The following is a 57382-nucleotide window of genomic DNA, read 5'->3' as shown; positions in this document are numbered from 1 at the left end:
AGCTTGCTCGCGATCTTTTTTAAGATCAAAAGATCGCGAGCAAGCTCGCTCCTACAGTTGGTTTTACGTATCGCAGAATGCACAAAGGCCACCCGAAGGTGGCCTTTGCCTGGTGTAGCAGTCAGTTAAGCGCGTAGCTTACTTGACAGCCCAACCGGTCAGCTCGGCCAAGGCCTTGCCGATGTCTGCCAGCGAACGCACGGTTTTTACGCCTGCGTCTTGCAGAGCAGCAAACTTCTCGTCTGCAGTGCCCTTGCCGCCAGAGATGATTGCGCCAGCATGGCCCATGCGCTTGCCTGGAGGGGCAGTCACACCAGCGATGTAGGAAACAACTGGCTTGGTTACGTGTGCCTTGATGTAGGCAGCCGCTTCTTCTTCAGCCGAACCGCCGATCTCACCGATCATGACGATCGCTTCGGTCTTCGGGTCTTCCTGGAACAGTTTCAGGATGTCGATGAAGTTCGAGCCAGGGATCGGGTCACCACCGATACCTACACACGTCGACTGACCGAAACCGGCGTCAGTGGTTTGCTTCACAGCTTCGTAAGTCAGGGTGCCGGAACGCGACACGATGCCTACTTTGCCTGGCAAGTGAATGTGACCTGGCATGATGCCGATCTTGCACTCACCCGGAGTGATCACGCCTGGGCAGTTAGGGCCGATCAGGGTAACACCCAGCTCGTCGCACTTAACTTTAGCGTCCAGCATGTCCAGGGTAGGAATGCCTTCGGTGATGCACACGATCAGCTTGATGCCGCCGAACGCTGCTTCAAGGATGGAGTCCTTGCAGAAAGGAGCCGGAACGTAGATCACGCTGGCGGTGGCGCCAGTGGCAGCTACAGCGTCTTTCACGGTGTTGAACACTGGCAGACCCAGGTGCTCGGTGCCGCCTTTGCCCGGAGTTACGCCGCCAACCATCTTGGTGCCGTACTCGATGGCTTGCTGGGTGTGGAAGCTACCTTGCGAACCAGTGATGCCCTGGCAGATAACTTTGGTGTCTTTATTGATCAGGACGCTCATTACTTGCCCTCCGCAGCTTTAACAACTTGTTGAGCAGCGTCGGTCAAGCTGGTAGCAGCGATGATGTTCAGGCCGCTGTCTGCCAGTACTTTAGCGCCCAGTTCAGCGTTGTTGCCTTCAAGGCGCACAACCACCGGGATTTTCACGCCGACTTCTTTCACGGCGCCGATGATGCCTTCAGCAATCATGTCGCAACGAACGATGCCGCCGAAAATGTTAACCAGTACTGCCGCGACATTGCTGTCGGACAGAATGATTTTGAACGCTTCAGTTACGCGTTCTTTGGTGGCGCCGCCACCTACGTCGAGGAAGTTGGCTGGCTTGCCGCCGTGCAGGTTAACGATGTCCATGGTACCCATGGCCAGACCGGCACCGTTTACCATGCACCCGATGTTGCCTTCCAGCGCTACGTAGTTCAGTTCGAACTGGGCAGCGTGCGCTTCGCGCGGATCGTCTTGCGACGGATCGTGGAAAGTTTTCAGCTTAGGCTGACGATACATGGCGTTTGCGTCGATGTTGATTTTTGCATCGAGGCAGTGCAGGTCGCCGTCAGTCTTGATAACCAGCGGGTTCACTTCCAGCAGGGCCAGATCGTGATCCTTGAACAGTTTGGCCAGACCTACGAAGATCTTGGCGAACTGAGCAACTTGCTTGCCTTCCAGACCTAGCTGGAATGCCAACTCGCGACCCTGGAATGGCTGAGCGCCAACCAGTGGATCGATGGTTGCTTTGAGAATTTTTTCTGGCGTGTCGTGTGCGATCTTCTCGATGTCCACGCCACCTTCGGTGGAAGCCATGAACACGATACGACGGCTGGAACGGTCAACGACAGCGCCCAGGTACAGCTCTTTAGCGATATCAGTGCACGATTCAACCAGGATTTTGGTGACCGGCTGACCATTGGCGTCAGTTTGGTAAGTCACCAGACGCTTGCCCAGCCACTGCTGTGCAAATGCTTTAGCGTCTTCTTTGTTGCGAACCAGCTTAACGCCGCCCGCTTTGCCGCGACCGCCTGCGTGAACCTGGGCTTTTACAACCCATTCGGTCCCGCCAATTTTGTCGCAAGCTTCAGCCGCTGCTTCCGGGGTGTCTACTGCATAACCCTTGGATACTGGCAGGCCGTACTCAGCGAACAGCTGCTTACCCTGATACTCGTGAAGATTCATGCTTTTTACCGTCTTCGTTAGGTACTGCGCATTCGGCGCTGCACTTTTATTAGTGCCGCACCACCTGTGACTGCTGCTTGTGCTGCTTTAGCAAACCCGGCCATTGCGTGAGCAAAGGCCGGGCCTGGATAAAACAAGACAAGACTGCGTCCGGCGGAAGTTCCGCGGTGAGGCTTGCTAGCAAGGCTCACGACGGGCAAACCGCCGTGGTTTCTTATTGTCTGGTCTTAACGTTTCTTACGGTTGGCAATGTGGATGGCGCCGCCATTCACTGCCAGCGCTGCTTCATGCAACGCTTCGGACAGGGTTGGATGGGAGAAAACCATCATGCCCAGATCCTCGGCACTGGTGCCGAATTCCATACCGATTGCGCCCTGCTGTACCAGCTCTGCTGCGCTCGGGCCAATCACGTGGACGCCCAGTACGCGGTCAGTTTTGGCATCAGCAATGACTTTAACAAAGCCACCGGTGTCGTTTGCTGCCATGGCACGGCCACTGGCTGCGAACGGGAAGGTGCCGACGTTAACTTCAACGCCTTCAGCTTTCAAGGCCTGTTCGGTTTTACCTACCCATGCGATCTCCGGGTGAGTGTAAATAACCGATGGAATCAGGTCGTAGTTCATCTCGGTCTTGTGACCTTTGATGCGCTCAACCACCATGATGCCTTCTTCAGACGCCTTGTGTGCCAGCATCATGCCGCGAACCACGTCACCGATGGCGTAAACACCCGGTACGCTGGTCGCGCAATGATCGTCAACAAACACGAAACCGCGCTCGTCGATGGTCACACCGCTGTCAGCTGCCAGCAGCTCGGTGGTCACAGGGCGACGACCTACCGCTACGATCAGCTTGTCGAAGGTGATGGTCTGTTCGCCGTTGGCGTCGGTGTAGGTCACAACGACTTCGTCGCCATTTACCTTGGAACCGGTCACGCGAGCGCCCAGCTTGATGTCCAGACCTTGTTTGGTCAGGGTTTTGTAGGCTTCTTTGGACACAGCAGCGTCAGCAGCCATCAGGAACGTGTCCAGTGCTTCCAGAACGGTTACCTGAGCGCCCAGACGGGACCATACCGAACCCAGTTCCAGACCGATAACGCCAGCGCCGATAACGCCCAGACGCTTAGGTACGGCCTGGAATTCCAGAGCGCCGGTCGAATCAACGATCACGTTGTTATCAACTGGAGCTGGCGGAATGTCGATAGGACGCGAACCGGAAGCCAGAATCACGTTCTCGGCTTCGATGATTTCAACGCTGCCGTCTGGCTTGGTCAGCTCAACGCGCTTGCCGGCCAGCAGTTTGCCGTGGCCTTGCAGGGAGGTCACACCGTTGGCTTTGAACAGGGTCGCAACGCCGGAGGTCAGGCCTTTGACGATGTTGGCTTTACGGCCAACCATCGCTGGCACGTCCATGTTCACTTCACCGGTGGTGATGCCGTGGATAGCAAATGCATCCTTGGCTTCGTGATACTTCCAGGAGCTGTCCAGCAGCGCCTTGGATGGAATGCAACCAACGTTCAGGCAAGTACCGCCCAATGCCAGCTTGCCTTCTTTGTCGGTGTATTTTTCGATGCATGCAGTCGAAAGGCCCAGTTGCGCGGCCTTGATCGCGGCAACGTAGCCGCCAGGGCCCGCACCAATCACTACAACGTCAAATTTCTGAGACATGGGAATAGATCCTCTATTAGCTACAAGCTTCAAGCTCGGAGCTTCAAGCTGCAAGCCAAGCTGCGTTACAGGCAGCTTGAAGCTTGCAACTTGAAGCTGCTCCTATTAAATATCCAGCAGCAGACGAGCTGGGTCTTCCAGCAGGTTTTTGATGGCTACCAGGAAACTTACAGCTTCTTTGCCGTCGATCAAGCGGTGATCGTAAGACAGAGCCAGGTACATCATCGGACGGATTACAACCTGACCGTTGACTGCCATTGGACGCTGAAGGATGTTGTGCATGCCCAGGATCGCGGCTTGCGGCGGGTTAACGATCGGGGTCGACATCATCGAACCGAAAGTACCACCGTTGGTGATGGTGAACGTACCGCCGGTCATTTCGTCGATCGACAGTTTGCCATCACGGGCTTTTTTGCCGTAAGCAGCGATGCCGCCTTCGATTTCAGCCAAGCTCATCAGTTCAGCGTTACGCAGTACTGGAACTACCAGGCCACGGTCGCTGGACACTGCAACACCGATGTCGGCGTAGCCGTGGTAAACGATGTCCGAACCGTCGATCGACGCGTTGACAGCCGGGAAGCGCTTCAGCGCTTCGGTAGCGGCTTTAACGAAGAACGACATGAAGCCCAGGCGTACGCCGTTGTGGGACTTCTCGAACAGGTCCTTGTACTTCGAACGCAGTGCCATGATTTCGGTCATGTCAACTTCGTTGAACGTGGTCAGCATCGCCATGTTCGACTGAGCTTCTACCAGACGCTTGGCCACAGTAGCGCGAACGCGGGTCATCGGAACGCGTTTTTCTACGCGATCGCCAGCAGCGAATACCGGAGCAGCGGCAGCAGGCGCAGCAGCTTTGGCAGGTGCGGCAGCCGGAGCGGCCTTCTTGGCAGCAACAGCGGCAACAACGTCTTCTTTGGTCACACGACCGCCTTTGCCAGTACCGGCAACGGAAGCGATGTTGATGCCGTTTTCTTCAGCGATCTTGCGTGCAGCCGGAGCAGCCACTGGATCGTCTTCGCCGTCAGCAGCGGCTGGAGCAGCAGCTTGGGCAGCCGGCGCAGCAGCAGCGGCTGGCGCTGCGGCAGCAGCGCCGCCTTCAACGATGGAGCCCAGCACTTCGTCGGACAGAACGGTATCGCCTTCGTTTTTCACGATTGCGCCCAGAACGCCGTCAGCAGTCGCCAATACTTCCAGTACGACTTTGTCGGTTTCGATGTCAACGATCAGGTCGTCACGCTTTACAGCGTCGCCTGGTTGCTTGTGCCAGGTGGCAACGGTGCCATCGGCAACCGATTCCGGAAATGTTGGGGCTTTGATCTCGATAGCCATGTTCTTTGGTTCCTTTAATTCGGTTTCAGTGCGCGAAGGCGTTAAACAGTGAACGCGTCTTGCAACAGTTTGGCCTGTTGCTCAGCGTGCATCGATGCGTAACCACAAGCAGGTGCAGCAGAAGCGTCACGGCCCGCGTACTCAAGCACGAGAGATTTATCGTGACCGCCAATGATGCGACGCATGTGGTGCTGGCTGCAGTACCAGGCGCCCTGGTTCATTGGCTCTTCCTGACACCAAACAATGTGCTTGGCGTTTTTGTACGGAGCCAGGACTTCAATCAAGTCGTCCTCAGGGAACGGATACAGCTGCTCAAGACGCACGATAGCGATGTCATCACGACCTTCGGCACGGCGTTTTTCCAACAGGTCGTAGTAGACCTTGCCGCTACACAGCACGATACGACCGACGTTCGCCGGATCTTGTGCATCGATTTCTGGAATAACGGTCTGGAACGAACCTTCGGCCAGATCTTCCAGTGTCGAGATTGCCAATTTGTGACGCAGCAACGACTTCGGTGTCAGTACCACCAGCGGCTTGCGCAGCGGACGGATAACCTGACGGCGCAGCAGGTGGTAGATCTGCGCTGGAGTGGTTGGTACGCACACCTGAATGTTGTGCTCAGCGCACAATTGCAGGTAACGCTCAAGACGTGCCGAGGAGTGCTCTGGGCCCTGACCTTCGTAGCCGTGTGGCAACAGCATGGTCAGACCGCACAGGCGACCCCACTTGTGCTCGCCGCTGGTGATGAACTGGTCGATAACAACCTGTGCACCGTTGGCGAAGTCACCGAACTGGGCTTCCCAGATCACCAGGCCGTTTGGCGTGGTGGTCGAGTAACCGTATTCGAATGCCAATACCGCTTCTTCCGACAGCAGCGAGTCGTACAGGTCAAAGCGAGGCTGACCTTCGTACAGGTGCTGCAGAGGAATGTAGGTGCTGGCATCTTTTTGGTTGTGCAACACAGCGTGACGGTGCGAGAACGTACCGCGGCCGATGTCCTGACCGGTCATGCGGATCGGGTGACCTTCGAACGCCAGGGTCGCGTATGCCATGGTTTCGGCATAACCCCAGTTAATCGGCAGGCCGCCGGCTTGCATTTTTTGACGGTCTTCGTAGATCTTCGACACCTGACGCTGCATGACGAAGCCTTCTGGAATTTCCAGCAGCTTGGCCGACAGTTCTTGCAGGGTTTTGAGATCAAAGCGTGTGTCGTGACGCGCAGTCCAGGCGTGGCCCAGGTACGGACGCCAGTCAACGAACAGCTCTTTGTTCGGCTCTTTGACCAGACTTTTCACAACATGCAGACCGTTGTCCAGCGCGTTGCGGTATTCGTCGATCTTGGCCTGAACGCGCTCTTCGTCTACCACTTTTTCTTGAGTCAGACGCTCGGCATACAGTTCACGCGTGGTGCGCTGCTTGGCGATTTGCTGATACATCAACGGCTGAGTACCGTTTGGCTCGTCGGCCTCGTTGTGGCCGCGGCGGCGGTAGCAGAACAGGTCGATCACGACGTCACGCTTGAACTGCATGCGGTAGTCGATTGCAAGCTGGGTCACGAACAGAACGGCTTCCGGATCATCACCATTGACATGGAGGATCGGCGCCTGAATCATTTTCGCGACGTCAGTGCAGTACTCGGTCGAACGCGAGTCTTCAGGGTTGCTGATGGTGAAGCCAACCTGGTTGTTAATCACCAGGTGAACCGTACCGCCAGTCTTGAAGCCGCGAGTCTGCGACATCTGGAAAGTTTCCATGACCACGCCCTGACCTGCGAATGCAGCGTCACCGTGGATGGAAATAGGCAGTACTTTTTCGCCCGTTGCGTCGTTACGACGGTCTTGACGTGCACGTACCGAACCTTCAACCACTGGAGAAACGATTTCCAGGTGGGAAGGGTTAAACGCCATGGCCAGGTGAACTTCGCCACCGGAGGTCATCACGTTGGAGGAGAAGCCCTGGTGGTATTTAACGTCACCGGAACCCAGCTCGATTTGCTTCTTGCCTTCGAACTCGTCGAACAGATCGCGCGGGTTTTTACCGAAGGTGTTGACCAGCACGTTCAGACGGCCACGGTGGGCCATGCCGATAACGATTTCTTTGGTGCCGTAGTTGCCCGAACGCTGAATCAGCTCGTCCAGCAACGGAATCAGACTCTCGCCGCCTTCCAGACCGAAACGCTTGGTGCCCGGGTACTTGGTGCCCAGGTACTTCTCCAGGCCTTCAGCTGCGGTCACGCGCTCAAGCAGGTGGCTTTTGATGTCTGCCGAATAGGTCGGACGGCCACGTACGCTTTCGAGACGCTGTTCAAACCAGTGGCGTTGCTCGGAATCGACGATGTGCGTGAACTCGGCGCCAATGGTGCGGCAATATGTCTGCTGCAACGCTTCGAGAATTTCGCGTAGGCTCGCTTCCTCTTTGCCGATATACAGGTCGCCGGCACGGAAGGTCGTATCAAGATCGGCATTGGTCAAGCCGTAATGATTGATCGACAGGTCTGCAGGTGCAGGACGCTGCCACAGCCCCAGCGGATCAAGCTGGGCTGCCTGGTGGCCGCGCATCCGATAGGCCTGGATCAATCGCAGCACTTCAACCTGCTTCTTCTCGTGTTCGCTGCTCACGCTACCGGCAGATACCGGTTGGGCGCGGCGCTGGTTCTTCGCCAGCAACACGAAATGATCGCGGATTGTGGAGTGCGAAACATCGTTGGCAGAGTTGCCCTCAGTAGGCAACGTCTGAAATTTGGTGCGCCATTCTTCTGGCACAGCGTTAGGGTCGTGCAGGTAGAGCTCATAGAGCTCTTCCACATAGGCAGCGTTACCACCTGAAAGATAGCCGCTGTTCCACATGCGCTGCATCACGCTTTCTTGCATGCTTGGTCACCCTCGGTTAGGGGACACCATCGGCGAAAACACCACAGCACTTGAGAAAGTCCGAATACAGCGACTAAAACAAGCCACTAGAGTCACGCTGATAGTCCGGGTACCAGCCCGGATGCCCCTGCTGGTCTCATTTCTTCAAAATAAGAGCCGCAACTTTGTGAGCTGCTGCTCAGGTTATAACTACGGCGCCGGTTGAAGCCTGCGCCGTAGCATCTACGGTTACAACGGTGTTGCAGTGCAGCTTTGAATCACACGCCGCTTTGCAGCAGCATGCTACGCACGTGACCGATGGCCTTAGTCGGGTTCAGGCCCTTCGGACACACGTTTACGCAGTTCATGATCCCGCGGCAGCGGAATACGCTGAACGGGTCATCCAGCGAAGCCAGACGCTCGTTGGTCTTGGTGTCACGGCTGTCAGCCAGGAAGCGGTAGGCTTGCAGCAGTGCAGCAGGGCCCAGGAACTTGTCCGGGTTCCACCAGAAGGATGGGCACGAAGTCGAGCAGCAAGCGCACAGGATGCACTCGTACAGACCGTCGAGCTTTTCACGCTCTTCTGGCGATTGCAGACGCTCGATGGCCGGAGCCGGAGTATCGTTCTGCAGGAACGGCTTCACCTTCTCGTATTGCTTATAGAAGATGCTCATGTCGACAACCAGGTCACGGATAACCGGCAAACCTGGCAGCGGACGAATCACCAACTTGTTACCTTTTACAACGGAAGACAGCGGCGTTACGCACGCCAGGCCGTTTTTACCGTTGATGTTCATGCCGTCGGAGCCGCAAACGCCCTCACGGCAAGAGCGACGATAGGAGAAACCTTCGTCCTGCTCTTTGATCAGGGCCAGTACGTCCAGCACCATCAGGTCTTTACCGTTGGTATTGACCTGGAATTCTTGCATGAACGGCGCCGCGTCCTGATCCGGGTTGTAGCGATAAACACTGACTTTCAACATATCGGCCACCCTTAGTAAGTACGAACCATTGGCTGGAAGGTCGGAACGGTTTTCGGCGAGAAGTTCACCGCACGCTTGGCTACGCGTTTCTCACCCGGGAAGTACAGGGTGTGGCACAGCCAGTTAACGTCGTCACGATCTTCGAAGTCTTCACGGGCGTGAGCACCGCGCGATTCCTTACGGGTTTCAGCAGCGATAGCAGTGGCTTCAGCCACTTCGAGCAGGTTTTGCAGCTCAAGGGCTTCGATACGAGCAGTGTTGAACGCCTGGCTCTTATCGTTGATCTTCACGTTGGCAATACGCTTGCGCAGGTCTTGCAATTGGGTAATACCCTTCTGCATGTATTCGCCGGTACGGAATACGCCGAAGTAGTTCTGCATGCAGCTCTGCAGTTCTTTGCGCAGGGTCGCAACGTCTTCGCCATCAGTGCGCGAGTTCAGACCGTCCAGACGTGCCAGGGCAGCGTCGATGTCGGACTGACGTGGACGAGCGTAATCAACGCCTTCTTTCAGGGTCTGCTCAAGGAACAGGCCGGCAGCACGACCGAATACCACCAGGTCGAGCAGCGAGTTGCCGCCCAGACGGTTGGCACCGTGAACCGATACGCACGCCACTTCACCTACTGCGAACAGGCCAGGGATGATCTGGTCGTTGCCGTCGGCGTCCTGGGTGATCGCCTGGCCATGAATGTTGGTGGCAACGCCGCCCATCATATAGTGGCAAGTTGGAACCACTGGAACGGGAGCCAGTACCGGGTCAACGTGTGCGAAAGTCTTGGACAGTTCGCAGATACCTGGCAGACGGCTGTGCAGAACTTCTTCACCAAGGTGGTCAAGTTTCAGCATTACGTGGTCGCCATCTGGACCGCAACCGTTGCCCGCGATGATTTCTTTAACCATCGAGCGTGCTACTACGTCACGACCAGCAAGGTCTTTGGCGTTCGGAGCGTAACGCTCCATGAAACGCTCGCCATGCTTGTTGATCAGGTATCCACCTTCACCACGGCAACCTTCGGTAACCAGTACACCGGCGCCGGCAATACCGGTTGGGTGGAACTGCCACATTTCGATGTCCTGTACCGGTACGCCTGCACGCAGGGCCATGCCGATACCGTCGCCAGTGTTGATCAGGGCGTTGGTCGTCGAAGAGTAGATACGGCCTGCACCGCCAGTCGCCAGTACGGTGGCGTTGGCGCGAACATAGGAAGTTTCGCCAGTTTCGATGCAGATAACGATCATGCCAACGAAATCGCCGGCTTCGTTTTTAACCAGGTCGACACCGTAGTATTCGTTCAGGAATACAGTGCCGGCTTTCAGGTTGGCCTGGTACAGGGTGTGCAGCAGCGCGTGACCGGTACGGTCAGCAGCAGCGCAGGTACGGGCAGCCTGGCCACCTTTACCAAAGTCCTTGGACTGACCGCCGAAAGGACGCTGGTAAATACGGCCTTGCTCGGTACGGGAGAACGGCAGACCCATGTGCTCGAGTTCGAATACGGCCTCTGGGCCTACGGAACACATGTATTCGATAGCGTCCTGGTCACCGATGTAGTCGGAACCCTTGACGGTATCGTACATGTGCCAGCGCCAGTCATCGTTTGGATCCGCAGACGCGATCGCGCAGGTGATGCCACCCTGAGCCGATACGGTGTGGGAACGAGTCGGGAAAACCTTGGTGATTACAGCAGTCTTGTGACCGCCTTGAGCCAGCTGCAACGCAGCGCGCATACCGGCACCGCCGCCGCCAATGATGATGGCGTCGAAGGAAAGTGTATTAACTGTGTTAGCCATGAATCAGATACCCCAAAGAATCTGCACACCCCAGACGAAGTAAGCGAACATCGCAACGCCGCATACTGCCTGGAAGAGGAAACGTACTGCTGTCGCGGACTTGCCCAGCGCCATTGGCGTCAGGTAGTCAGTCGCGATGGTCCACATGCCGACCCAGGCGTGAGCGCCAAGGGCAACCAGGGCCAACAGGCTGAAGATACGCATCCAGTTGCTTGCGAACAGTTCGTGCCATTGGGCGTAGCCAATGCCAGGGTTCGCAACGAGGTATCCAATCAGGAAAATGAAATAAGCCGCTAGAACGACCGCAGACACACGTTGTGCCATCCAGTCATAGAGGCCCGAACGCGATAGGTTCGTAACGCTGGTTACCATATCCAAACTCCTGCCAGAACAATCATCACTACGGAAATGACGATTACGATTTTCGAGCCCAGCTTGCCGCCTTCCAGCGTCTCACCGATGCCCATATCCATGATCAAGTGGCGCACACCGGCAACCAAGTGATACAGCAAGGCAGATAGCAGGCCCCATGCAATGAATTTGGCCAGCGGGCTGGTCAAGCATGCCTTCACCTCGGCAAAACCTTCTTCGGAACCCAGGGATTTGCTCAATGCATAAAGCATGAAGCCCAGGCCAAGAAAAAGAATGATGCCCGATACGCGGTGCAGAAACGACGTAACGCCGGTGATGGGGAGTTTGATGGTCCTTAGGTCTAGGTTTACAGGTCGTTGGCTATTCACGGCTTTTTTCACACTGAAGAGCCCCTAACAATCAGGGCAAGTTTGTTGGGATGCGCACTGGTCAGGTACCCACCACCCGGGAGTGACGACCCCCATCTAAACAGGCCCAAAAGCCTCTGGCGGTCGGCTGCCGAGTATAGACAGTTAGGTTACTAATGACAACGCAATCACCTCCCTCTAATAGAGCATTGCACTCTTGGCATAAAAGGCGTAAACGGCGGGGATATTCGAGAAAAATGACTCCTGAAAGCCTTGTACAGCAAGACTTTAGGCAAATTGACATTCAAATTTATCTAACTATAGTGGTGCGGGCCCTGCGTGGGGGGTCTGTCTGATGATTTCAAGCATAAATAGGAGGCCACATGGCTGACAAAAAAGCGCAGTTGATCATCGAGGGCGCTGCCCCCGTCGAGCTGCCCATTTTAACTGGCACCGTTGGTCCCGATGTAATCGATGTGCGCGGCCTCACGGCCACGGGCCGATTCACATTCGACCCAGGCTTCATGTCGACTGCATCCTGCGAGTCGAAGATCACCTATATTGATGGTGATAACGGTATCCTGCTGCACCGCGGCTACCCGATCGAACAACTGGCTGAACACTCTGACTACCTGGAAACAGCTTACCTGCTGCTGAACGGCGAACTGCCGACGGTAGAACAGAAGGCTCAGTTTGTCAGCAACGTGAAGAACCACACCATGGTTCACGAGCAGTTGAAGACCTTCTTCAACGGCTTCCGTCGTGACGCTCACCCGATGGCCGTCATGTGCGGCGTGGTCGGCGCACTGTCGGCTTTCTACCACGACTCCCTGGACATCAATAACCCGCAGCATCGCGAAATCTCCGCGATCCGTCTGGTTGCCAAGATGCCAACGCTGGCCGCCATGGTTTACAAGTACTCCATGGGTCAACCCATGATGTACCCGCGTAACGACCTGAGCTACGCCGAAAACTTCCTGCACATGATGTTCAACACACCGTGCGAGATCAAACCGATCAGCCCGGTACTGGCCAAGGCCATGGATAAGATCTTTATCCTGCATGCCGACCACGAACAGAACGCATCGACCTCTACCGTACGTTTGGCAGGCTCCTCGGGCGCCAACCCGTTCGCGTGTATCGCTGCAGGCATCGCGGCACTGTGGGGCCCGGCTCACGGCGGCGCCAACGAAGCTGTTCTGACCATGCTTGACGAAATTGGCGATGTGTCCAACATCGACACATTCATCGCCAAGGCCAAGGACAAGAACGATCCATTCAAACTGATGGGCTTTGGTCACCGCGTTTACAAAAACCGCGACCCACGCGCCACCGTGATGAAAAAGACCTGCGACGAAGTACTGAAAGAGCTGGGTATCAAAAATGACCCACAACTCGAACTGGCCATGCGCCTGGAAGAGATCGCTCTGACCGACCCTTACTTCATCGAGCGCTCGCTGTACCCGAACGTCGACTTCTACTCGGGGATCATCCTCAAAGCGATCGGCATTCCTACCAGCATGTTCACCGTAATCTTCGCCCTGTCGCGGACTGTCGGCTGGATCTCGCACTGGAAAGAAATGCTCTCCAGCCCGTACAAGATTGGCCGTCCGCGCCAGCTGTACACCGGCTACGAGTCGCGTGACTTCAGCAAGCTTGAAGACCGCAAATAAGACCATTGATACCACGATAGCGTCTTAGCTGCTGCCGATACGGCCTCTACCTGGTAGAGGCCGTATTTTTTTGTGCGCAGTAAACACTGCGTGTAGGAGCGAGCTTGCCTCGCGATCTTCTGATCTTTAAAAGATCGCGAGGCAAGCTCGCTACAGGGTACGAAACATGTCTCGCAGACATAAAAAATCCCCCTGCCTTACGACAGAGGGATTTGATTTAACGTGCAGCTTGCAGCTAACAACTTGCCGCTGAATTAGTGATCTACCGCCCCGCTCGCCCCAAGACCCGTCTGTGAACGTACAAACTGCGGGAAGAACAGCGCACGCTCTTTCGCAGCCGACTTGGATTTGTCAGTCACGGAGAAGAACCAGATACCCACGAACGCAATGATCATGGAGAACAAAGCTGGATACTCGTAAGGGAAGATCGCTTTTTCATGATGCAGAATCTGCACCCAGATGGTTGGGCCCAAGATCATCAAGCCAACCGCGCTGATCAGACCCAGCCAGCCGCCGATCATGGCGCCGCGTGTGGTGAGGTTTTTCCAGTACATCGAAAGCAGCAGTACCGGGAAGTTACAGCTCGCCGCGATAGAGAAGGCCAGGCCCACCATAAACGCAATGTTTTGGCTTTCGAACAAGATACCCAGACCAATCGCCAGCACGCCTAGAGCAACGGTGGTGATTTTGGAGACGCGAATTTCTTCTTTATCGTTGGCCTTGCCTTTTTTGAACACACTGGCGTACAGGTCATGAGACACCGCCGAAGCACCGGCCAAGGTCAGACCTGCAACCACCGCGAGAATCGTCGCGAAGGCCACGGCCGAGATAAAGCCCAGGAAGATGCTACCGCCCACCGCGTCCGCCAAATGCACAGCCGCCATGTTGTTACCGCCCAGCAAAGCGCCTGCAGCGTCTTTGAAGTCCGGGTTAGTGCTCACCAGAATGATCGCGCCGAAACCGATAATGAACGTCAGGATGTAGAAGTAGCCGATAAAACCAGTGGCATAGAACACGCTCTTACGAGCTTCTTTCGCGTCACTCACCGTGAAGAAGCGCATCAGAATGTGCGGCAGGCCAGCAGTACCAAACATCAGCGCCAAGCCAAGGGAGAATGCCGAAATCGGATCCTTCACCAAACCGCCAGGGCTCATGATCGCTTCACCTTTAGGGTGAATTTTTACCGCTTCGGCAAACAGCGAGTTGAAATCAAAGTTGACGTGTTTCATGACCATCACAGCCATGAACGTCGCACCAGACAGTAGCAACACCGCCTTGATGATCTGCACCCACGTGGTTGCCAGCATGCCGCCGAACAACACATACAGGCACATCAGGATGCCCACCAGAATCACCGCAACGTGGTAATCCAAGCCGAACAGCAATTGTATGAGTTTGCCAGCACCCACCATTTGCGCTATCAAGTAAAACGCCACGACCACCAGCGAACCGCAGGCAGACAGCGAGCGGATCTGGGTTTGACCCAAGCGATACGAAGCAACATCAGCAAAGGTGTACTTGCCCAAGTTACGCAGACGCTCTGCGATCAGGAACAAGATAATCGGCCAACCCACCAGGAAGCCGATCGAATAGATCAGCCCATCGTAGCCAGAGGTATAAACCAGCGCGGAAATACCCAAAAACGATGCGGCAGACATATAGTCGCCAGCAATCGCCAGGCCATTTTGAAAACCGGTAATCTTGCCACCCGCCGCATAATAGTCCGCGGCCGACTTATTGCGTTTCGATGCCCAGTAAGTAATACACAGCGTGGCGCCCACAAACACGACGAACATAATGATCGCCGCGACATTAAGCGGTTGTTTTTGCACCTCACCGGTCAGGGCATCAGCCGCCCAAACCGAGGGAGCCAAGGCTGCAATGCCCAGTGCTGCCAATAGACGCCCGATCATTGCTCAGCCTCCTTGAGAATTGCAGTGTTAAGCGCATCAAACTCGCCATTAGCCCGACGGACATAGATACCGGTCAGAATAAAGGCCGAAAAAATCAGCCCCACACCAATCGGTATTCCCCAGGTAATAGCGGAGCCGGGGTACAACTTGGCCCCCATGATGTGCGACCCATAAGCAATCAATAGAATAAAGGCGGCATATAAACCGAGCATGATCGCCGAGAGAATCCAGGCGAATCGTTCTCTTTTTTTGACCAGCTCCTTGAAACGCGGGCTGTTTTGAATCGAGAGGTAAATGCTGTCGTTCATTATTTTTGTCCTCGCAGCACAGAAGAGATGTAACGGTTTCACTATTAGGGGGCTTCGATCTCTAAGCCAGACGACTTTAGTAGTAGAACCGAAATGCCCTACAGGCCCCGTATTCTCTAGGCTGCGCGAATAAAGACATCATTTCGCCAGCGCCGAAAACAGAAAAACCGCCCGGCGATTAAACCGGGCGGTTCTGTGTGCTGCGAGCTAGACGCTTCGCGATTATTTGGCCGTCCACTCGGCGACACGCTCAGGATGTTTGGCAACCCACTCCTTGGCAGCAGCTTCTGGCTTGGCACCCTCTTGAATAGCCAGCATGACCTCACCAATTTCGTCTTTGGAATTCCACGAAAACTTTTTCAAGAACGCTTCAACTTCGGGTGCTTTCTTTTCCAGGTCCTTGCTACCGACACTATTGACAGTTTCTGCAGCGCCAAAGACGCCCTTTGGATCATCCAGGAAGCGCAACTTCCACTTGGCGAACATCCAGTGCGGGACCCAGCCCGTTACTACAATCGGTTCATTTTTAGCGTATGCACGCCCCAGTTCAGAGGTCATGGCCGCACCCGAACTGGCTTGCAATTTGTAATTCAAACCGTAGTCCTTGATTGCTTCGTCCGCCTTCAACATCACGCCCGACCCGGCATCAATCCCTACGATTTTGTTTTTATAGCCTTTATCGTCCTTCAAATCAGCAATCGACTTGGCCTCTACATACTCAGGCACAATCAAACCAATCTTTGCTTCTTTAAAGTTGGGGCCAAAATCCACCACTTTGTCTTTATTCTTGGCCCAGTATTCGCCGTGGGTCACTGGCAGCCAGGCAGACAACATTGCATCGAGTTTGCCGGTGGCCACGCCCTGCCACATGATGCCCGTGGCCACCGGCATCAACTTCACGTCGTAACCCAACTTCTGCTTGATCACCTCTGCGGCCACGAACGTTGTCGCCACACTGTCGGACCAACCGTCGACATAACCGATATTAAGGGTGGGCTTGGTCTGAGCAATCGCCAACCCCGCACTCATCGCCAGCACCAAGGCAGCTCCCGCGCTCAAGAGTCGTCGCATCTTCATCTATGATTCCTCGCTGTGCCGGGCCCGACGAGTGCCGGACCACATCAGGTTTCAGGGCTTTATAAACACCCCGACATAACATCCCCCCTGATAATCGGCCTCGCCTGCCAAGTGCCCTGCTCTGACGACGACGCCCAGCCAACCATCAACGACATCCACCGCTGGCCGAAAGCACTTTGCCCAGACGCCCACCTGAACATTGCATGACAAAATTATACGGACGCGCTAGGCGCCACTGATTGCAGGTAAGATGCGCGGCTTTGCTCCCATACGGCCTGACCATGTCCGCGACTGCCCGCTCCCCTGTGTTGCCTTACCTCCTTGCCTGCTTGCTGGGCGTGTGTGCCATTGCCGGTTTCTGGTATGGCCTGGGCAAACCCGTCATCCTGCCCGATGCCGCCACCCCTACGCACAAACTGCAATGTGCGTCTTACACACCGTTCGACAAAGACCAGTCCCCGTTCGACCAGCCTTTCGTACCCCGCGTAGAACGCATGGACGCGGACCTGGCATTGTTGGCGACACGCTTTGAGTGTATCCGCACGTACTCCCAGGCCGGGCTTGAAGCCCTCCCGCAGTTGGCCCGCAAACATGGCCTGAAGATGATGAGTGGCGCCTGGGTTAGCAGCAATCCGGTAGAGACCCAAAAAGAGGTCGACGCACTGATCGCCAACGCCAATGCCAACCCGGATGTCATCAGCGCCGTGATTGTCGGCAACGAAACCTTGCTGCGCAAAGAAATCACTGCACCCCAACTGGTCAAGCTGATCACGCAGGTCAAAAGCCAGATCAAACAACCTGTCACCTACGCCGATGTGTGGGAGTTCTGGTTGCAACACCCCGAGATTGCACCGGCAGTAGACTTTCTGACCATCCACTTGCTGCCGTATTGGGAAGACGACCCTGCGGGGATCGACCAGGCCGTCAACCACGTCGCCCAGGTGCGCCAGGAATTCGGCAGCAAATTCGATAAAGACATCCTGATCGGCGAAACCGGCTGGCCCAGCGAAGGCCGCCAGCGCGAAACCTCCCTGCCGAGCCGTGTCAACGAAGCCAAATTCATTCGTGGCTTTGTCACCCTGGCCGAACAGAACGACTGGAAATACAACCTGATCGAAGCCTTCGACCAACCTTGGAAGCGTGCAAGTGAGGGTGCAGTGGGCGGTTACTGGGGGCTGTTTGATGCCGACCGCCAAGACAAAGGCATACTTGCAGGCCCCGTAACCAACCTGCCCCATTGGCCAGCCTGGCTGGGGCTGGGCATCGCCCTGTTTGCGGCCACATTGTTGATCGGTGGACGCGTACGCAGCACGCGCTCGGCCCTGTTACTGCCGGCCTTGGGGGCCGTGGCGGGTTGTAGCCTGGTGGCATGGGCCGAACTTGCATCAGTCACCAGTCGCTTTGCCGAAGAATGGACATGGGCCGGGTTGTTGATTGTGCTCAATCTGATTGTGCTCGCCCACGGCGCTTTGGCGCTGGGGCAACAACAGGGCTGGCGTAAGCGCCTGTTCAACGTGCTCGAGCGTCATGCTGGGTGCTGGATCGCAGCCGCCGGGTTTGCCGGTGCAGTCATGATGCTGGGCCTGGTATTTGAACCCCGCTATCGCAGCTTTCCGAGTGCCGCTCTGGTGCTGCCAGCTTTGGTTTACCTGCTGCGCCCGGCGAGCGGACCACGGCGTGAACTCAGCCTGTTGGCGCTGATCATCGGCGCGGGCATCCCGCTGCAACTGTACCGAGAAGGCCTGAACAACCAACAAGCCTGGGTATGGGCCTTGGTCAGTGTATTGATGGTCATCGCGCTGTGGCGCAGTCGCCGTCAATAACCTAAAAAATCTGTAGGAGCGAGCTTGCCTCGCGATCTTTTGATCTTTAAAAAGATTGCAAGCTCGCTCCTGGACTGGATTATTTTTGCGGTTTTTCCCGAACCAGCCGCAACCCCGCAATCACCACGGCAAAGACCGCCAAACTGGCGTTGTAGAGCGCCAATGCCGGCAAACCAAACAGCAACGCCAAAACCGCCAGTGCATTGCCAACACGTCCCCGTACAAAAAAAGCCAGCACCGACGTCACCAACGCCGCCCAGCCCAACGCCCTGAATTGAATCAACCAGCCAAGGTTTGAGCGCAACTGGCATTCCCAACGCCCGGCCTCAGCAACGCACGTTCCCACCCATTGCGGGTCCTCCATCAAGCCGTAACGCAGGCCATAACTGGCCGCCAGCCACAATGGCAAGGCAATAAGCAGCAAGATCCACGGCAAACGAGGGTGCATACAAAACTCCAATAGGCAAAAGCGGCGCCCAGCTTAATCGCCCTTTAGGGGTATGCAAGCCTTGCAATCAGATAACTGTTCACTAAAGTCATTCAACGTGTATCTTCTGGTAGTTCATTGCCTGCTTTCTTCTGCCCGGGGGATGTATTTTGTGTCAGACAATGGCACTTCGACTGTAGCCCTGTGGTCATAGCCTGCGAATCATTTTCCGCACTTTATTAGGGATAGTCGTCATGCTTCGTTCTCTACCCTTTGCCGCCTTGCTGTGCGGCCTTATTTTGAGTGCGTCCGCACAAGCGGTCGATGTCGACCCCGCCACTTATGGCTACCCCCTGACCAACCCCTTCGAAGCCACAATTGCGACAACCCCGCCGGAAATGCGCCCACTGCTGCCCAGCGAAGATGACATCAACCAATCGGATTACACCCTCAAGCTGCGACCAGAGCGCGAGTTCACCTTGCCGGCCAACTTCTGGGCAGTAAAAAAGCTCACCTACCGAATCGCCAAGCAAGACCACGCGGCCCCGCTGATCTTCTTGATCGCCGGTACAGGGGCGCCCTACGACAGCAGCCTCAACGAGTTTTTGAAAAAGCTGTTCTATCAAGCGGGCTATCACGTTGTGCAACTGTCGTCGCCAACCAGCTATGACTTTATGAGCGCGGCTTCACGCTTTGCCACACCCGGCATCAGCCAATACGATGCCGAAGACTTGTATCACGTCATGCAAGCGGTTCGCGCCCAACAAGCCAATGTGCCGGTGACCGAGTACTACCTCGCGGGTTATAGCCTGGGCGCATTGGACGCGGCATTTGTCAGCCACCTGGACGAAACCCGCAAAAGCTTCAACTTCAAGAAAGTCTTGATGCTTAACCCGCCGGTGAACCTGTATACGTCCATCAGCAACCTCGACAAGCTGGTACAAACGGAAGTTAAAGGCATCAATAGCAGCACCACGTTCTACGAGTTGGTACTGAACAAGCTCACCGAGTACTTCAAGCAGAAAGGCTACGTCGATCTTAATGGCGCGCTGGTCTACGACTTGCAGAACTCCAAAGAGCGTTTGACCAACGAACAGATGGCAATGCTGATTGGCACTATGTTCCGGTTCTCATCCGCCGACATCGTGTTCACTTCAGATTTGATCAACCGTCGCGGTCTGATCACGCCTCCCAACTACCCCATTACCGAAGGCACTAGCCTGACGCCATTTCTCAAGCGCTCACTGCTGTGCGACTTCGATTGCTACCTCACCGAGCAAGTCATACCGATGTGGCGCGCCCGCACCGATGGCGGCAGTTTGCTGCAACTGATCGACCAGGTCAGCCTGTATGCCTTGCAGGACTATTTGAAAAACAGCCCCAAAATTGCCGTTATGCACAATGCCGACGACATCATCCTGGGCCCTGGTGATTTGGGCTTCTTGCGCAAGACCTTCGGCAACCGCCTGACTGTCTACCCGTATGGTGGCCACTGCGGCAATCTCAACTACCGCGTTAACACCAAAGACATGCTGGAGTTCTTCCGTGGCTAAACATCTCGTGCTTCTCGCCGCCCTACTCAGTGCCGGCTACGCCCAGGCAGACGACAGCAAAGCCAACATCGAACCTACCCACGACGTTGATGGCTTTACTCAACCCCTAAAACTGTTGAAGTTCAATCCAGGCCTCGATCAGCGTGAATTCGAACGCGCCACCATGGATGCGCTCAATGTCTATGACCCGCTGGAGTCGATTAACCGGCGGATTTACCACTTCAACTACCGCTTCGATCAATGGGTGTTCCTGCCGGTGGTCGACGGCTACCGGTATGTCACCCCCAGTTTTGTACGTACCGGTGTCACCAACTTCTTTAATAACCTGGGTGATGTACCCAACCTGTTTAACAGCATGCTGCAGCTCAAGGGCGATCGCTCCTTGAAAACAACGGCACGCTTGTTGTTTAACACTACGCTGGGGGTTGGCGGCCTGTGGGATCCTGCTACCGCCATGGGCCTGCCGCGTCAGAGCGAAGACTTCGGGCAAACCCTGGGCTTTTATGGTGTACCGGACGGCCCCTATTTGATGCTGCCGATCCTGGGCCCATCAAACCTGCGCGACACCACGGGGCTGGTGGTCGACTACGGCGCCAATCGAGAAATCAACTTCCTCAACGTACCGCGCGAAAGCTCGCGCCACCCGGAAATCTGGCTGCTGCAAGCCATCGATAAACGCTACAACACCAGCTTCCGTTACGGGCAATTCGACTCGCCATTTGAATATGACAAGTTGCGTTATATCTATACTGAGGCTAGAAAGTTGCAGATCACGGAATAACTTTTTCAGGGCTGAGAAACTAACTTCAGCCCTGAATTCTTCTTAACTCATCAGTCTAGACGGTAAGAAAATTCTTGGGAGAATATACGAAACAGCCTACTTTTACACAGGCGCATAGACTGCTAAGGTAAACGCCGCCTTAAACACATAGATATTTTTTATGATTTCTACTACCTGCTTACTACTGACAGCTATCATTTGCCTCTCCCCATCATGAGCCAACGAATAATTCTGGCAGATGATCATCCCGTAGTACTCACCGGCATACGCTTGACACTTAACTGCGCCTTTTGCGATGCAATAATAAGCGAAGCTCGCTCCACGGATGAGTTAATACAACTACTGAAACACCATCCATGCGATCTTCTGATAACCGATTTTTCTATGCCAGACGGAAAAACACCTGATGGCATCAGGCTGATCAGCTATATACGGCGCCACTTTCCACGCACCAAAATCATCATTATCACGATGATCAACAACCCACTCATATTAAGTAACTTACTCAAATTGGGTGTCAGCGGACTATTTGACAAACGCCAACCACTGGAACAACTGATACACGCAATCACACGCAATCACACGCACAAGCATGGGATCAACCTATATCAGCGAGACATTTTCTGGCATCCAAAACCCTTTATCACACGACAATAACCCGCACCTACCCTTGTCACTGTGCGAGCTTGAAGTTGTGCGGCTCATCAGCCAAAACTATTCGGGTCGAGACATCGCAAAAGTCCTTAATCGCAGTGAAAAAACCATCAGCCGACATAAACGCGCCGCCATGCAAAAGCTTGGAGTTCGCTATGTCAGCGACTTGGCCAGCTATGTGCAAAACAATGGGCTGGGAAACGTTCAGCCTTAAAAGTCCAACGTGCTGCACATTGGCAGCACGTTGAGTGCTTCCCCTTTAAATGCTAACGCTGGTCAAACGCCCCAAATTGTCGTAAGCCAGAATGCGCCCCGCTTCATCGTTTAAAAGATTACCGTCGGCGTCATAGCTGAACTCAATCCGTTGCGGCGCTCCGGTTTCAAACGTGTGGGTAACCGCCTTGAGTTGGCACGGATCAGCCTTGGGATCATCGTATTCATATTCATATTCACTGGTATACGCCCCGCCCTGATAGGTGGTTTCTACAAAAGTGATATTGTCCTGCGCATCGAAACCAAATAGCTGAGTCTTAATGATCTTGCCGTACGGATCCACCGGTGCTTGGCTGCCAGTGCACGTGTATTCATACAATCGTCCGCGCGCATCATAGTCATAGCCTTCACTGCGCAGCACGTCTTCGCCTTGTTTCAGAGTACGCTGAGTAAGCCGGTCGACCGCGTCGTAAGTCTGCTCCAGCGTCTGAACCACTCCCCCACCAAGGTCGAATGTACGTAATACTTCGCGGCCGAAATCATCGTATGCAAGGTCAATCTTCAACCTCTGTGCACCATCAATGGTTTCGATTCCTGCCTGAAGGCCCACACTGTTATAGGTGAAGACCGAACGGGTCGTACCTAACTCAGTGGCTGTCAATCGAGCATATTCGTCGAAATCGTACGTCTGGGTTTGCCCAAGCACATCGACATAAGTGAGCAACCGTGCTTGCCGGCTGTACTCATAGTGCATGTTGAGCGGCACCGTTCCTTCTTGCGCGTGGGTTTCACTTTTGAGTTCGCCCGTACTGAAGTAGCTGCGAATGAGTTTCTTACCTGACTCCTCAGTGCTTAGCAAACGAGCATTCTGGGGGTCATATTCATAGATTGCAGTGCTCTCACCTGTACCGCGCTGCACAGGTTCCTCACCCAACTCTGGCCTGTACTCAAAAGTGGTTTCCAGACCTGTAGGGCGCACAACTTTGCAGGGCTGCATTTGTCCTGGTTCGAAGCTGTAGATACTTTTACGCCCACCGGTAATCGAAACGGTCATCCGGTCAAGACCGTCGAAGACCTGTTCTCCCAATACAAGACCATTGACACTGATTTTAATCGGCAAATCTTCACTGTTGTGTTGTGCGTATTCACGCTCAATCTCATAACCGTCCGGCAAAATAGTTTTGGTCATACGCTCGAAAGCGTCATATTCATAGCGAGTCCAGTTGCCTGCAGCGTCATATTCCTCTGCTGTACGTCCAAGACCGTCATAATTATAAGTTTGCTCGCTGACCAGATTATTCTTCAGATTGATGCGTTTGATGCTGTCTGGCTTATCGAACAGGTTGTGGGTCGTAACCGTTTTACCCATACCCTCAACCCATTGGGTAGTTGTGCGTTTTACAGGGTCAGTCACCTCGTGCTCTTCAACTCCATCGGGGCGGATCACACTGCGTTGTTCACCCCAAGCGTCATAGTTGAATAGACTGGTCAACTCAATATCTTTTTCCTTCTCCCAGTCGATAACGGTTTCACTTGTCATCTGTTCAAGGTGGTTATAACTCGCACGGTAAATGTCGCGGTACTTTTCAGATCCTTTCCCGTCCGCATCGGCATTTCGACGCTCTTCCTTGACGACCCGGTTATGCCCGTCCAGGTAGGTGATGGTCTTGACACCTTTTACATCCTCGGCAGTTTGTATTGCCTGTTGACCTGCACTGCCGGTTAGTTGATAAGTGTAATTGCGGCTGGCTTTGTAAGCCTCATTGTTTGGGGAAACAGTTTCTTTGGTGACACGGCCCAGAAGATCATACTCATAGGCAATTTCAACATCGTTGTCATCTCGATTTAGCAGCGGCTGACCATTGAGCAGTGAGTGCTCCAGTGTAAATACTTTACGTACTTGCTTATCAGGTACACCAGGTACATCGTCATAACCAATCACAGTATTAACTGTATGCAGCACTGTCTCTCCAGCTAAAAGGTTAAAGGTTTGGCTGTAGAGGTACTGGGTGGTCGTGGTCATGCCATTGCGGGTCACTGCGTCTTGCAATTTTCGCCCATGGTCCAACGCATCGTCCGGCGTTTCAATATAGTCAAAGGTGCTGCTGTGCAGAATGGTCCCACTTTCCGTCAGAGTCTCCCGCCCCATTACAAGCCAAGGGCTTGCACCCTTCAGGCCTAGATATTCATCATAGCGATAACGCGTTTGCAGAGTTGGCGCCGAACCGAAACCGGAGGCTGCTGGAGTGACGGTTTTGCTCTTGAGAGAGCGCACAAATTTTTGCGGATCTGCTGGGCAACCATAGTGGCCTTCTTCACTATCTGCTTCACCGTCCCTGCTGTACCACGTGTTGGTTTCGATCACACCATTGGCGTTGGTCTGGGTCAGCAGGTTGCCATAATCATCATAAGTGGCCGTCACTGTCTCGGTGTGTCGTGGCTCAGTGGCGTTGGCGTTTCGCCAGATCTTGGTGACTGTTTTTGGCAATTGGCAATAAGCGGGTTGATCTTTGAAGTTCTTTTGCGGGTCGATGTAGTACTTGGTCTCGGTCACTGACAAGGTGTCTTCACTGCCCGCTTCGGCCTTTTGGGTAATTTGCTCGCTTACCAGCAAATGGTATTTATTGAATACTCGGTGAGTGCTTCGAACCGTTTGGTTGCGGGTGGCATCCCAAACATTTTCGGTGGTTTCGTATTGATAGTCGGCGCTGATTTTATAAAGGTTATCCAGTCCATCGTCACTCCACGCGATACCACTGCCAAACCCCAGGAAGTTTCGATCCTGCGAGTCGTATTCATAGCGGGTTTCACTGACTGGCTGGTCGAAACCCGGATCGCGCTTATGTATCTGAACCCGTGGCAGCTTGCGCCCGCTCAGCCCCGGAAACGAATGCCCCGCGGCTGAATAGGTAATGGTTTCGTGACCACCGGTGGGGGTATCAACGCTGGTGAGACAGGTTAGATCGTTATACATGCCGTAGACGAAGCGCCAGGAAGCGTTGTCGTCAGTTGGCAAAACGATAGTCCTGGTCTCACTGCCAATGATTTCAAGTTTAAATTCGGCTTCATACACCGTGCCGGGGTGCAGCAAGATCTTTAGCTCATTGTTAGTGCGCAGCAAGCTGATGAGCTCAGTGCCGTCAGCATTTTTTATGCTGCTAAGCAGCGGCTCAGTAAAGAAGGGCGTGTACTGTAACGTCACGCTATGGCCCTGAGGTGAAAGCATTTGCACCGGCATGGCCAATCCGCCTTGGCCGACCTCAAGGATTTCAATGAGCCCAGACTTATGCTCGATGCGATAGTGCTTGTCGTCCAAAATATAAAAATGAAACGAGTCGATCTTCTTCTCTGGAATAAATTTCCCAATACCTTCGGGCGTCTCTTCCAGGTTAACTTTAAATGTTTCACCGGTGTACAGCGATAGCACACGACTGTTGGGATTGTACTGTGAAAGCTGTAAATTCCAGCCGATCCCGAAACCACTGTCACTGTTGTTCAGTGGGTTAAAGTTAAGTTGCAGAGGAACGACGGGGCCACACAAATTATTGGCCTTGAGTTCAGGCAATGTAATCGCGCAGGTATATTGTCCAGTCCGCGGATCAACCTGCCCTTGTATGTAACTCATAAAATTAAATGCATTAGAATGCACGGACGTCGACGTAGACATAATGAGCTCCCACTATTGGATATATAACAAAGATGCACCCGCCTGCGCAGGTGCCCTCTCAAGGCTTGACGCGACTATGCCAAGATGCTCAATCTGTTTCGATTAACACCATCAAAGGTGATTCGCAGCGTGTGTTTATTTCCATATGCATCGTAAACAACAAGTGGTATTGCCGTATCAAAATCGGATTTTACATACTTGTCAAATTGCCAATATTGACGTCTCTGCAAACTAAACAACACTTGGCCAACAGGTGGTTCTTTGCCAGAAATAACGATGCTTTTCGGAAGATTGCTCTGATACGTTAATTTCCGCATGACCTCATCCTGGACATGCAATCTCATTTGGCCCTGATCATTTTTATCATCGCCAAACGCATACCCGACGACACTGTGAATATCTTCAAGAGTCGTGTCGCTTTCCCACTTAACCATACTCGAATTTTTCTCAAATACGATTTTCTTTATTGCTACCAGCTCCGACTTGACAACCAATTTCAAGTAATAATAATCCAACGTGTCTAAAACATCGTCATAGTCGCCCGGCCCTTCCACACGTGTTGGATAAGAGTCGCCATTGTCAAACGTGAACACGACACTGCCAACCGATCCGCCTGCGGGAGGTTTAACGGCGATGAGATTAATGACTTTGTTATTGACTTCACCGTCATTCTTATCAGGATTAGAGTAGAATTCTTGATAGCTATCGCTGGTCAACTTCGCAGCAATACGTAAATTTTCAACGTTATGGCATTGAACAAAAAATTCCTTGACCTCAATTTCTACAGGCTCAGGCGCCTGCACACCACCTGCAGAAGTTAGGCTTTGATGTGGATAAGTATCATATGTATTCTTGGCTTCGGTGTAATACCACTTACCGCCTTCAGGGACACCCGTCTCTCCCACTTCGGGCAAGGGTACTTTTTGCTCGGCCGTCACAAGACAAATACTGTCGTACTCCGTTTGCGATAACTTCACCTTAACACCATTTACGTCAGTGGCTTTGAAGCGCACCACAACTTTGGCTTGCTGTAGACCATTGGCGTACACCGTAGGCGCTGACGGTGTAACTTCAAAATCGAAAACATCATACGAAAGCCACTCTGACTGCCGGGCATGCTCAGACAAATGAACGATACTGTAACCAGAAACAACGTCCGCTAATGTACCTTTTACAATGCTATAGGGCGCGATAATAATGGGTGGCGCGGTGAAAACGCCCTCTTCTGTTATTGACCCTTCTCCAGCAATAACCTCCCACTCTATTGTTGGATTTCCCCCGTTTTCCATTGGAATGTTAAAAACTGCCTGACGGTTCGGCCTGACACCCGGATGAAAGTTTGGAAAGACCCCCAATGAAAACGCCCCTGAGCGAAGCAGGACAGTTGCAACTGCTGCCTCTTGTGTTTCATTGTCCACAATGTCAATCAAAACAGTTTCCAGCCCATTAGCCGCACTGCCCGAGGGTGGTGTGTAAACCGCCTCGTTGCCATTACAGACCAAGCTACCCCGATCACCGCGCGGGGTCCAGGTCAATCTGGAACCGCTCAATGCATAGGCTTTAAGCGACACCTCTTTACGATTATCCATATCGATCAGCGACATCGCCGGTGTCACCGCCACACCCGTAATTGCGACGGTAACCAGTGCCGAAGCAGTCACCTTTTTTTGGCTAACCTCATCGAGATAAGTCGCTGTCACCACGTTACGCACAGCGGTGCCATCGAGTCGCGACACGTCAGGTGCAGTGTACACGCCCTCTTGATTGACACTACCTAGCGCCTGTTCGCCATCAATACTCCTGACAGTCCAGGTTACATCGGGAGCTCTAAAATTCACTTGTCTGATTGCAAACGCTTGGCTCTCACCCGCTTTGATAATCGGTAACAACGGATCAAGAGTGAAAGTGGTTTCTGTCGGATCGATATTACCGATCATCAACAAATCCCCTGGCAGGCGTGCCTCGGTCAGTTGTAAAGCATTCTGTTCAGGGAAGAGTAAGTTGCTAATAGCGAGAACGGAAACATCAGGCATGTCAATGACATCGAACGCGCCAAAAAGTGCCTCTAAAGGTTCAACAAGCTGTTTTTTAAAGTCAGTATCAAAATTCTCATGAAGACGCTCAGAACCCAGAGCGTAGTACTCTGTAAGATCTACTGAGCAGGCGGCTGTTGAATCGGATGCCTTCTGCAATGTGAATCTATTTTTATCACCCACCTTGGCGTCCAGATAAATATTTACGGCAGGCGAAGCATAGATATTGAAAGGCCAATCCTCATGCTGCGGCTGAGGAGGAATAATAAGAGGATTAAAGCCATGCAGATTAAATGCTTGTGTTTGCTTATTATTCATTTTAATGGCGGCCCGACCACTTGACTCACACTCTACAATCAACGCCGCCTCACGAGTCACACTGCTAAAATTCAACCCCACCGGTCCAAGATTGGCTATTGTGTAATCGTTAGCATCTTTAGACCAATCCAGCAAAACATCCGGAATCTTAATACTACCGATGCTGGCTCTTAATGATCGCGCCTTATCATGAGAGTTTGACTCTCGGTCAAATTTAAGCCCCTTGCCCAGTTGCCGCTCCAGATCAGGTTGAACATACCAATCAAACAGTACACGGCTAGCCAACACCAAAGCCCCTGAATACTTGCGCTTGCCTGTTACAGGATCAATGTCATTGGGAATAAGATAGTCCAATGATTCGCCCGTCGGCTCATTGCCTTCATTCGGATTGCCCTTGGTGTTGACCAAGAGCACCACCGCCCCGTCACCATAACTGTCGGAGCCAAGAAGGCGACCTTCATCGGTTGCCATGGTCCTGATCTTGAATGATTTAGGTGCCAGCAGACCCGCATCTTTCAGATCCAGAGTGCCCAACTCGTAAATTCGATCTTCGGGCTTTTGCTCCATGAACAGGTCTTTGAAAAAATCCCCCAGCGTTTCTTGGGCCTTAGGCTCTGCAACCAGATTACAACGGCAGTTATAGCCATCGCCAATATCAAACATGACCTTGCCTGTATCACTGACCGTACCTGACGCAGTCTTCAAGTCGATATCCATGGTCAAAGTAAAACCCTGCTGGGCAGTGATTGTGGAGCTATAGAGGACGGTACCCGGCAGTTGGTTAGAGCCCTTGAGTCTGTACGAGGATGTGCCAGAAACGACATCCATAGTCGCTGTGACCCGAGAGTCACGCAGCGACGCTGTTTCGAAACTCAGACGCGGGTGACTTAATATGACACCCCCCAATTCGAATACTTCTCCTCCATCCGGTGTCATTGGTACGACGCCAAAAATACGCTTCAAAAAGCTGGTACTCTCAAAACGCGTAACGTACTGCTGCTCCAGCAAGCTATTAACCTTGGTGCGATTCATAAAAACCAGAGCGTCCCAGCCCAAGGTAATGGACTTACCGTGCATTCTTTCAACGAGTTCTTCCAACGAATAACCGGGCATAAATAAAATTCCTTATAAAGCATATTAAAACAATTATGAGACGCCAGCTGCACGCCAAATAAGGCTAAAACTGATTACTACCCGCGCACTGTATTGCTCTTTTTCGCAACAAACTCAGCATGCGTGGACAGCACCGTATTGCTTACTTGGCCAACAAGTTCAGCATATTTGGAGAGCGGTAGCGGAATGGCTAAATAGCCATACAAAATCGTAGCAACTGCATCATAAGCAGCCATGACAACTACAAAGCTACCCGGTATTAATTCAGCAGGCTCGGTATAAACACCCGTGACAGGATCAATGGCACCCGGTCCTTCCAGCACACTCCATGTGAGTTGTGGCCCTGACTCAACAGGACCCTTATTACCTATCAAATTAAATTTCACACTGCCTTTTTCAGGCGTGCTTGATTCGTCCATTGCTACGGGCATCATAGCCAGGGTTTTATTGATGCAGATATAAAACACAGCACTTACATTATTCTTTTTATCTGTCACTGTAATTTTATCGATGGGGTAAGGCTCCTCTGTATCCCTAACATCTCCGGCGGTATACACACGTAGTGCCGGGTTCCCCTCCACTTTGGAGAGTGTTGACCCCCACTGCGGCGTCTCCATGACCCACTCAAGTGTCTCCCCGCTCAATGCCGTTGCTTCAAGCACCGACGTATTATTGGTATCGCAACTGGAATAAAGTGGGTTGATTTGTATCGCACTGTGGAGCACCGACACCAGAGCAGAGCTTTGCACTGGCTGCCCATTCAGTGTCCCCTTTGCAGTCACCACAACGGTGATAGCACCCTCTTTAATTTGATCTTGAGTCGGGGCCTGGTACAAACCGGTCGAACTGCATGAGCCCGCCTGATCATTTTCCCCATCCACATCACGCACTGTCCATGTAATGTCAGCGGGTAAAGGCAGCAAGGAAAACTGAAGGGTACTGCCCGCCTCAATGGTCGAGTTTATCGGGGCGATGACTGAGGTGGTGCGCAAGGGATCGATTTGCCCAAAGACGGCCAAATCGCCGGGTACAGATGCCGCCGTAAGTTGCAAAGCGTTATGACCCGGAAATAAAAGGTTGCGCAGTAAAAAAGTGTTGATATCAGGAATTTCAATATCATCGAGAGTATTTCGGACTGCACCGCGAATACTCTCAGTGATGAATTTTTTAGTGACAGCTTCACCGTCCAAATTCCAGGGAACGACTGGCTTACTGGCAAACGCCACCTCATAGTTTTCACTCACTATTGTCACCTCACTAAATTTGACGTTATTGGTCTCTACGTCAAGATTAAGCTTCAGCGACAACGCAATATTAAAGGTACACGTAAAATCAACATTTTCAGGATCATCAATTGCAACCGTGTCCACCTCACACTTGCCAGGCAGCGAGTTACTCCAACTTAACTCGATCGACGCCCCCCCTTCTCCATACGTGATACCAAAGCCATAGTTGTCATTAGCCGTATTTGAAAACTCAAAGCGCAAAGGGTTTAATTTAGAGAACGCATCCGCTTCATAACCCCATTCGGCCCCGTTCATCCAGTATTTGTAGACAACTCTTTCGGTAATATCGCCTCCACCGGCGCTTGCTTTGAGCGTTGAGGCAGCGTCAGAACCGGTGTCGGACAATTGCAAAATAAGCCCATTGCCAATAGATTTCTTCAAGGCGGGCTTTAAAATTTTCTCAGCCAGCACTCGGCTCGAAAGCAACATTGAGCCGGTAAACTTATGGCCTTCTTCATCTGCGGGTATGAGGTAAGTCGCGCTTGCGCTTGGAAAAGAGGTGCCCGCTGTCCCTCCTTCCATTGTGATAAACAACATCACGGCGCCATCACCATATTCTGAATCGTTCAACAAAGCGGCCGGTGCGGATTTCATTACCTTTATTTCAAAATTTTTAGGGGTCAACACACCATTGACATGCCCATCTATAGTGCCAAGTGAGAATTTTTTTTGCGCCGCTGGTAAAGAGTTAAAATACTCTTTAAAGCGACGACCCACGTCGTCTTGGGCCAGATCGCCAATAACAAAGGTCGCCATAAAGGTATCGGCCTGGTCGAGATCGATGATCACATCACCCACGCCATTGACGTTGCCTTTAGTGATCGGCTGATCCATCCATAATTGCGGACTATTAACAGGCAGTACCTGCATAATCCTCTTGACATAGACAACCCCCCCCAAGGCTGCTGCGGTAGTAACAATCATACCGCCAACCATATTCAGGGTTAACCTGGCGCGAGGATCAAGCTCGGGGGACGACTGCTCAAACGAAAGACGGGGCGAACTAAATTTCAGATTGAAGATGTGCTCTTTATAACTGCCATCCCCCCAAGAGGCGACAATCGAGGCGGGTTCGATATAGCCATCCTCGGTGTTAAATCGTTCAACATACAACTGCTGTAGCAGCTCGTTGGCCTTGCGTTGATCATAAAGAGTCAAAGCATCCCAGCCGTACGTTGAAGACTTATTCTGCAACGACTTTGTTAATTCAGCCAACGTCATTTTAGCCACGAGAATCTACTCCACTTAATGATTAATTAGTTGCAAGTCGCAGCATTTTTAAATGCTGCAACAGCTTCAACCAAACTGATCAGCACCCATTAATTCAGGGCAGGTACTTAACCGAATATCACTCACACCGCCCTCGGCTTATGCGACCAACTTTAAGGTCAATATCTTGTTAAATAGCGTTGTCGTATTCCCGCCATCAAAACTGACACTGGCCCTTAAGCTGAATGTCGAATTAAGTGCAATACCGGCCAGCTGTGTTTTAAGCAAGCGAACCGAGACACCGCCTGTAACTTCGTCAGGCAATACGTCGCGCACCGCTATAAGGTCGAGTTCGCCTATGCCACCGGCAGTCAACCACAAACGAACGGCTTGTTCTGTCGAGATAAAAGGCCACTTCCCTATCTTTACTAAAGCGCCTGAGCCAGGAATATCCGACAGTTTCAACGTCGCTGGAGAACCGACTTGAGCCCCCTCACAGGTTATAGAAGGATGGTTGCGCAGCGGTTGAATATAAAGCGCCAGAGAGGGTTCAGCCATTTGCCCTGATACGCTGTACGTCACTTCAACTGTTCTATTGAAGTTCGAGGGGATGGCAGTAGGTGGTACATTGAACTTCATCGGGTTCAATTGACTGGGCTCTGTTACTTCACATGACCCCTTGTCATCAAAGCCTTTCCAATAGGCAATGACGGTATCACCTTCGCCGATTATGACATTCGTTGGAAGGGTAATGAGTGCACCGCTGATCGCAACTATTGGATCAAGCTCAGTCCTGTTTGCGATGACAACGCTTGCGTCCACTGTCGGGGGCGGCAGCACCAAGGGTTCTCGCACGTTCAGTTCCAGGGGAACACTTGAACCTGAAGCGTCAGCGCGGGCGTATTGAAAACGCAAGCTAACGAGGCTTCCCCTGTTATCGAGTAACCACTGATTGCTAATCGGCAATTCGATTAAACCAGTCTCGATATTGGACGAGTCGATCTTCAAAAACTGAATGGTGTTTTTGTTAGCACTACTACCTGTGCCATAGACCAGCACATCGTCGCCGACGCGAATGTCTGGATAGGCTGCAATCACAACACGGATGCCGTTAGGGAACTGACCCGGGTTGATTTCAGTACCGGTCAGGTCCTTGACACTGGGGGCAGCCAACACAGGCTTTATTGGCGCTGTGATGAGTAAGGTACGCTGTGTCGAAACAGTCACTGGACCGGATGGGCTAGACGCATGGGTGATCTCGTAATGCAGGGTGACGGACCCACCACGCAACTGAGAAAAATTGGCTTTTGGCACATCCCAACTCAATACTTGCCCCGGATTATTGGTTCGGTCAGTATCCGTATCACTCAACGTTTTGACGGGCAGATTCACAGTACTGCCATCACTACCATCCGCCTTCGTCCCTTTCCAGATAACCCTGACCTTATCGCCATTAGACATAACGTTATAAGGCACTATCGCAAGCATTGCATAGGCTTTGAGCGCGTCAAGGTCCAACTGATTATCATGCGACTCTTTTATCTGTGGTGCCGACAGCCAACCCACTGGACCGACACCAAAATGAATTCTCTTGGACTCTTCTCTGGGGTCACCGTTAGCCCGTTCAAGATAAAAGGAATAAAACACTTGTCCTTTATTCAATGACACTACCAAGTCATTGGCCACCGTCATTAAAAAACCCAATTCTCCCTCTGTCGACGGGTCGATAAAAATCGGTGTGTCCTTGATATCAACGGGATGTCCGTTTTCTTTACGACCCAGCCAACTCTGATAAATCACATCGCCGCCTTGTGGGTTATCGTACTTGGCATAGGTGTTCAAGGGCCCACCGTTCAAGTGTTGTGGATCAATCGTATTGTTGATTAAAAGCGGGATGACGGGTGCATCCAAATCACCAACTGCCATGGCGCTGTTCCTTGTAATAAATGTGTAAGTGGATAGTTTACCCACTGAAAAATTGACTATTAGGTTCATGTTGTACGCCCTATTTTTCAGGCTGTGCACTAGCAGAAGTACTAGGTTGCCAAGGCCTTCACAGGTGCTAAAGTCGGGATGAAGGCAATTTCAAATCCCACTTTTCGTGGACAACCAATGAGGCTATATATATATGAACAACTCTACATTTCCAATGGCTGCATTTTGCGCAGGCGTGATGCTCTTCACCATCAATTGTTTTGCCACCACAACGCCACAGGCAACTCATAACTCCTATGGACTCATACACTTAATCGATGATAAAGGTGCCGAGAAATGTACATTGGCCGTCCCGGAAACTTCAAAAACATTCGACTTTAGTTCCAGCAGTGAATATTGCGAGAATGATTCCGTCTCCTCGTTCTGGCTTGAAAATGTACCGTCCGCCACATTAATTCAGTTTTATGATAACGCTTGGTGCAATGGCGCTCAGGCCCCTAGTGTTTTTTACTTCAAACTTAAAACCACCAAAAACCCCACTGACTGGAGCGCATCGATTCCTCGAGAAACGACTATTGATGGTTTGAGAAACATTAATGTCGGCGGATTAATCTCCAAAAAGAATACTCGCATGGAAGAAAAATTTATTGGATCAGAATACGCTAATAAAAACCTGAACGAACGAATCAGCTGTGTCTATATCGAGCGCTCCCAGCCTGTCAACTAATCCACTATCAATATACCGCCCCCTTCCCTGGTTGCAACGAGGCTCTCTTCATGGCCACCTCCACCACTGTATCGTCTAATGCTTTTAATTTTTTAAACTTTATCCAAAGCCAAGTTGATCCGCGAACTGGACAATATACCTGCGCGATTACATTACCCGAACTCAAGGCCAATCATTTGTGTGGCCCCGTCGTTCCTCTGCAACTTAACTTTAACCCACTGAACAACAGTGACAGTGGTTTCGGGATCGGCTGGAACTTACAGCTTTCACAGTACAACCCCAACAGTCGTGTGCTATCACTGTACACCGGTGAAACATTTAAAGTTAACCTGGAAGAGACGCCCGAAGGTATTGGGAAATTTATTCCAGAGAAGAAGATCGACTCTTTTCATTTTTATATGTTGGACGACAAGCACTATCGCATCGAGCATAAGTCTGGGCTCATTGAAATCCTTGAGGTCGGCCAAGGCGGATTGGCCATGCCGGTGCAAATGCTTTCACCTCAGGGCCATAGCGTGACGTTACAGTACACGCCCTTCTTTACTGAGCCGCTGCTTAGCAGCATGAAAAATGCTGACGGCACTGAGCTCATCAGCTTGGTGCGCACTAACAATGAGCTAAAGATCTTGCTGCACCCCGGCACGATGTATGAAGCCGAATTTAAACTTGAAATCATTGGCAGTGAGACCAGGACTATCGTTTTGCCAACTGACGACAACGCTTCCTGGCGCTTCGCCTATGGTCCATATAACGATCTGACTTGTCTTACCAGCGTTGATACTCCCACCGGTGGTCACGAAACCATTACCTATTCAGCCGCGGGGCATTCGTTTCCGGGGCTGAGCGGGCGCAAGCTGCCACGAGTGGAGATACATAAGCGCGATCCGGGTTTCGACCAGCCAGTCAGTGAAACCCGCTATGAATACGACTCGCAGGATCGAAACTTCCTGGGGTTTGGCAGTGGTATCGCGTGGAGTGACGATGGACTGGATAACCTTTATAAAATCAGCGCCGACTATCAATACGAAACCACCGAAAATGTTTGGGATGCCACCCGCAACCAAACGGTTCGAAGCACTCACCGGGTATTCAATAAATACCATTTGCTGGTAAGCGAGCAAATTACCCAAAAGGCCGAAGCGGGCAGTGAAGACACCTTGTCAGTGACCGAGACCGAGTACTACATCGACCCGCAAAAGAACTTCAAAGATCAACCCGCTTATTGCCAATTGCCAAAAACAGTCACCAAGATCTGGCGAAACGCCAACGCCACTGAGCCACGACACACCGAGACAGTGACGGCCACTTATGATGATTATGGCAACCTGCTGACCCAGACCAACGCCAATGGTGTGATCGAAACCAACACGTGGTACAGCAGGGACGGTGAAGCAGATAGTGAAGAAGGCCACTATGGTTGCCCAGCAGATCCGCAAAAATTTGTGCGCTCTCTCAAGAGCAAAACCGTCACTCCAGCAGCCTCCGGTTTCGGGTCGGCGCCAACCCTGCAAACGCGTTATCGCTATGATCAATACCAAGGGTTGGCGGGAAGCGGAACGTGGATAACACTTCAAAAGGAAACGCTGGTACAGGTACTGGATGGCCTCGCGCCCACAGAGTTGCGGCGCCTGACCCATGAGTACATCAATACGCCGGACGATGCAAAACGGCACGGGCGTCTCAGTAAAATGCAGCAGACCCTGAACAACCAGGCGGAGACGCTGAGCACCACCACCTACGACTATGACATCACGCCCAACATCCGTGCCGGTGTAATGGCCATGCGTACCATCAGCACCATGATTGGCTTTGATGACATACCTGACGACCCAGAAAACCTGGTCGCCCCCAGTGCGCAGGTACGCAAAGTCATCACCGAAGAGCACTCAACTCTTGACGGTGCCAAGCTTTCAAGCCGTGATGACAACGACGCACATGCCATCTACCAGTACGACCTACTGGGGCGCGTAACCCAAGAAACAGCAGCGCCTGACACCCCATACCAAGCCACACGTACCTATCGCTATGCACTGACCAATGGAACACCTGGCCAACAGGCAGTGCAATACACGACCGACATTCAAGGCGTTGAAACCCGTACCTGGCTGGACGGGTTTAATCGAGTGCTTAAAGAAGATCGCCAGGACGCCGATGCGCTGGGTGGCGACCCCGAGCTGTTCCGCAGCACCTATAGCGCTGTCTACAATCACTTGGGGCAATTGACCCGTGAAACGACTATTGACTGGGAAGCTGATAAAAACGTTTCCTTGTCCACCACTTACGAGTACGACGCTTGGGGCGAGCAATTCAAGGTCGTAGGCCCTGATGGTGTGGTTCAGATTACCGAAAACAATCAGGCCAAACACACCTTGACCCGCTGGGCTCAGAGCGCCGGAGCAGAACCCAAAATCATTGGCAAAAGCCACGTCACGCTCAACCTGTTCGATAAAGAAGACAAAATCGAGACACTGGACGCCAATGGTAAAACCATCAGCACACGCGAGCTCAGGTATGACGGTCTGGGTAACTGCGTCGAGCAAATTGACGAATTGGGCGAAACCACACGTTTTGTCTACGACTCATTCTCTCGTCTACAGATAACCGTCTTACCCGATTACACCGAAATTCACCGTGCCTATGCCTCTCACAGCTCCCAGGAATTGCCTGTCAGCCTTGAGGTTGTGGCTGACCAAAAAACTCAACTCATCGGCACTCAGACGTTTGATGGCCTGGACCGCAGGAAAACTGTAAAGGTCGGTCCTCGCTTTCAGGAGTACTTTTATGTAGGTGGCCAAACTCAGGTGAGCAACATGCTCACCGCTGGCAAAAATATCCTCACTTATACATACGAGCCGGGTCTGGTAGACACACCGACAATCATCACAGCAGGTGGCGAGGAGTCGCGCTTTGACTACGATAGACGAAGTGCGCAATTAACCTCGTCAACAAACGTTGCGGGTCTGCATGAGTTTGCTTACAACAACAATGGCCAAGTGCTCTCTGAGCGTTGGACCGAACAAGATACAAGCAAACAGTGGGAAACTCAGTACACTCAAACCCTGAACGGACGTCCGTTGACCCGCGTTCAAATCAACGGTTTGGACTGTAACTACACCTATGACGACAAAGCTCGAATTGATAGCGTTGAGCAAGGCGATATTCTCGCAACTATTGGCTATGACGAATTAGGTCAGGTGTGCACGGTCAGCGCCCAGAATAAAGTCAACCAGCAGACATTATTAACCGAACTGACTTACGACGACCAAGGCCGGGAAACAATCAGAAAGATGACCTTGGGCGCAGGCCACCCCACGCAAACCATCACCCAGGCATATCGAGTCGATAGCAAACTGCAAAGCCGTCACTTGCAACTCAATGACCAAACAGAGCTGCTGGAAACCTTTATCTACGATAAACGCGGACGCATGGTGCAATACAACTGCGAAGGCACAAACCTGCCCAAAGATCGCTACGGCAATGCGATTCGCGAACAAGTATTTGGCTTCGATGCGCTGGACAATGTCACTGCGGTGTACACAACATTTGCAGACGGCAGTTGCGATGATGCCGAAAGCACTTTTGCCGCGAATGATCCGTGCCAATTGGTCAGCATTACCCACAATCACCCTGCCTATCCGCCTGTTTGCAACCTTGACTACGACGCTGACGGTAACCTGTTGCACGACGAAAACGGCCAAAGCTTGCATTACGATACCCAGGGCCGGCTGCTCAGGGTAAACGACGTTGACGGCAATCTGGTGAGCCAGTACCGCTATGACGCACACAACCACTTATTGGGCGTCACACGTGGCACGCAAACCGAAACCTTGCGCTTTTATGAGGACGATCGCCTGTGCAGAACAGAGCAAGGGAATACTAAAACCCACTATCTTTACCTCAACGACCAGCCTTTGGGCCAGCAAGAGCAAGGCAGCTCTGAACACACCCTGTTATTACTGAGCGACAGTAAAAACAGCGTGCTGGCCGAAAGCGGCCAGAATCAACTGCGTAAAGCCATTTATGGTGCCTATGGTGAACGCAGCCCGGATGATGACCTGCAGTGCCTGCTCGGTTTCAACGGTGAAGTGCGAGACGAGCAAAGTGGTTGGTATCTGCTGGGTCTGGGGTATCGGGCGTACAACCCGACACTGATGCGCTTTCATAGCCCGGACTCGCTCAGCCCGTTCGGCGCGGGTGGGATAAACCCCTATGTGTATTGTGCTGGAGACCCCATCAACTATGTTGACCCGACAGGCCATGCCAATCGCAAAACCAACACCAAAGGGTTGCTCGGGGGAATACTCTCAGCCATCGGTATTGCTCTGTCAGTAGCGGCGGTTGTCATTGCTCCCCCCGTGGGTATTGCAGCCATAACAAGCACATTCGTCTTCACAGCCGTAGGTATTGGTTTTGGTGCCTACGGGATCTATGAGGGCGTTATGGCGACGCAAGCAACTGAACTCAGAAAACGAGAATCACACGCGACCAGCTCTCTTATCTCCGGCGGCCTGGATGTTGTGTTTGGTGCTTTCGGTATTTATAGCGCCATCAAAACCGCTGCCAAGCTCAAGGCAAAAGCGGCTGCACAAGCAAGTTATCACGCCGGCCTCAAGCGCTCCTTTGAAAACATCAACAACCTGATGGGAGGAACAACACAAGCGGGCCGCAACTCTGGACGCGGGGCTGCTGAGGCGAGCGAAGGCGTTACACGCTCCTTCAAAGATCCTTCAACACAGACTTCGAGAAAGGCACCACTACCTCCAGCAGGCCAGCCAGCGGCGGCTTTGCCAAGCAACCCAGGACCTAGTCGGAATATACAAATAACTCAATCCACAGTTGCTACTCCGTACAAACCCAGAGAAAAATCACAATATTCATGGGATGACTTTAAGATGGATCAAAACAGTAGAGTACAGTCTACTTATTTGGGAGAGAACAGAATTACTTCTGTCAAATTCACAGATCCGGAGCATCCGAAACACAGCACCGAACAGATCAGAGCAAAGATAGGTAACGACATAAAGATGCAACCTGCTGCAGACTAATAACAAGCCGGGCTCCTTCCCCAATAAGGGAGCCCGTTTTTTTTCACACATCTATATGCCATACACTTCGCAGCCTCACCAAAAAATGAGAGTTCTCTCATATCCCTCCTGCTTATTCCCCATTATTATCCCTGCGCTTTCATAAATTGGCACTAGCGTGAACACTCACACCAGTGCACTTTCACATTATTACTTTTCAATAAAGGCACACATAAAATGAAGACATCTTTATTTATATTTCCGTTTGGGCTGGCATTGAGCCTGGCAGCCACTTCAGCATTCGCCTATGACGGCACCATCAACTTTTCCGGAAAGATCAGTAGTGCGACCTGCCCTATTGAAATCGTCAACCCTGAAAGTGGCGCAGTGAGTAACCTTGTACCGCTCGGTTCAGTCGATACAGGTGATTTCAACGGTAAAGGCAGTGAAGGCGGCGGTCGAGGCTTTCAAATGCGTATTACACCCGGCAGCAGCTGCGTGCTTGATCCTGCCAAACTCAATGCAACGGTAACCTTCCGCTCGGTACAAGGCGGAGGCGGTGACTACTATGGCATCAAACCCGTAGCAGGAGCGGCGACTGGCGTGGCCGTAGCGATCAAGGACAATACCGGCACCTTGCTAAAAAGTGGTGACGCCTCGGCCATCTATCCGCTGAGTGAAACCGACCCAACACTGATGTACTTCACCGCAGTTTATATCGCCACCGCAGGCGCAGTGACTGCGGGCCCTGCTGATGCCGACGCCGAGTTCCGCGTTGATGTCAACTGACATCCCGCTGAACTAAACAACGGGCTTAATCGCCCGTTGTTTAACACCCTCTTCTTATTCAAGAGACTCGCTATGCTCAGCTTTCCCAAGACCCGTGCACGGTTCTCAAACCGTGCACTGACCTGCGCGTTGCTGGGGGTTGTTATCGTTTGGCTCCCCAACAGCTACGGCGCGCTGACCGTCAACAGCACCCGCGTAATATTCGACAGCGACAAGCGCAATGTTTCGGTCAGAGTATCCAACCCAAGCAGTAAACCCTTCGCGGTACAAACCTGGGTCAATACGGCTGCCGATGATCAAATAACGCCTGTTCCCTTTATTACCTCACCCCCCCTGTTTCGCTTGAATGCAGGCAAAGAACAACATGTGCAAATAAACGGGTTGCCCAATACATTACCCAGCGATCGCGAATCGCTGTTCTATTTCAACGTTCAAGAAATTCCGCAACGAGAAGCCAGCGATAATAACCAATTAAATATTGCATTGCGTACGCGAATAAAAGTTTTCTACCGACCTGCCGAGCTAAACAGTACGCTTTTGGACAGCCTGCAGCATTTGCAATGGTCTGTCCGTAAAGTTGACGGCTATGCACGCCTGATCGTTAACAACCCTGGCCCTTTTCATGTGTCTTTTGTCCGCATTGAACTCAGTGCAGACAAGCAGACCGTCAGTTTAAAAGACACCTCAATGGCACTCCCTTTAACCACTCAGATGTATGAGCTGGACGGGTTCAAACCGGGTCAAGACATGAAAGTACATTTTTCAGTGATCACTGACTTTGGAGGTTATACCCCCCCCATGACGCTGCCCGTCGCCCTTGATCTTTAACGTTGCGCGGACTTACTTCATGCCATTTTTACCGTACGGCGGCTCGACCCCGGCTAATCGCTTGCTCCATTGTTGTTTGCTGACCGGCGCCAGTGTTGTCGCAGGGAGGGCTGATTTAGCACAGGCCGCCACAGACGTGGAGTTTCAATCTTCATTCATGCGTCAGTCGGACACTCATACTAGCGATGCCGGTGAACTGGCCTTGCTCGCATTGTCTACTCGCCAGCATCTGATACCCGGGCGCTACCTGGTCAGTATTCATGCCAACCAGAACGTCTTCGACAGCAGGGAAATCGAATTCACCGCAAATGATCAAAACGACGAGCTTACGCCGTGCCTGCCACCCCAATTGCTTAATGATATCGGCGTAAAACTAGACAGCCTGGAACAACCTGAATCCACATTGGGTGCATGTGTCGATCTGCAACGCCTTATTCCCGGCGCGACCGCAAAACTGGATGACAGCACGCTTGAGTTGTCCATTTCAATCCCGCAAATAGCCATGCGTCGTGACGTCGCCGGTTATGTCGACCCACAACGCTGGGATTACGGTATCAACTCAGCGTTCGTGAGCTATCAAGTATCCGCGCAACAAAGCAACAGCGACCAGATCGGCCAAAACAACAGTCACGACTTGTACTTGAACAGCGGCGTGAACCTGGGCGCCTGGCGCTTTCGCAGCAACAATACGTTTCGCAGCGATGCACAAGGAGAGCGCACTTGGTCACGTGCCTACACCTACCTGCAACGAGACCTACCCGGCACGCACTCGCAACTGACCCTGGGTGAAACCTTTACTCCGGGCGATGTATTCAGAAGCATCCCGATCAGGGGTGTCCAGATCGCATCAGACATGAGCATGCTGCCTGACTCACAGCAAAACTATGCCCCGATCGTGCGTGGCGTGGCACTCACTCGCTCCAGACTCGAGATCCGTCAAAACGGCTTCCCTATCTACTCAACCTATGTCAGTGCAGGCCCTTACGAGATCAACGACCTCACCACAGGCGCAGGCAGCGGTGAGCTGGAAATCATCCTGACCGGGGTAGATGGCCAGGTACGTCGCTTTACTCAGCCCTACGCCACGCTTAATAACCTTTTGCGCGAAGGCGTCTGGCGTTACAGCACCAGTATGGGTCGCTACAACGCACCGTCTTTTTCAGAGGATGATGCATTGATATGGCAAGGGACGCTGGCGACAGGGATCGGGTGGAACGCCACACTCTACGGCGGTTTGATGGGCAACGATTTCTATCAGGCCGGCACACTGGGGCTCAGCAAAAACCTGGGCGTAATCGGTGCCTTGTCATTTGATGTGACACGCTCTGACGCTCAGATTGATCGCAATGACAGCAGCCGTACCGCTCAGGGGCTGAGCTATGCGATCAAGTACGGTAAATCGTTCGAAACCCGAACAAATCTGCGCTTTGCAGGTTATCGCTACTCCACCGCAGGTTATCGGGACTTTAGCGAAACTGTGCGTGAGCGCAGCGCCGATCAGCGTTTTCGTGGAAGCCGACGCAGCCTGCTGGAAGCCTCGATTTTTCAGGACGTGGGGCGCTACAGTTCGCTGAGTCTGACCTTATCCCAAGAGGACTACTGGCAGTCGGAAGACCAGCAACGTCAATTTCAGTTGAATTTCAGTTCCCGCTATAAATCGATCAACTACAGCCTCTACGCTTCGCAGTCGTTAAACGACGACCAGTTCAATGAGCGCCAGCTCGGTGTCAGTATCTCGATGCCTCTGAGTTTCGGGCGTTCAACAACGGCGACTTACGATATACGCGAAAGCGCTGGGCAGTTCAGTCAGCGTGCCTCTTTGGCGGGCCGTACCGATCAAGACCGGCTCAATTATCGGGCCTCTCGGGCCAGTGATGAAAACCAGCAAAAAAGCACTGAACTGTCTCTGGGCTATCAGGCCTCTTTTGCCAGCGTGGGTGCAGGCCTTACTCAAGGCGCCGACTATACCAATCTTTCGCTTAACGCCAGCGGCACACTCTTGCTGCATGCCGACGGGCTGCAAGCAGGCCCTTATCTGGGTGAAACCAGCGGTCTGATTCATGTTCCGGATATCGCCGGGGTCGGTCTGCTCAATGCTTCAACTGCCAAAACCAATCAGCACGGCTATGCACTTATCCCGTCGTTACAACCCTACCGGATAAACCGCGTCATTCTCGATACCGACCAGTTGGATCCTGATGTCGAAATTGATAACGGTGTGACTCAAGTAGTACCTCGCCGCGGAGCTGTGATCAAGGCGAGCTTTGCTGCACGCAGAGTCCAGCGAGTGGTGCTCACCACACGCGACATGCGCGGTGCAACCTTGCCTTTTGGCGCTCAGGTCAGCAATGCCACGGGCGAAGTACTCGCCGTTGTCGGCCAGGCCGGTCAAGTCATGCTGAGCACTGTTCAAGATCAGCAAACCGTCTTCGTTCGCTGGGGCAATAACGGCGAACAGCACTGCCAGTTACACATAGATGTCCAGAGCATTCCTCTGATACAGGGCTATCGAGTTCAAGACCTGACATGCCGCTAATTCACTATTCGTTCAATCATACGCCAGGCAGCTTGCAGTGCCTGGCGTTGCTTTAACCAGGATCAAACACCGTATGTCGCTCAAATCATTTCCAGGCGTAGTATTCGTGCTGGCAGCCAACGCGCTCATGGCCACAGGCCCAGCCTATGCGGCCAGCAATACGTGTTTTTGGGGAGTTGGAACGGGGCCAGTTCGTTACACCGCCAATGTGAATGCCTTATATGTACCCAGAGATGCCCAGATAGGTGACCCGATAGGCCCGATTGAGCAACCTTTTTTTGCCAGTGGCGGTGGCAACAGCATTTTCTGCGAAAACGACGGCACTGCCCGTCTGACATTCAACGCATCCAATAGCGTGCCCGCTGTACCCGGCCCCCTACTGCGCAGGAACGGCGTGACAACCCGAGGAGACATATTGCCGACCAACATTGCCGGAGTCGGTGCCCAGATCACATTCGGCAGGCCGTATGACGGATTAACACCTAACTTTTGGAAACTAAGCAGCCCTGACAGTTCGGTGCCATTTGATGCTTACATCGACTTCAACATCCCTTTCGCCCTTCAACACGCAATCTTGCAGGGCACTGTAACCTTGATCAAAACCGGACCTATCAGCCCGGCCTTGCAACCGCTGGACGCTGGCAGGGAGTTGGTCAAAGGTTCATTCAGCGGTCTTCCCAATGCTTTCGGCGTCGCCTTGAGCGGCTCTGTCACTCAAGCCGAGTGCACGCTGTCAACCAATCCTGTCAGCGCTGACCCCGTCAAACTGGGGGATTGGCCAAGCTCGGCGTTTACCGACGAAGGGCATGCCACCGATGCAGTCCCCTTCACTATCGCGCTGAACTCCTGTGTATCCGACCCATTACCCGGGGGCACGGTGACAAACGCTTATATACGCCTGGATCCCACGGCCGGATCCACCACCATTGATGCATCTCAAGGTCTTTTCAGCCTCGCAGGCCCCTCCGCCGCGAAAGGGGTTGGTATTCAAGTACTGGGGCGCGACGCCATTACCCCGGTTCCCCTGGAGACTGACGTGCTGCAGGCCGCTATCCCGGCCACAGGCGGCATGCTGCTGGAGTTCAACGCTCGCTATTACCAGACCGCCCCCAGCGCTGATGTCGAAGCAGGTTCGGCAGATGGCGCATTAGGATTCACCATTACCTACAAATAAATCGGCCCGACAGATCAGCCCTGCCGGGCAAAACGGGCTCATTACCTAGGCAATGATTTTCAACGCTTCGGTTTTAAACGCAAGGTACTGCTTGCCTTCGTCAAAACTGATGCTGGCATGCAGCGTCATAATGGCGTTTATGGGCAGAGAATCAACATAGCTTTTGGGCAAAAATGTCTCGAACGTGCCATCAGCCCCTTGCGCCACGGCGTCCAGAAAATAGGATTCAAGGCCTGAAGTAACCGCCCATACCTTAATCAGTTGGTTCGGGGCCTGGTACGCCCATTTCCTGATTTCCAGGTTTGCGCCTGCTGAAGGGACGTCTTTTTTGGCCAGGGTCGCCGGCGAACCGACTTGTGCTTGCCTGCAATGGATACTGCCAAGCACGCCTGCCGCAAAAGCATTAATGGTCAATGTATAAACCTGTGAGGGGTAAGCATCCTGGCCGGCCCAATAACGCACCTCTACCGCATTACCAAGCCCACTCACAGGAATGTTTGCCGCGACCACAGAGGCAGGGATGGCGAACTCAAGCTCTACTGCCGTGGTGGGTTTCACGCCGCTCACAGAGCCAGGCCCTGGCGCACCGATAAAGTCCACCAGCACCTCCTCGCCAGGGTCAACCTCTGTCATCGCCACCACAACGGTCACGCCATCAGTCCCCTGAAAAGGCGCAAGCACACCACGCTCATTACTGCTCGAGGCCTCTATGACGGTTGGGTACTTGCGCGGGGTGGGTGGGCGAATATTGACGTTTAACGGCTGCGGGTTGGCCAACACATCATCGCCATTGCCTGCACGGTCACGCACTCGGTACGAGGCGTAGAAGTCACCATTAGCCCTGCGCAGCAAATCGCCGGGGTATGCCACCTGCAGCGGCACGCTCAGGTCTGCCAGCACCAGCGTCTTGGTAGCGACAACTTGCTGACCGCTGGGCGACGTATCCCAGTACCAGGTAATGACATCCCCCACCTTTTTTTCAGTGTAGTCAGGCAGCGTGGCTACAACTTGATTATTGTTGGCTGGGTCATCCAGATAAGCAGCAGTTATGTTATTGGGAGGACTTATTTTTAAGGAAAACTTCAACGTACTATCGAGGGTATTCAAACGGGGGGCCACCCGGTCAACAGTGACATCGATGGCCAAGGAGTCTACATAGTCTTGGGCATTCCATGTTTTAACCCGATACATCAGCGTGTGTTGCCCATGAGTGAGGTCGGCCAGAGGTATGAACAATGTTCGCTGCTCATCCGTCCCAGCATAATCAATAGACAAGTCATCCACGACGGAGCCGCCCCAGACCAACTCAACATGATCAAACAGGCCCGCCGTCGGCGAACCGTTAGGCCACTGCGGCACCAACACGCGAACAGGCGAAGACAATGCGCTCAGAGGTAAAAGATTGACTTGCCCACCTTCGACATCGGGAAGCAAATCCAGAACCTTGGCTGCATCTGGAGGAACGTGCACAGGTAAATGTTTAGGGTAATTAATTCTGGACATGATCTGCTCTCACTATGCAGCCAATACGCCTCGTAATTAAAGTGGCACGGCGGTGTCAAGCCACTTTAACGTCATCGACTATTTACCAAGAATAACGAATGCCCACATTCGCCCCCCAGGGCTGTTCAATTTTGTCACCGTTACTGTAATCGAAGTCAGCATGCAGGCTCAGGCGATCCGAAACGGACATAGCGACACCTGCACCCAACTCTCCACGAGAACCGGAAAGATCGTTATTGAACACTTCAGCATTGACTTTCACTTCGTTATTCTTGGCAAACTCACGCGCATAGGCAACTCGTACATAAGGCTGAATAACGTTGCCGTTACTCATCTCAAAATTTCGCCCTGCGGTCACCCCAAGCTTGCCCAGTAACGAACGCGTACGATCACCATCCGCGGCCATACCGTTATCCAGTTCATAACGTTTACCCTGAATAACTACACCTGATAGTTGAGTGTAGGGTTCAATAAAATAGTCATTGCCTAATTTAATATGACGGCCAACTTCCACAGAAGCACCGACACTGCTGTTGTCATAATCGCCTTTTGCACGCTCACCATCACTCATGCTGACGGAGGATTGATTTTGAAAACGGTTGAATTTGAGCACGCCATCAAAGTAGTAACCGCTTTCGTCAATCCACGTGGTATAGGCGCCTACGTAGTAACTGTTGACCGTGCCTGATGTGCCCTGCGCCAGGTCAAGATCAGATTTGCTATAACCCCCCATCAGGCCAGCCAACCAGCGCCCATCACCGATGGGTAAAGGCGCATCAGCACCAAACGAAATCCCCTGCTGGTTTTGCGTGTAGGCCAACCCGGAACTCTCGGAAACATCAAACTTGTTACCGTAAGCACGCATCCAAAGCCCGGTACTGCCCTGGTCCAGGCGAATTTCGCCCATGCGGCTACGCAAACTGGTCAACTCGCCATACCAAACAGTAGGGGCAGTATTAAATAAGGCCAACACTGAGCGCGTACCCGGGCTGATGGTACCGGTCGATCCCAGATACCAATCATTGCCGTCCTGGACAAGGTCGTATGAATAAGTACCCAGATCAACACGGCCGTTAGCCAGCGAAAACTGTGCATCGCCGCTGCCGATATGCACCACATGCAATTTGGTATCAGACAATGGGTCTTGACCACTACTGCCCACCAGTAAGCTATGGGAGCCGCTGGCCTGGCCTGTCACCTCCAAGAAGTCGGTTTTGCCTTGGGCAAAATCGGCGTCCATTACAAACGTACCGTTACCTTTAAGGTTCGCGACTGACAGAGTAAAGAACTCATCACCCTTACCAAACTTGACGGAACCGCCATCCATCGACAATTCCCCCACTTGCCCCACACTGTCCCCGACCATAATCCACTGGCCTTGGCTATTGAGCGCCAAGCTGGATACGTTCTGCAGATTACCCGTCAACGTCGCAGTATTTTCGAGCGTAATATTCGCCGTGCTACCGGCTTCAACCACGACATCACCCTTTAGCTGGCTATTGTTGGCCGTCATATTGGCGGTCGCGCCGTTGCCGACTTCCAGCACATTGCCATTTCCCCCAGTCAAGGTGGAACCATTACTCACCAGGATTTCAACTGAAGCAGGTGTTGCACCGAAATCATCAACCCTTATAGCCGAACCGTGCAGGCCCTCAACTTGAGTATTACTAAGGGTTAATCCCGAGCCTTCTGCAATTAAAACCAGTACGCCATGATTGCCGCCAGTAATACTGCTGTCGATTGCAGTAGCTTGCCCACCAGCCATTTGAAGGCCAAACCCCTTGGCATCTGTCGCCGTCACTGCCGTGCGGTTCAACATCACTGAACTCAAGCCGCCGACAATCACTCCCTGCAAACCACCCGTGATTGCACTGTCATTGACCGTGGCCTTCGAACCTATTCCCGTCCCCACATTTTGTGTAACAACCAGCCCAGAGGATGCACTCGTGATTGTACTGCTCGACAAGGTGGCTTCACTGTCACGTAAATAGATACCGGCTTCATTCCCTTGAGCATTGACTGCTGACCCTGACATAAAAAGTTTTGAACTTGCGTTCAGGTTTAACTCATACGTGCTCGCACCGGTTGCGGTCAGGCTTGCATCGTTCGACAGGCGATAAAAATCTGCCGCAGTGCTCGCATCAATCTTTCTGTCTGCACCTACGATAATGCCTGCCACCACTTGAGGGGCACATAGCAGCAGTGGCACTACGCCGACAATACTTAGAGAGATCGGGCTAACTTTAAAAAGTTTGAAAAAATCATTTTTCATTTACGGATACCGTCGGCACATTATTTAAAAAAAACGAAGACGACATAATCGTTTAATTCGTTTGAATTCTAGAAAAGCGCGAGATGGTATATAGCCATGTTTTAAATTGATGTAGGCTTTTTCCTAAAAAAAGCAGGAAAAAACCTACACAGACACCAATCGTGCTATTTACCTGACAGCCTGTGGTCTTTAATCATGGTGCGGGAGGAATTTCGCAACTGCCCCCACCTGCACCCGCCCCCATCGCAACCATGGTTTTGGCTTGAGGAGACGGCGTAGCATTACCATGAATGGTTATGCGGTAAAGAAATTGACCAAAACCGAACTGATGATCAGACCCACCATACGTCGGCAGTAGATACTCGGTATACGGAACAAACCACATGATCCCGTTTTCTTTTTCTTGTTCGGACACTTTATGCGTCGCCTCCCAGTACGTATCTTCTATGGGACTCCATTCATCATCGTAGCTTCGCCAGAACAGTTCAATAGTCTCGTCAGGGACCAAGTATTGTGACTTGGGTATCAATACTTCGATGCCATACACACCGCCTTTTTCGACAAGTGAGTTACAGTTCAGCAACGTATCCATGTACCGCCTTTGGAACACGGCTTCGGGTAGTTCAATGGCCACCACTTGCACATTAACATCCGTCGGCAATGACAATTGAGGATTCTTGAGACCTGCGCGAGTCACAGTATAAAAAGTTGGCAACTGCAAATTGATAGGGTTGACTGCTATGTCCGCCCACGGCACCTCAAGCTCAATAACTTGATTAGGTGATTCCGAACCATCTACGGTATACGGTGCAGAGCTTAAAACGTTGCCATCCCAATACACAGTCAATGTGTCACCCACAGCCGGGTTGTCATATAACCGTATTTTTGCTGTTGCCGGGAGATTTTCATCTGCGAGCACCAATATATTTGGCGTTGTCGAACTGCCCCAAATTTCAACTTCGCCCAAGTCTTTGTTGACCGGATCAGGCTCATCTGGATTAGGTGGCCCGGCGAACTCAAAGTTGGTCTGTACCGTAATGTCATTGGAAGGCGTAGGCGTGACGCCACGCAACACTTGGTATTTAACGGTTACCGGTTGGTCGCCGCCATCAACAAAATCATACAGCGCCTTCATTTTCAGCCAAGGCACAGATACAGCAAGCGGGAAGGGTAACAATTGTTCAATCGAAATCCGATCGGTCAGTACGCCCTCCCAATCAATGACGATACCGTCTTCAGGCAAATAATCTGTAATCGAATCAATCAGTACCTTCACCTGTTCAAAAGCATCGTTGCGGTCAATACCGTCATCGGCCTGTGGAATCCTTGGGTCCGCCAAGGCAGAGGGCAACGTACCTAAAGCGACCGCTACCTGCGCGGGCAGCGTCAAAATGCTCTTGTTGCCGGCCTTATCAATCAACACACACATTACAAAATGCAAATCCGACCCCAGCGGCGTTATTTTATCGGCAGGGATTAAAATCTTGCGATCAGGCGGTAACGGTCCTAAAAAAGCCAAGTCAGTGTCAGCCGGGATCTCTGGAACAACCTTATCAAGCCAGGCAACGGCCACCAGCACATCTTCTTTATGGCGCTCTGTGAAGTCAGGAATGACGCAAAACACGCCACCATTGGCCGCCAACGAAGCATCAGTCACTAATGCATCGACCTCGATAATCGGGTTTGCATCAACAAATTGAGGGGGCTGCCTATCAATAAAAAAAGGCGTATCAAACGAATTCTTACTGCCACTCCCAGTCCAGTGATCCACTACATATCGAATAGAAAATGCGCCACTCCTGTTCTCAAAAAAGTGACTGTCAAGTTTAATATTTAATGGAAAATCTTCATCGGGCACAGAGGCAGGAACGTCTTGACTCTTAAGATTAACCCAAGCTGCCTCACCTTCTGGCAACCACTCAAGGTGAAGCTTATTCAAAAATGGATCACTAGGCGCGCGATCAGTCCAAATAGGAACTTTAATATCCAGATCCGTATACGAGTCTTTTAATAAAATCAGCCCCTCCGCATCACCTGGAATGACCTGATCAATAGTGGGTATGTCTAATTCATTAATAACCGGACCGCTCTCCCCCACCGACCGAACCACTGCAGATGACTTTTTCAATGCCCGGCCTTTTTTAAAAAACGACATATTCTGCGCTCCATCTCATTGATAAAAATACAAATAAAACAGCTATTTACTATTTGCATCATGATGGAGTCGCCAAAATCAATTAGGCATGTATCGACTCTCACCACCTGACAGCATTAAGTTATTCAACACTTTTCCTGACATTCTGGATACTGTCAGAGTTGACAGGTGGCTATGTATACAGCCCCCTCGCTAAATATGTTTTAAATCAGTCGTTTCGCGTGACAACTCGCTTCAATAATGCGAACTTCCGAGAAATTTCCGTTCGCTGGCGCCAACACTATTCGGGGGGTAATTTCTGCGAGTGAGGTGGGGATTGGCATGCACCGCGTTTCCAAAGGGCATCTAGGCTCGTCAACTGCTACGTAATACCCAAGAACCCCATCAACGCCGCACGCTGGGCCAATGCATCCTTGCGCCCCAATTCAATCAACTCGCTGCAATAGCCCGCCTCGAACAACAAATAACTCAACACACCCGCGCCGCTGGTTTTGGTTGCCCCCGGCCCGCGTAAAAACAGGCGCAGCGCGGCGGGCAGTTCGTGGCGGTGGCGGGCGGCGATTTCGTCAATGGGCTGGCTGGGGGCGATGACCAACACGTCAACCGGCGCCAAACCGAGGTTGTCGGGCTGCCCTTGCAGCAACCGGCTGAAGTGGTTCAGGCGCTCCAGCAGTTCGATATCGCTCTCAAGGCTGTCAATAAAGGTGCTGTTGAGCATGTGCCCGCCAATTTGCGCCAAGGTGGGTTGCTGCGCGTTGTACTGGCGCGCTTGCCCGCCCTGGCGGTCCGGCCCGCGCGGGTTGCCGCTGACCCCGACAACCAACACGCGATTGGCGCCCAAATGCAACGCCGGGCTGATGGGTGCAGACTGGCGCACGGCGCCATCGCCAAAATACTCTTCACCGATTTTGACCGGGGCAAACAACAGCGGGATGGCCGAGCTGGCCAGCAAATGCTCGACGGTCAACGCCGTCGGCAGACCAATGCGACGATGACGCAACCAGCCTTCGATGGCACCTTCACTTTGATAAAACGTCACGGCCTGGCCCGATGAGTAGCCAAAAGCCGTGAGCGCTACAGCCCGTAAGTGCTGCGCAGCAATGGCCTGATCGATACCGGCAAAGTTGATTTTGTCGTTTAGTAATTCGCGTAACGGCGAACTGTTGAGCAGCGCCACCGGCACGTGGCTGCCAAGGCCCAACAAGCTGTGGCCCAGAAAGCGGCTGGCCTGGTGAATCACCCCCGGCCAATCACTGCGCAACACACGGTGGCTTTCAAAGTTTTGCCAAAAGGCCGTCAAGTGCTCGACGGCCTGGGTGAAGTTCATTGCGCCACTGGCCAGACTGACCGCGTTGATCGCTCCAGCCGAAGTGCCGACAATCACCGGGAACGGGTTGGGCGCCCCCGCAGGTAACAACTCGGCAATGGCCGCCAGTACCCCCACTTGATACGCCGCCCGGGCACCGCCCCCCGACAGAATCAACCCGGTTACCGACGCTCGGCCGTTCATACCCCGGCGCCCTTGCAGCGCGGGTTACTTGCGGCGTTTGTCGTACAGCTTTGGCTCGCCCGGTGGCCGGGTTTTGAAGCGGCGGTGTGCCCACAAGTACTGCTCTGGACATTCGCGTATCGCACGCTCGACCCATTGATTGATACGCAGGCAGTCGGCCTCATCGCTTTCTCCGGGAAAGTCGTTCAAAGGCGGATGAATCACCAACTTATAACCACTGCCATCCGCCAGTCGTTGTTGAGTAAAGGGTACAACCAGCGCTTTGCCCAGCTTGGCGAATTTGCTGGTGGCGGTCACCGTGGCGGCCTCGATGCCGAACAATGGCACGAAAATGCTTTGCTTGGCGCCGTAGTCCTGGTCGGGTGCGTACCAGATCGCTCGCCCGGCGCGCAGCAACTTGAGCATGCCGCGCACGTCATCGCGTTCCACCGCCAGCGAGTCCAGGTTGTGGCGCTCGCGGCCACGGCGCTGGATAAAGTCGAACAACGGGTTTTTGTGTTCGCGGTACATGCCGTCAATGGTGTGCTGCTGCCCGAGTAAGGCGGCGCCAATTTCCAGGGTGGTGAAGTGGAACGCCATCAAGATGACGCCCTTGCCTTCACGCTGGGCCTGCTGCAAGTGCTCCAGCCCTTCGACATGCGCCAACTTGGCCAGGCGCGGCTTGGCCCACCACCAGCTCATGGCCATTTCAAAAAAGGCGATGCCGGTTGAGGCGAAGTTTTCCTTGAGCAGGCGCTCGCGCTCAGCGGCATTTTTTTCGGGAAAGCACAGTTCAAGGTTGCGCGCAGCAATGCGCCGGCGCTCACCGGCCACCCGGAACATGCAAGCCCCCAGAAAACGACCAATGCCCAACTGCACCTTATAAGGCAGTTGCACCACCAGCCACAGCACGCCCAGCCCTGACCACAGCAGCCAAAAACGCGGATGAAAAAAAGCAGCTCGAAAACGCGGGCGATCCATTAATGATTCCGGACAGACACAAGGGCCGGGCATTCTACATCGTTAGACCCGGCTTGCGGCTCGCGGGCGTTCTCGTTATAAGTCTCTGCACTTTAAGTGACAAGCCGCATTAAGCCGACCATGAGCCAAACCGAATCGCAAGACCAAGCCCCCGTGTTTCAGCTTAAGGGCAGTATGCTCGCCATTACGGTGCTGGAACTGGCCCAAAACAACCTTGAAGCCCTTGATCGCCAACTGGCCGCCAAAGTTGCCCAGGCGCCGAATTTTTTCAGTAACACCCCGCTGGTGCTGGCTCTCGACAAGCTGCCCGTCGGTGCCGGAGCCGTCGACTTGCCCGGGCTGATGCGCGTGTGTCGCCAACATGGCCTGCGCACCCTGGCCATTCGCGCCAATCGCATCGAAGACATCGCCGCGGCCATCGCCATCGACCTGCCAGTCTTGCCGCCGTCCGGTGCACGCGAGCGGCCGATTGAGCCCCCGGTTGAAGTAGTCATCGCGCCGAAAAAGCCCGAGAAACCGCCCGAGCCGGCCATCAAGCCGACCCGCATCATCACCACGCCAGTACGTGGTGGCCAAACGGTATACGCCGAGGGTTGTGACCTGGTGGTCATCGCCTCGGTCAGCCCCGGTGCGGAACTTATGGCCGATGGCAACATCCATGTGTACGGCCCCATGCGTGGCCGAGCGCTTGCCGGGCACAAAGGCAACACCCGAGCGCGAATTTTTTGCCAGCAACTGAGCGCCGAACTGGTGTCCATTGCCGGAATGTACAAAGTGTCCGAAGACCTGCGGCGCGATCCTTTGTGGGGCGCCGGGGTTCAAATCAGTCTGTCAAGTGACATGTTGAACATCACCCGTCTTTAACGGATACTCACGCCATTTTCCAACCATCTCAATTACGTAGAGAAAACAGACTAGTCTTTGTAGGAAGTCAGCAATCAGCCAGTGTTTATGCTGTGTAAGCCTGGCTTGGGGGATGTCCACCAAGACTGTTCACCTGTTGTCGTTTATTTAGAGATGTTATTCAGGGACTAAAAAGTCCTTTTTCCTTAGGGGTGAAGCACCTTGGCCAAGATTCTAGTGGTTACATCCGGCAAGGGTGGTGTGGGTAAGACCACCACCAGCGCCGCTATCGGTACGGGCCTGGCACTGCGCGGGCACAAAACCGTCATCGTCGATTTCGACGTTGGCCTGCGTAACCTCGACCTGATCATGGGTTGCGAGCGTCGCGTGGTATATGACTTCGTTAACGTGGTTAACGGCGAAGCCAACCTGCAGCAGGCGCTGATCAAAGACAAACGTCTGGAAAACCTGTACGTGCTGGCTGCCAGCCAGACCCGTGACAAAGACGCCCTGACCAAAGAAGGCGTCGAAAAAGTTCTGATGGAACTTAAAGAGACCTTCGAATACGTGGTCTGCGACTCTCCGGCGGGCATCGAGACCGGCGCCCACCTGGCCATGTACTTCGCGGATGAAGCGATTGTCGTGACCAACCCGGAAGTGTCTTCGGTGCGTGACTCGGACCGCATGCTGGGCCTGCTGGCCAGCAAATCGCGCCGCGCCGAGCTGGGCGAAGACCCGATCAAGGAACACCTGCTGCTGACCCGCTACAACCCGGATCGCGTCAGCAAGGGTGAAATGCTCGGCGTTGAAGACGTCAAGGAAATCCTCGCAGTTGCACTGCTGGGTGTGATCCCGGAATCCCAGGCGGTGCTCAAGGCATCAAACCAGGGCGTGCCGGTGATCCTTGATGACCAAAGTGACGCCGGTCAGGCCTACAGCGATGCGGTTGATCGCTTGCTGGGCAAAACCGTGGAGCATCGGTTCCTCGATGTACAGAAGAAGGGATTCTTCGAGCGCCTGTTTGGAGGCAACTAAACAATGAACATTTTTGACTTCTTTCGTACCCGCAAAACGCCAACCACCGCGTCGGTCGCGAAAGAGCGTCTACAGATCATCGTGGCGCACGAACGCGGCCAACGCAGCACCCCGGACTACCTGCCAGCCCTGCAAAAAGAGCTGGTCGAGGTGATCCGCAAATACGTCAACATCGGCGATGATCAAGTACAGATCGCCCTTGAAAACGAGGGTAGCTGCTCGATTCTGGAACTCAACATCACCCTGCCAGATCGTTAATCGATCCGGCTGATACCACGGCGGCTTGGAGGTTTCTCTGCACAGGGGGGATCTCCAAGCCGCCGTTGGCGTTTGTTAAGAGGCTGTTTTAATGCCGTTGTCGAATATTCACATCATCCATCAGGACGCAGGCGTTCTGGTGGTCAACAAGCCGACCTTGCTGCTGTCGGTGCCGGGCCGCGCCGAAGACAACAAAGACTGCCTGATCACCCGCCTGCAAGAAAACGGCTACCCCGAAGCCCGCATCGTGCACCGCCTGGACTGGGAAACCTCGGGAATCATCCTGCTGGCCCGCGATGCCGACACGCACCGCGAGTTGTCGCGCCAGTTTCACGACCGCGAAACAGAAAAGGCCTACACCGCGCTGGCTTGGGGCCAACCGGAGCTGGACAGTGGCAGCATCGACCTGCCCCTGCGTTACGACCCGCCGACCAAGCCACGCCACGTGGTCGACCACGAATTTGGCAAGAACGCGCTGACCTTCTGGAAAGTCCTGGAGCGTTGCGGCGATTACTGTCGGGTTGAACTGACGCCGATTACCGGGCGTTCGCATCAGTTGCGCGTGCACATGTTGTCCATTGGCCACCCGCTGCTGGGCGATGGCCTGTACGCGCACCCGCAGGCATTGGCGGCCTATCCGCGCTTGTGCCTGCATGCCAGCATGCTCAGCTTCACCCACCCGCAGACCGGCGAACGCCTGCGCTTCGAGTGCCCCGCCCCGTTTTAACAGCGCCCTTGTAGCCGCTGCCGAAGCATGAGGCTGCGATGGGTTGCGCAGCGACCCCAGACGGCGGTCCTGCGGCCCGCATCGCAGCCTCGTACCTCGTCAGCGGCTACAAGAATTGAGGGATCAAATTTTGTAGTCAATGCGCTAAACTCGCGGCCTTGCTGTCTGGAGTAACTTATGCGCGAAGAGTTGAACCAAGGCCTGATCGACTTTCTCAAGGCCTCCCCTACCCCGTTCCATGCCACCGCCAGCCTTGTTCAACGCCTGGAAGCCGCCGGTTACCAGCGCCTCGACGAGCGCGACACCTGGTACACCGAAGCCAACGGCCGCTATTACGTCACCCGTAATGACTCCTCCATCGTCGCCTTCAAGCTGGGCCGTCACTCGCCCCTGCAAGGCGGCATCCGCATGGTCGGCGCTCACACAGACAGCCCCTGCCTGCGGGTCAAGCCTCAGCCCGAGCTGCAACGCCAGGGTTTTTGGCAGTTGGGCGTGGAAGTCTACGGCGGCGCCTTGCTGGCCCCCTGGTTTGACCGCGACCTGTCGCTGGCCGGGCGCGTGACGTTCCGCCGCGACGGCAAGGTCGAGAGCCAGTTGATCGACTTCCGCGCGCCGATTGCGACCATCCCCAACCTGGCGATTCACCTCAATCGCACGGCCAACGAAGGCTGGGCGATTAACCCGCAAACCGAACTGCCACCGATTCTGGCGCAGGTTGCAGGCGATGAGCGCGTGGATTTCCGCGCCCTGCTCACCGACCAACTGGCCCGCGAACACGGCCTGAACGCCGACGTGGTGCTCGACTATGAGCTGAGTTTCTACGACACCCAAAGCGCTGCAGTGATCGGCCTCAACGGTGATTTTATTGCCGGTGCGCGTCTGGACAACCTGCTGTCGTGCTACGCCGGCCTGCAAGCGCTGTTGAACACCGACACCGACGAAACCTGCCTGTTCGTGGCCAATGACCATGAAGAAGTCGGCTCGTGTTCGGCGTGCGGCGCGGACGGCCCGATGCTGGAACAGATCCTCCAGCGCGTACTGCCTGAAGGCGACGAGTTTGTGCGCACCATTCAGAAGTCGCTGCTGGTCTCGGCCGACAACGCCCACGGCGTGCACCCCAACTACGCCGACAAGCACGACGCCAACCACGGCCCCAAACTCAATGCCGGGCCGGTGATCAAGGTCAACAGCAACCAGCGTTACGCCACCAACAGTGAAACCGCGGGGTTCTTCCGTCATCTGTGCATGGCGGTTGAAGTGCCGGTGCAAAGTTTTGTGGTGCGCAGCGACATGGGTTGTGGCTCAACCATCGGCCCGATCACCGCCAGCCACCTGGGTGTGCGCACGGTAGACATCGGCTTGCCGACCTTCGCCATGCACTCCATCCGTGAACTGGCCGGTAGCCACGACCTGGCGCATCTGGTCAAAGTATTGAGCGCGTTCTACGCCAGCAACGAACTCCCGTAAAACACCCAACCTGTGCTGGAGCGAGCTTGCCTCGCGATCTTTTGATCTTAAAAAAGATCGCGAGGCAAGCT

At 53.2% G+C, this 57382-nt stretch carries 39 protein-coding genes; 17 read left to right on the top strand and 22 right to left on the bottom strand.

Features of this window, described 5'->3' with window-relative positions; all coding sequences use genetic code 11:
- Nucleotides 1-138: 138 nt before the first annotated feature.
- The 9 genes from sucD to sdhC all read right to left on the bottom strand — a co-directional run bounded on the left by sucD (nucleotide 139) and on the right by sdhC (nucleotide 11553).
- Nucleotides 139-1020: a succinate--CoA ligase subunit alpha gene (gene sucD / locus AAEZ03_RS15315; protein ID WP_003223019.1), complete on the bottom strand. Its 882-nt coding sequence runs from the start codon at nucleotides 1018-1020 to the stop codon at nucleotides 139-141.
- Complete coding sequence (sucC, locus tag AAEZ03_RS15310) at nucleotides 1020-2186, bottom strand: ADP-forming succinate--CoA ligase subunit beta (protein ID WP_048368573.1); 1167 nt, start codon at nucleotides 2184-2186, stop codon at nucleotides 1020-1022. The genes sucD and sucC overlap by 1 nt, the downstream gene beginning before the upstream one ends.
- Nucleotides 2187-2413: 227 nt before the next feature.
- Complete coding sequence (gene lpdA / locus AAEZ03_RS15305) at nucleotides 2414-3850, bottom strand: dihydrolipoyl dehydrogenase (RefSeq protein WP_048368574.1); 1437 nt, start codon at nucleotides 3848-3850, stop codon at nucleotides 2414-2416.
- A gap of 105 nt (nucleotides 3851-3955) precedes the next feature.
- Nucleotides 3956-5179, bottom strand: coding sequence for a 2-oxoglutarate dehydrogenase complex dihydrolipoyllysine-residue succinyltransferase (gene odhB / locus AAEZ03_RS15300; protein ID WP_262123674.1), 1224 nt, complete (start codon nucleotides 5177-5179; stop codon nucleotides 3956-3958).
- A gap of 41 nt (nucleotides 5180-5220) precedes the next feature.
- Nucleotides 5221-8052, bottom strand: coding sequence for a 2-oxoglutarate dehydrogenase E1 component (locus AAEZ03_RS15295; protein WP_048368576.1), 2832 nt, complete (start codon nucleotides 8050-8052; stop codon nucleotides 5221-5223).
- A 257-nt stretch (nucleotides 8053-8309) separates the two neighbouring features.
- Entirely contained in the window at nucleotides 8310-9014 is a 705-nt protein-coding gene (locus AAEZ03_RS15290) for a succinate dehydrogenase iron-sulfur subunit (protein WP_153390264.1), read from the bottom strand.
- Between the two features lie 11 nt (nucleotides 9015-9025).
- Nucleotides 9026-10801, bottom strand: a complete 1776-nt coding sequence (gene sdhA / locus AAEZ03_RS15285) for a succinate dehydrogenase flavoprotein subunit (RefSeq protein ID WP_048368578.1) — start codon at nucleotides 10799-10801, stop codon at nucleotides 9026-9028.
- 3 nt (nucleotides 10802-10804) lie between these two features.
- The gene (gene sdhD, locus AAEZ03_RS15280) at nucleotides 10805-11173 is read right to left on the bottom strand and encodes a succinate dehydrogenase, hydrophobic membrane anchor protein (RefSeq protein ID WP_003446906.1); all 369 of its coding nucleotides are present in this window, start codon (nucleotides 11171-11173) and stop codon (nucleotides 10805-10807) included.
- Nucleotides 11167-11553, bottom strand: a complete 387-nt coding sequence (gene sdhC / locus AAEZ03_RS15275) for a succinate dehydrogenase, cytochrome b556 subunit (RefSeq protein ID WP_019408939.1) — start codon at nucleotides 11551-11553, stop codon at nucleotides 11167-11169. The genes sdhD and sdhC overlap by 7 nt, the downstream gene beginning before the upstream one ends.
- A gap of 350 nt (nucleotides 11554-11903) precedes the next feature.
- Here sdhC and gltA point away from each other — a divergent pair, with 350 nt between their 5' ends.
- Nucleotides 11904-13193: a citrate synthase gene (gene gltA, locus AAEZ03_RS15270; protein WP_153335663.1), complete on the top strand. Its 1290-nt coding sequence runs from the start codon at nucleotides 11904-11906 to the stop codon at nucleotides 13191-13193.
- A 254-nt stretch (nucleotides 13194-13447) separates the two neighbouring features.
- Here gltA and AAEZ03_RS15265 read toward each other — a convergent pair whose 3' ends face one another.
- The 3 genes from AAEZ03_RS15265 to AAEZ03_RS15255 form a co-directional block, all read right to left on the bottom strand.
- On the bottom strand, nucleotides 13448-15106 hold the full coding sequence (locus AAEZ03_RS15265; protein ID WP_153335662.1) for a cation acetate symporter: 1659 nt from the start codon (nucleotides 15104-15106) through the stop codon (nucleotides 13448-13450).
- The gene (locus AAEZ03_RS15260; RefSeq protein WP_153335661.1) at nucleotides 15103-15414 is read right to left on the bottom strand and encodes a DUF485 domain-containing protein; all 312 of its coding nucleotides are present in this window, start codon (nucleotides 15412-15414) and stop codon (nucleotides 15103-15105) included. The genes AAEZ03_RS15265 and AAEZ03_RS15260 overlap by 4 nt, the downstream gene beginning before the upstream one ends.
- 222 nt (nucleotides 15415-15636) lie before the next feature.
- A complete protein-coding gene (locus AAEZ03_RS15255) occupies nucleotides 15637-16491 on the bottom strand; it encodes a glycine betaine ABC transporter substrate-binding protein (protein ID WP_278940656.1) in 855 nt (284 codons plus the stop codon).
- Nucleotides 16492-16772: 281 nt separating this feature from the next.
- Between AAEZ03_RS15255 and AAEZ03_RS15250 the strand changes: the two genes are divergently transcribed.
- Nucleotides 16773-18314 (top strand): glycoside hydrolase family 17 protein, encoded by a 1542-nt coding sequence (locus tag AAEZ03_RS15250; protein WP_350579711.1) that lies wholly within the window; start codon nucleotides 16773-16775, stop codon nucleotides 18312-18314.
- 79 nt (nucleotides 18315-18393) lie between these two features.
- Here the strand turns inward: AAEZ03_RS15250 and AAEZ03_RS15245 are convergent, their stop codons facing one another.
- Nucleotides 18394-18762: a hypothetical protein gene (locus AAEZ03_RS15245; RefSeq protein WP_350579709.1), complete on the bottom strand. Its 369-nt coding sequence runs from the start codon at nucleotides 18760-18762 to the stop codon at nucleotides 18394-18396.
- Between the two features lie 233 nt (nucleotides 18763-18995).
- Here AAEZ03_RS15245 and mlaY point away from each other — a divergent pair, with 233 nt between their 5' ends.
- From mlaY to AAEZ03_RS15225, 4 genes are all read left to right on the top strand, one after another.
- A complete protein-coding gene (gene mlaY / locus AAEZ03_RS15240; protein ID WP_048368585.1) occupies nucleotides 18996-20294 on the top strand; it encodes a lipid asymmetry maintenance lipase MlaY in 1299 nt (432 codons plus the stop codon).
- Nucleotides 20287-21075, top strand: coding sequence for an MlaA family lipoprotein (locus AAEZ03_RS15235; protein WP_262123669.1), 789 nt, complete (start codon nucleotides 20287-20289; stop codon nucleotides 21073-21075). The genes mlaY and AAEZ03_RS15235 overlap by 8 nt, the downstream gene beginning before the upstream one ends.
- Before the next feature lie 213 nt (nucleotides 21076-21288).
- Entirely contained in the window at nucleotides 21289-21732 is a 444-nt protein-coding gene (locus AAEZ03_RS15230) for a response regulator (protein WP_350579705.1), read from the top strand.
- Nucleotides 21668-21943, top strand: coding sequence for a helix-turn-helix transcriptional regulator (locus tag AAEZ03_RS15225; protein WP_350579702.1), 276 nt, complete (start codon nucleotides 21668-21670; stop codon nucleotides 21941-21943). The genes AAEZ03_RS15230 and AAEZ03_RS15225 overlap by 65 nt, the downstream gene beginning before the upstream one ends.
- Nucleotides 21944-21988: 45 nt before the next feature.
- Here the strand turns inward: AAEZ03_RS15225 and AAEZ03_RS15220 are convergent, their stop codons facing one another.
- The 4 genes from AAEZ03_RS15220 to AAEZ03_RS15205 form a co-directional block, all read right to left on the bottom strand.
- Entirely contained in the window at nucleotides 21989-25609 is a 3621-nt protein-coding gene (locus tag AAEZ03_RS15220) for a sugar-binding protein (protein ID WP_350579699.1), read from the bottom strand.
- A 74-nt stretch (nucleotides 25610-25683) separates the two neighbouring features.
- A complete protein-coding gene (locus AAEZ03_RS15215) occupies nucleotides 25684-29073 on the bottom strand; it encodes a hypothetical protein (RefSeq protein ID WP_350579696.1) in 3390 nt (1129 codons plus the stop codon).
- Nucleotides 29074-29150: 77 nt separating this feature from the next.
- Entirely contained in the window at nucleotides 29151-31589 is a 2439-nt protein-coding gene (locus AAEZ03_RS15210; RefSeq protein ID WP_350579693.1) for a hypothetical protein, read from the bottom strand.
- A 138-nt stretch (nucleotides 31590-31727) separates the two neighbouring features.
- Nucleotides 31728-33494 carry a hypothetical protein gene (locus AAEZ03_RS15205; RefSeq protein ID WP_350579692.1) on the bottom strand — a complete coding sequence of 589 codons (1767 nt, stop codon included), beginning with the start codon at nucleotides 33492-33494 and terminating at the stop codon, nucleotides 31728-31730.
- Nucleotides 33495-33696: 202 nt separating this feature from the next.
- Between AAEZ03_RS15205 and AAEZ03_RS15200 the strand changes: the two genes are divergently transcribed.
- From AAEZ03_RS15200 to AAEZ03_RS15175, 6 genes are all read left to right on the top strand, one after another.
- The gene (locus AAEZ03_RS15200) at nucleotides 33697-34230 is read left to right on the top strand and encodes a hypothetical protein (protein WP_278941795.1); all 534 of its coding nucleotides are present in this window, start codon (nucleotides 33697-33699) and stop codon (nucleotides 34228-34230) included.
- Between the two features lie 50 nt (nucleotides 34231-34280).
- On the top strand, nucleotides 34281-39275 hold the full coding sequence (locus AAEZ03_RS15195; RefSeq protein ID WP_350579689.1) for an RHS repeat-associated core domain-containing protein: 4995 nt from the start codon (nucleotides 34281-34283) through the stop codon (nucleotides 39273-39275).
- Between the two features lie 216 nt (nucleotides 39276-39491).
- On the top strand, nucleotides 39492-40043 hold the full coding sequence (locus AAEZ03_RS15190; protein WP_314918727.1) for a fimbrial protein: 552 nt from the start codon (nucleotides 39492-39494) through the stop codon (nucleotides 40041-40043).
- A gap of 72 nt (nucleotides 40044-40115) precedes the next feature.
- The gene (locus tag AAEZ03_RS15185) at nucleotides 40116-40871 is read left to right on the top strand and encodes a fimbrial biogenesis chaperone (RefSeq protein ID WP_350579686.1); all 756 of its coding nucleotides are present in this window, start codon (nucleotides 40116-40118) and stop codon (nucleotides 40869-40871) included.
- 19 nt (nucleotides 40872-40890) lie between these two features.
- A complete protein-coding gene (locus tag AAEZ03_RS15180; protein WP_350579683.1) occupies nucleotides 40891-43407 on the top strand; it encodes a fimbria/pilus outer membrane usher protein in 2517 nt (838 codons plus the stop codon).
- A 73-nt stretch (nucleotides 43408-43480) separates the two neighbouring features.
- Nucleotides 43481-44581, top strand: a complete 1101-nt coding sequence (locus AAEZ03_RS15175) for a fimbrial protein (RefSeq protein WP_350579682.1) — start codon at nucleotides 43481-43483, stop codon at nucleotides 44579-44581.
- Nucleotides 44582-44626: 45 nt separating this feature from the next.
- Here AAEZ03_RS15175 and AAEZ03_RS15170 read toward each other — a convergent pair whose 3' ends face one another.
- The 5 genes from AAEZ03_RS15170 to AAEZ03_RS15150 form a co-directional block, all read right to left on the bottom strand.
- Nucleotides 44627-46084 (bottom strand): hypothetical protein, encoded by a 1458-nt coding sequence (locus tag AAEZ03_RS15170; protein ID WP_350579679.1) that lies wholly within the window; start codon nucleotides 46082-46084, stop codon nucleotides 44627-44629.
- Nucleotides 46085-46166: 82 nt separating this feature from the next.
- Complete coding sequence (locus tag AAEZ03_RS15165; RefSeq protein WP_262125531.1) at nucleotides 46167-48356, bottom strand: autotransporter outer membrane beta-barrel domain-containing protein; 2190 nt, start codon at nucleotides 48354-48356, stop codon at nucleotides 46167-46169.
- A gap of 193 nt (nucleotides 48357-48549) precedes the next feature.
- Nucleotides 48550-50511, bottom strand: a complete 1962-nt coding sequence (locus AAEZ03_RS15160) for a hypothetical protein (protein ID WP_350579676.1) — start codon at nucleotides 50509-50511, stop codon at nucleotides 48550-48552.
- A 361-nt stretch (nucleotides 50512-50872) separates the two neighbouring features.
- Nucleotides 50873-52021 carry a patatin-like phospholipase family protein gene (locus AAEZ03_RS15155; protein WP_350579673.1) on the bottom strand — a complete coding sequence of 383 codons (1149 nt, stop codon included), beginning with the start codon at nucleotides 52019-52021 and terminating at the stop codon, nucleotides 50873-50875.
- A 24-nt stretch (nucleotides 52022-52045) separates the two neighbouring features.
- Nucleotides 52046-52981 (bottom strand): lipid A biosynthesis lauroyl acyltransferase, encoded by a 936-nt coding sequence (locus AAEZ03_RS15150; protein WP_350579672.1) that lies wholly within the window; start codon nucleotides 52979-52981, stop codon nucleotides 52046-52048.
- Nucleotides 52982-53101: 120 nt separating this feature from the next.
- On the opposite strand from AAEZ03_RS15150, the gene minC reads away from it, so the two are divergent.
- The 5 genes from minC (at nucleotide 53102) to AAEZ03_RS15125 (ending at nucleotide 57311) form a co-directional block, all read left to right on the top strand.
- Nucleotides 53102-53845, top strand: a complete 744-nt coding sequence (gene minC / locus AAEZ03_RS15145) for a septum site-determining protein MinC (RefSeq protein ID WP_350579669.1) — start codon at nucleotides 53102-53104, stop codon at nucleotides 53843-53845.
- 201 nt (nucleotides 53846-54046) lie between these two features.
- Entirely contained in the window at nucleotides 54047-54859 is an 813-nt protein-coding gene (gene minD, locus AAEZ03_RS15140) for a septum site-determining protein MinD (protein ID WP_262125522.1), read from the top strand.
- Nucleotides 54860-54862: 3 nt separating this feature from the next.
- Nucleotides 54863-55117, top strand: a complete 255-nt coding sequence (gene minE, locus AAEZ03_RS15135) for a cell division topological specificity factor MinE (protein WP_019410761.1) — start codon at nucleotides 54863-54865, stop codon at nucleotides 55115-55117.
- 91 nt (nucleotides 55118-55208) lie between these two features.
- The gene (locus tag AAEZ03_RS15130) at nucleotides 55209-55844 is read left to right on the top strand and encodes an RluA family pseudouridine synthase (protein WP_048368603.1); all 636 of its coding nucleotides are present in this window, start codon (nucleotides 55209-55211) and stop codon (nucleotides 55842-55844) included.
- Nucleotides 55845-56021: 177 nt separating this feature from the next.
- Complete coding sequence (locus AAEZ03_RS15125) at nucleotides 56022-57311, top strand: M18 family aminopeptidase (RefSeq protein WP_153334569.1); 1290 nt, start codon at nucleotides 56022-56024, stop codon at nucleotides 57309-57311.
- Nucleotides 57312-57382 lie beyond the last annotated feature (71 nt).

The sequence above is a fragment of the Pseudomonas sp. HY2-MNA-CIBAN-0224 genome (assembly GCF_040310285.1).
Lineage (GTDB): Bacteria > Pseudomonadota > Gammaproteobacteria > Pseudomonadales > Pseudomonadaceae > Aquipseudomonas > Aquipseudomonas helleri.
Note: the sequence above shows the minus strand (reverse complement) of the source record. Positions and strands in the feature narration are given on the sequence as shown.

What these genes read in the sequence shown, in the direction of transcription:
- lpdA (WP_048368574.1), bottom strand. Translation starts at nt 3,850, where the DNA reads ATGTCTCAGAAATTTGACGTTGTAGTGATTGGTGCGGGCCCTGGCGGC.
- AAEZ03_RS15205 (WP_350579692.1), bottom strand. Translation starts at nt 33,494, where the DNA reads ATGGCAGTTGGTGATTTGGATGCACCCGTCATCCCGCTTTTAATCAAC.
- AAEZ03_RS15195 (WP_350579689.1), top strand. Translation starts at nt 34,281, where the DNA reads ATGGCCACCTCCACCACTGTATCGTCTAATGCTTTTAATTTTTTAAAC.
- AAEZ03_RS15160 (WP_350579676.1), bottom strand. Translation starts at nt 50,511, where the DNA reads ATGTCGTTTTTTAAAAAAGGCCGGGCATTGAAAAAGTCATCTGCAGTG.
- sucC (WP_048368573.1), bottom strand. Translation starts at nt 2,186, where the DNA reads ATGAATCTTCACGAGTATCAGGGTAAGCAGCTGTTCGCTGAGTACGGC.
- AAEZ03_RS15125 (WP_153334569.1), top strand. Translation starts at nt 56,022, where the DNA reads ATGCGCGAAGAGTTGAACCAAGGCCTGATCGACTTTCTCAAGGCCTCC.
- AAEZ03_RS15200 (WP_278941795.1), top strand. Translation starts at nt 33,697, where the DNA reads ATGAACAACTCTACATTTCCAATGGCTGCATTTTGCGCAGGCGTGATG.
- minE (WP_019410761.1), top strand. Translation starts at nt 54,863, where the DNA reads ATGAACATTTTTGACTTCTTTCGTACCCGCAAAACGCCAACCACCGCG.
- AAEZ03_RS15250 (WP_350579711.1), top strand. Translation starts at nt 16,773, where the DNA reads ATGTCCGCGACTGCCCGCTCCCCTGTGTTGCCTTACCTCCTTGCCTGC.
- AAEZ03_RS15220 (WP_350579699.1), bottom strand. Translation starts at nt 25,609, where the DNA reads ATGTCTACGTCGACGTCCGTGCATTCTAATGCATTTAATTTTATGAGT.
- minC (WP_350579669.1), top strand. Translation starts at nt 53,102, where the DNA reads ATGAGCCAAACCGAATCGCAAGACCAAGCCCCCGTGTTTCAGCTTAAG.
- sucD (WP_003223019.1), bottom strand. Translation starts at nt 1,020, where the DNA reads ATGAGCGTCCTGATCAATAAAGACACCAAAGTTATCTGCCAGGGCATC.
- sdhA (WP_048368578.1), bottom strand. Translation starts at nt 10,801, where the DNA reads ATGGCTAACACAGTTAATACACTTTCCTTCGACGCCATCATCATTGGC.
- AAEZ03_RS15225 (WP_350579702.1), top strand. Translation starts at nt 21,668, where the DNA reads ATGGGATCAACCTATATCAGCGAGACATTTTCTGGCATCCAAAACCCT.
- AAEZ03_RS15215 (WP_350579696.1), bottom strand. Translation starts at nt 29,073, where the DNA reads ATGCCCGGTTATTCGTTGGAAGAACTCGTTGAAAGAATGCACGGTAAG.
- AAEZ03_RS15265 (WP_153335662.1), bottom strand. Translation starts at nt 15,106, where the DNA reads ATGATCGGGCGTCTATTGGCAGCACTGGGCATTGCAGCCTTGGCTCCC.
- sdhD (WP_003446906.1), bottom strand. Translation starts at nt 11,173, where the DNA reads ATGGTAACCAGCGTTACGAACCTATCGCGTTCGGGCCTCTATGACTGG.
- AAEZ03_RS15150 (WP_350579672.1), bottom strand. Translation starts at nt 52,981, where the DNA reads ATGGATCGCCCGCGTTTTCGAGCTGCTTTTTTTCATCCGCGTTTTTGG.
- AAEZ03_RS15155 (WP_350579673.1), bottom strand. Translation starts at nt 52,021, where the DNA reads ATGAACGGCCGAGCGTCGGTAACCGGGTTGATTCTGTCGGGGGGCGGT.
- AAEZ03_RS15185 (WP_350579686.1), top strand. Translation starts at nt 40,116, where the DNA reads ATGCTCAGCTTTCCCAAGACCCGTGCACGGTTCTCAAACCGTGCACTG.
- AAEZ03_RS15295 (WP_048368576.1), bottom strand. Translation starts at nt 8,052, where the DNA reads ATGCAAGAAAGCGTGATGCAGCGCATGTGGAACAGCGGCTATCTTTCA.
- gltA (WP_153335663.1), top strand. Translation starts at nt 11,904, where the DNA reads ATGGCTGACAAAAAAGCGCAGTTGATCATCGAGGGCGCTGCCCCCGTC.
- AAEZ03_RS15175 (WP_350579682.1), top strand. Translation starts at nt 43,481, where the DNA reads ATGTCGCTCAAATCATTTCCAGGCGTAGTATTCGTGCTGGCAGCCAAC.
- AAEZ03_RS15260 (WP_153335661.1), bottom strand. Translation starts at nt 15,414, where the DNA reads ATGAACGACAGCATTTACCTCTCGATTCAAAACAGCCCGCGTTTCAAG.
- AAEZ03_RS15255 (WP_278940656.1), bottom strand. Translation starts at nt 16,491, where the DNA reads ATGAAGATGCGACGACTCTTGAGCGCGGGAGCTGCCTTGGTGCTGGCG.
- AAEZ03_RS15290 (WP_153390264.1), bottom strand. Translation starts at nt 9,014, where the DNA reads ATGTTGAAAGTCAGTGTTTATCGCTACAACCCGGATCAGGACGCGGCG.
- AAEZ03_RS15130 (WP_048368603.1), top strand. Translation starts at nt 55,209, where the DNA reads ATGCCGTTGTCGAATATTCACATCATCCATCAGGACGCAGGCGTTCTG.
- AAEZ03_RS15245 (WP_350579709.1), bottom strand. Translation starts at nt 18,762, where the DNA reads ATGCACCCTCGTTTGCCGTGGATCTTGCTGCTTATTGCCTTGCCATTG.
- AAEZ03_RS15170 (WP_350579679.1), bottom strand. Translation starts at nt 46,084, where the DNA reads ATGTCCAGAATTAATTACCCTAAACATTTACCTGTGCACGTTCCTCCA.
- odhB (WP_262123674.1), bottom strand. Translation starts at nt 5,179, where the DNA reads ATGGCTATCGAGATCAAAGCCCCAACATTTCCGGAATCGGTTGCCGAT.
- AAEZ03_RS15230 (WP_350579705.1), top strand. Translation starts at nt 21,289, where the DNA reads ATGAGCCAACGAATAATTCTGGCAGATGATCATCCCGTAGTACTCACC.
- AAEZ03_RS15190 (WP_314918727.1), top strand. Translation starts at nt 39,492, where the DNA reads ATGAAGACATCTTTATTTATATTTCCGTTTGGGCTGGCATTGAGCCTG.
- mlaY (WP_048368585.1), top strand. Translation starts at nt 18,996, where the DNA reads ATGCTTCGTTCTCTACCCTTTGCCGCCTTGCTGTGCGGCCTTATTTTG.
- AAEZ03_RS15165 (WP_262125531.1), bottom strand. Translation starts at nt 48,356, where the DNA reads ATGAAAAATGATTTTTTCAAACTTTTTAAAGTTAGCCCGATCTCTCTA.
- AAEZ03_RS15180 (WP_350579683.1), top strand. Translation starts at nt 40,891, where the DNA reads ATGCCATTTTTACCGTACGGCGGCTCGACCCCGGCTAATCGCTTGCTC.